Genomic DNA, 47,026 nt, shown 5'->3' with positions numbered 1-47,026 from the left:
CGAACACCGTCAAACTCAGGCTCGACTACGCAGCGACGCCGAAGTGGAACATCGGTACGAACCTGACCTACCGAGGCAGCATCTACGCGCGCGGAGACGAAGACAACGAAGACGTGAACGGCAAGATCGCCGGGTACTTCCTGATCGATCTCGACACCACGTATCAGATCACGAAGCAGTTGCAGGTGTTCGGGACCGTGTCGAACCTGCTGGACAAGCGCTACGCGAGCTTCGGCGTGCTCGGGCAAAACTTCTTCAACGGGCCGAACCATACGTTCGACGGATTTGCGCCGGTCAATGAACAGTTCGTCGGACCGGGGGCGCCAAGAGGGGTGTGGGTGGGGATGCGGTACGCGTGGCGGTGAGCGTTCGCTTAAGAAGGCGAGGCCACGCAGTCCAATCGTCTGAGGACTCTTTAGCCGCACTCCAAAGGTGTTCAGTTAAGAGCGTGGATGACATGTTCAATTCAGGTACACAGGTGTTGCGTTTTGCAACACCTGTGGAGCACCTGATGCGCCGAAACTAGCTCTCGTCCCGAAGCGTGTCTTCGCGAGGCACGCACTGCATTTTTCGGTAGATCGTATTGCGCGATACGCCCAGTGCGCGCGCAGCGGCCGATACATTGCCGCCGTGTTGCGCAATCGCCGAGGCAATCGCGGAAGCGGCAACGTCCTCCAGCCGCGTGCCGTGAAGCGATGGCGGCGGGGCCAAAGCGATGGGCGCGACTGCCGTCTCGCGCAAATCGTCGAAGAAATCGTCGGGTAAATGCTCGCGCCGTATCTCGCCGTCCGCATCGACCATCGCCGCGGCGGTCCGCAAAAGATTGCCGAGCTGGCGGAAGTTGCCCGGCCAGGTGCATCGCTCGAACAGGGCCATGACGTCGCCGGATACGCTCAAGCGCTGGCCGGCTTGGTGACAGGCGGACTCGCTTTGCAGCAGCTTGGGAACGACTGCTGCAAGATCGGTCCGCTCGCGCAGCGGCGGCAATTTCACCACGAGGCCGTTCAACCGGTAGTACAAGTCTTCGCGAAAGCGGTTCTGGGACATCATTTCGCGCAGATCGCGGTGGGTCGCGCAGATAATCGCGACGTCGATCGGAATCGATTTCGTCGATCCAAGCGGGTTGACCTGGCGTTCCTGCAGGACGCGAAGCAGCCGAACCTGCAGCGGGTAGGGCATATCGCCGATCTCGTCGAGAAACAGCGTCCCGCCGTTTGCCTGCAGCAACTTGCCGATGGCGCCCTTGCGCTTCGCGCCGGTAAACGCGCCCTCCTCATATCCGAACAATTCCGATTCGATCAAGGTCTCCGGAATCGACGCGCAGTTCACCGCGACGAACGGGCCCGAGCGGCGCGGCGAATCGTTGTGAATGGCTTGGGCCAGCAGTTCTTTGCCGGTGCCGGTTTCGCCGGTGATGAGGATGGGGATGTCCTTGCCGATCACCTTGCGAACCTTGCCGATGACGGCTGCGACCTGCGGGTCGCCGGTGTCGAGGGAGCTCAATTTCGACAGCGCCTTGTCATCCGGTGCGGACCGTGCGGCGTCGTTGCGCTGCGCCGGCATGTCCTCGGCTCGCGCCGTCTGCTGCCAAGCGCCTTCGGCCATGGCGGGCCGCCTGAATTCGATGTTTGCGCAGACAACGGTGCCGTTGCCCAATTCCAGCGAAAGGTGATGCTCAGGGTTTCTCCGCAGACGATCGATCAACTGCGGGCTGGTCAGTCCGAATAGCGACGACAGCGTATGAGCGCGTAACGCGGCGAGCGGCATCCCCAACTGAAACTGGGCGCTGCGGTTAGCCGAAAGAAAGCGTCCGTCGCAGGTGAAGGCGGCGATCCCTTCCATCAGCGTGCCGAGGAATTCAGGCCGGCCATGAAAGGCAATCTGCAAGGTGCCGCGAAAAGCGTTGGAAAACAGATGATTCTCGATCATCTGCACCGACATTTTCGCGAGCGCCATCGTGTGCTGATGGTAGCTGCGATGGTCGCCCGTCACGTCCAGCACCCCGATCAAATCGCCATACGGATCGAGGATCGGAACACTGGAGCACGTCAGAAACCGATTGGCGGCCAGATAGTGCTGCTCGCCATGGACAACGGTCGCGCTGAGCTCGGCGATCGCGGTGCCGATCGCATTCGTGCCTTGCTGCTGTTCCGCCCAGTTTGCACCGGCACGCAACGCGACTTTCTCGGCCCGCTGCAGGAAGTCGTCATCGCCGATCGAATGAAGAATCAGCCCCTCCGCATTGGTCAGCACGATCATGCTTTGGGTGTTGGCGATCTGCTCGCGGAGGGTTTCCATGACGGGCAGGGCATGCGTGCACAGCACGCGGCTTTGTTCGAGCTTCAGTGCAAGGTCAGCAGTGGACAGCACGTCGTAATCCGGCCGCATTGACGTGGCGAGTCCGAAAGTCTGCGAGCGCTCGTGGGCCTTTTGAATCGATGGCACGAGCCAACGGCCTTCGGGGCATCGCAATGGGACGGCGTTTTGACCGATGTGTTCGAGCATTGTCTCCTCCGGTTACCGTTCCGGTCGCATCGCCGGAATCTAGGCGTTGGCAGGAGCAAGTTCCGCGCCAAATGCAGGCTGGGCTCGGTAGCGCCTCACTGAGCGTGGATCGCTTCATTACACCGAGTCGACGTGATCGCGCCCGGCGTCGCGCTCCACTATCGGCCTTGGCTGCTCGCCGAACTGCAGGGCCGCAAGCTGGGCATAAAGCGGCGAACTCTGTAGAAGGTCAGCGTGACGGCCCTGCGCGACGATGCGGCCTTGTTCCAGCACGACGATGCGGTCCGCCTGTTGCACCGTGGCAAGGCGGTGTGCGATGACCAGCGTGGTGCGGTTCTGCGCGGCGTTGTCCAGCGCCATCTGTACCAGCCGTTCGCTGGCCGCGTCGAGCGAGCTGGTGGCCTCGTCGAGCAGCAGGATGGGCGGGTTCATGAGGATCGCGCGAGCAATCGCGATGCGCTGACGCTGTCCGCCGGACAGCCGTACGCCGCGCTCGCCCAGAAACGTGTCGTAGCCTTGCGGCAGTTCTTCGATAAAGCCGGCAGCAGCGGCCATCGCGGCGGCGCGTTGGACTTGCGCAAGCGTGGCGTCGGGCGCGCCGTAGCGGATGTTGTCGAGGACGCTACCCGAAAAGATCACGGATTCCTGCAGCACCACCCCGATTGCCTTGCGCAACTCGGCGAGCGGCACCTGCCGCGTTGGGACGCCGTTGATCAGGATGCTGCCGGCATGCGGGTCGTAAAAGCGCAGTAGCAGTTGAAACACGGTGGTCTTGCCGGCGCCGGATGGTCCAACCAGCGCGACATGCTCCCCCTCGCGCACCTCGAGCGAGAGGCTGGAGAGCGCGTCGATGCCAGGGCGGGACGGATAGGAGAAGCTGACGTTGTCGAAGCGAACGCCGTCCCCGCGAGGCGGCAACGGCACCGTGGTCTCGGCTTCCATCACCGGTGAGCGCGCCGCCAGCAGTTGCAGGAGCCGCTCGGTGGCGCCGGCGGCACGCTGCAGGTCGCCCCAGACCTCGGCAACCGCCCCCACTGCGCCTGCAGTGAACACCGCGTAGAGGATGAACTGGGACAACTGACCAGGCGTCATGCGCCCGGCCAGCACCGCCTGCGCTCCGATCCAGAGCACGAACACGATGGCGGAAAACACCAGCACGATCACCACGGCGGTCAACCAGGCGCGTGCCCGGATTCGCGTGAGCGCCGTCTCGAAGGCGGCTTCCACTGCGCCGCCAAAACGCCGTGCCTCGAACGATTCCTGCCGGTACGACTGCACGGTCGGCATGGCATTGAGCACCTCGCCCGCCAGCGCGCTCGCGTTGGCCACCTTGTCCTGGCTGGCACGCGAGAGCCGCCGCACGCGCCGCCCGAAGATGATGATTGGCGCGACCACCACAATCAGCGTGGCGATGATGTAGCCGGACAGGACGGGACTGGTCACCACCAGCATCCCCACGCCGCCTATCAGCAGGAGGAAATTGCGCATGCCCAGCGACAAGCTGGTGCCTACCACTGTCTGGATCAACGTGGTGTCGGTGGTGAGCCGCGACAGCACCTCTCCGGTCTGCGTGGTCTCGAAGAACTGCGGACTCATCCGCGTCACGTGGTCGTAGACCGCACGCCGCAAATCGGCTGTCACCCGCTCGCCGAGCCACGAAACCAGGTAGAAGCGAAGCGCGGTGGCGCCGGCCAATACCAGCGAAACGACGAACAGCGTGAGGAAATAGCGGTCGATGTGCGTGCGGTCACCGCCGGCGAAGCCGCGGTCGATCAGGTATTTGAACGCCACCGGCAACGCCAGCGTCGCGCCCGCCGACGTCACTAGCGCCAGGAACGCTAACGCCCAGCGTCGGGCGTAAGGGCGCAGGAAGGGGAGCAGGGCAAAGAGGGGGCCGATACGCGTCGGGGAAGGTGCGGCATCTGGCATGGAGATTCCCGGGGATCGAAATGCGTTGATTGTGCCAGTCCCGTGATTCGAAGGACGTCCGCCTGCAGGGTCTGGCACGTCGATATCGATGGGACAAACGCCAAACAGTCAGTGACTTTTGGACCTATCATCCCGCTTGCGGGACTTTGCGTGAACAAGGGGTAAGGGGTGATCATGCTCGATCTGAATGATGTCTACTACTTCGTGCAGGTGGTGGAAAACAAAGGCATCACCGCGGCAGCACGGGCACTCGACCTGCCCAAGTCGAGCCTGAGCCGGCGCATTCTCGAACTCGAGGCAGCGCTAGATGCACGGCTTATCCAGCGCACGTCGCGGCGCTTTGTCGTGACCGATGTCGGTGAGGCGTTCTATAAGCACGCGGTTGCGATGCTGGTTGAAGCCGAAGCGGCCGAGAGCGTCGTCCGTCAACGGACGTCGGAGCCGAGTGGAACGATCCGGCTCTCCTGCTCGGTCGCTTTTGCGCAACTGGCGTTGGCCGAGTTGATCCCAAAGTTCATGGCCGAATATCCGCGCGTACGCATCGTTCAGCACGCGACAAACCGGCACGTCGACCCGGTCCAGGAGGGTTTCGACGTGTGCCTGCGCGCACATTCCACGCCGCTGCCGGATTCCACGCTGGTCCAGCGGGCCTTGGCGACGACCCCTTGGCATCTGTTTGCCGGGCCGGCCTATTTGAAGCGCAAGGGTGTGCCCGATAAGCCAGCCGAGCTTGCGGCCCACGACGGCATCGCGCTTGGGGGTGTGCAGGATACGCACGCGTGGCGTTTGCGCAATGTCCGCCATACGGACCAGGCTGAAGTCATTCCCTTCGAGCCGTATTTGCTGAGCGACGACATGGCTACGCTTAAAGTCGCGGCTTGCCGCAGCGTGGGCATCGTTGCGCTGCCCGGATATGTGGGGCAGCCCGAGGTCGAGAAGGGACAACTCGTGCGCGTACTGCCTCAATGGACGGCGGGCGTCGCGACGATCAGCCTGCTGATGCCGTCGAGGCGGGGGCTCCTGCCGTCGGTTCGGGCGTTCATCGACTTCCTGGTGGAGCACGTCCCGATTGCCGTGCAGTGCTGAGAGCGGCTTGCAGAATCGATCGCCGGGGACGTGTCTTATGCCGTTCGGAATACAATCGATTGCGATAAAATTGCAGCGCTCTCGTTATAATGCGGCATTCGTTGAATCGTTCCGTGCAGAAAACAAGAAATAGGGCTGTCGTGAAAGCAAAATCACCTCTGGCAAGCAACAACAGGCGGTCTGTCACGATGAAGCAGGTCGGGGAACTGGCTGGGGTGCATGCCTCGACCGTTTCGCGCGCGCTCAATCCGGACACGCGGTCGATGGTCGATGCCGAGTCGCTCGCGCGGGTCATGAAGGCAGCCAACACATTGGGATATCGACTCGACCCGGTGGCGGCAAGTCTTCGTACCGGCCGTTCGCAGCTGATCGGCATTATGGTTCCGGACATTGCGACTAACGTCTTCACGCCGATTTTGACGGGTGCGGCCGAGCGCCTTTCCGAATACGGCTACTCCTCTATCGTTGCCTATGTCGGAAGTGACAGCGACAAGCAATTCGATCTTGCGCAGGGTTTGATCGCCCGGCGTGTAGATGGTCTGATTCTCGCGACGGTGAGCCGCGACGATCCGCTTGTGTCGTTCTGCATTGAAAAGGGCGTGCCGACGGTTCTGGTGAATCGCACCGAGAAAGAAACCCGGCTACCCGGGGTGGTGTCGGACGAATTGCTCGGCATGCAGCTCGCGGTCGACCATCTTGTGGAGTTGGGACACTCGTCGATAGGCCATCTTGGGGGCCCACTCGTCCATTCAACCGGCTTCTTGCGGCACCGCGGATTCATCCACGCTCTTTCTGGCCATGGTCTCGATGCGGCCTCGGCCCCGTGTGAGTTCGCGGACAACTACACGCGCGAGCAGGGTGCGGAAGCTGCACGCCGGCTCTTGAGCGCCCGGCCCGACGTGACTGCAATCGTGGCTGCGAATGACCTGCTTGCACTAGGCGCGTACGACGTATTGCGCGAGAGAGGCTTGAATTGCCCTCGCGAGCTTTCGATAGTGGGGCATAACGACATGCCTCTTGTCGACCTGGTCGATCCGCCTCTCACGACGATTCGCATCAGCCATACGGAGATGGGGCGCCAGGCCGCCGATCTCCTTCAGCAAGCCATCGAATCGAACGACAATCCTGCCCGCAACGTGGTGCTGCCGCCGAAACTCATCGTGCGTGGCTCGACAGCGGCTCCGCCCAAGGGCGCTTCGAAGAAGTCGCCTAAGGCCGCAGCATCCAAACGCGCCAAACCTGTCTGAAACGGCGTTTAGTCACTAGCCTGCGGGCGGACTGCTGCTCGAAGACAGGGGATGGTGCGGATGTCGAACCGTCCCCTGTTCGTCGGAGTTGGCTAAAAGGCTGACCGAATGCCGCCCCCGAGCGTAAAGCCCGACGATAGCCGGCTTGCTCGATCGGACAGGAAGGCTGCGTAGAGGTCGGTGCGCTTGGACAGCGGGTAGGCGTAGCCGATTGCCCAGGTATTGCGGTATACAGCGCTTTTTCCGGAACTCTTCGAATAAGCGTCGGAGCCAAGTATGCGGCCGACACCGATGGGTATCGAGAAGCCTAGTTGGCCCGTATTAATTCCAATGTTGCCGGTTGAGACCCGATCCCAGATATGTTGGTATTGCGCGTACAGCGTGACGAAATTGGTGCCGTACGACATGCCTAGATTGGCAACGGATTGTGTCGTCAGTCCCGGGAGGGAGGTGCCCAGATCGCCTGGGGTGACGTTGAATTTGATTTGCTGCCAAACCGCCGACGCCGCAAACGAGCCTTGATTGAAGGACAACTGCCCGCTCCACTTGTTTTGCCCCAAATGTCCGGCGGCGTTGCCGAAGGAGTACATCCCCTTTCCGGAAATGCCACCGAAGACCGGGCTTGCATAAACGACGGAGTTCGGCCACTCGCCGGCGTTGCCGAATACGCCTTGGCCGTTAACACCCTCATAGCTATGGACGACGATCGGCGAAAACACGAACGAATTAAAAAATGGATTGAACGTGATCGTCGAGAACCAGAGCGGAGGTGGTATCAGGCCGCTTGTCAGCGAGCCGAAATTTCCCTTTAAGCCGACGTAGGCGTTGCGCGAAAAGAGTCCGTCCGCCGGGAAGCCTGGCCGCCCGTACTGCCCGTTTTGGATGTTGACGTAGCTCTCGAGAGCAAAGATCACACTGGTGCCCCCGCCGATATCTTCGCTACCTCTTATTCCCCAGAACGAAGAGGTCATCCCGCCATTGCCAGCGAGTACCGCCGTGTGGCCGCCGAGCGCCTTTTTCTCGCCAATAAAAGAATCGAGTATTCCGTACAGTTGGACGCTTGACTGCGCGAACGCGCTCTCCGCGATAAGTCCGGCACTCAAAACAATCGCCTGCATCAATCTTTTCGATCTCACGTCTTTTCCTTTAAGCGGTCTATGTCGTTGACTTCGTATTTAAGTAGGATGACTAAGTTGGTGCTGCAAATTTGAAGCGTTGATAGCGCTGAGTGGCGACCGAGCATCTGCCTTTGGGGCTTCGTGGATCATTCGACTGATGCCGTAGCGCTCCATGCCGGCTATGCCACCCTCGTCGCGCGTCGCGCGCGACAGCGTTTCTATCGTTGGGGTAAATTTATTGCAATCGATTGCACAACGTAACTGGGGTATACCTGCATCAACCATTCAAGCGAATGGCTGGCGATTTGCCGGGTTTCGGAGGTTTTGGAGCGATCTGATTAGCGTTATCCCCGACAAACGTCCTTTTGATGGCAGGGTATGATGGTGACGTCTCTGCAATCGATTGCGAAGCTTCTGGGCCCCATTTTTTAACATCATCAACGAGGCAAACATGGAACCGAACCAACCGTCAAAACAGGTACGTCAATACATCAAGCGCGATGCCGCGCAAGAGCGCGCGTTCTCTCCCGCCGTGATCACGCAGGGCGGCAGAATCGTCTGGCTGGCAGGCCAGACCGTGGTTGAAGACTCGAACGGCAAGTCGCTGTCGGGCGATTTCGCGGGACAGGCACGTGAGATCTTTTTACGAATCGGCGCGACGCTCGAACAGGCTGGTGGAACCTTGACGGATATCGTGACGATGACCGTGTCGATTACCGACGCGAGATTCGGCGACCAGCTCACCAAAATCCGCAAGGAGATCTTCGGTGACAATTTTCCGGCGAGTGCCTTGATTACCGTGGCCGGACTGGCCAAGCCGGAAATGCTCGTGGAGGTGCAGGCAATCGCGGTGGTTGGCTAGTCGTCCGCGATTGCAATATGTCGCGTAGGGCAGGGTGGGGGCGTACGCCCCCACCCTTGTTTGTTACTCGGCTGCTGGATTTCGCGCTGACTCGCCGCTCATCACGATGAAATGGCAGTCTGTTTGCGCGGCAATGCACAACTGCTCCCCATTGCTGAATCGGTCGAGTGCAATGGCATGTCCTTCGGCAAGCGCGACAGTCCCATCTGCAACGCCGACACTCAGCGTACCGTTGATCGCATAGATCCACGCATTCCATCCGCGCTCCACCTGCAGATTGATGTTCGCCTGCGCGTCGAGAAAGCCGTCAAAGAGTGAAAAGGGTTGAGGAAGGCGAACGGGCGAACGGATATCGCCGAACTCACCGGCGATGACGCGTACCCGAACGCCGTGATCGGTATAGGTAGGGACATCCTCCGATTCGAGGTGCACGGCGTACGGCGCAACGTGCTTCTTGGACGCGGGGAGGTCGACGAAGAACTGCAGGCCATGGACTTCCGGATCGTCGCCGAATGGCCATTCGTCGTGAGTCACGCCTCGGCCAGCAACCATCCAATGCAAGGATCCGGGCGTGATCGGAAGGTCGTTGCCGATCGAATCGGAATTGAAATGCGCGCTGCGGGAATCTTCGAAGACGTACGTGACCGCCGAAAACCCGGCGTGCGGGTGAGGTCCGAATGTCGGCTCTTTCATCCGGAAGTGATCCACCATGAGCAGGGGATCCATCGCGCCTTCGAATTGGGTATGCCGGAAGCTGCTAGCGGAGAAGTGTTTGCCGATCGTCAACGGTGCGCCAGTAACGGGCTTCTTGACGCGAATCGCATTTGCGAGCATGAGAATCCACCTTTGAATTGGGTGTGCGAGCCGATGACGAGTCCACGTTTGCAAGCGGCCAGACACCACGTTGAGCTGATATTCATGCTACTGGGAAACCCGCGGCTGCATAACCGTCCGAAATTGGACTTAGCGTGCTACGGATGGGACGATGTCGCTGCCGCTGGCGGTTGCGCCGCATGAGGTCCTCATGCGGCGCGGAATTGAATTGAAAACGCGCGCCATCAACCGGTCAGCACGTGCGTATGTTGGAGAATCGTAGTCAAAAGAAAGAACAACACGAATGGGTATTGCATCCGCATCCATTCCTTGGATCGTGCGAATGAAACGAGAACGCCTAGCGTGATCATCAGAAGCATCGCTGCCCCTAGCCATTGCGTATTTTTAAAAAATAGCAGAACGGCCCCAGTCAGTTCCGCCACCGCAATGGTTACCCTGAACCAATCCGGGTAGCGCCATTTTGCAAATTCCGAACGGATGATCGCCGGTCCCACGAGGTTGACGATACCAGCGGAGAGAAACGCCGCTGCTGTGATGAGAATCATGGGTTCCATACCGGTTCTCGCGCTTAATTCCAGGGCATGGGAGGCACCCTGTCGGTCCATGACTGAGACAATCTCGAGGAGAGACCCGACTTCTCGATGATCTCTGCCGCGAGCGACTCGACCTCGGCTAGGACTTCGCGTTGTTGACGGAATTTGGTGAATTCCCAATCCCGATACACGATCTCACCGTTCACCAACACCACCTTCGCGTCAGTGCCCTTTCCCGCGCCAAGGAACACGGATAGCGGCCGCTGAAGCGATCCGATATGCGGACCACGCATGTCGAAAACGGCGATATCGGCCAACTTTCCTGGTTCTAGAGAGCCGAGTTCCTCGGAAACACCTAGCACGTGCGCAGCGTTGATGGTCGCCATTTCGAGGCTGCGCTCGAAGGGCATGCGGGTCGGATCCAGGTGGCGTTGGTGCTGGAACAGCACGCAGGCTTTGATTTGCTCCAGCATGTCATTGGTATAGTCGACCATCGCGCCGTCGGTTCCGAGTGCGGTGGGCACCCCCGCCTTCAGCGCATTGGCGGCAGGCGCGATTCCGCCGCCGCGCATGGCTTCGCTGGTCGGGGTGTACACGAGGCCGGCGCCGACCTGAGCCATGTGTTCAAGGTCCAGTTCCGTGCAGTGAATTCCGTGAATCAACATCCAATGCTGGTCGAGCACGCCGAGTTGCATCAAATAGCGGACATCGGTTCGTCCCGTCTGGCGCAGATGCTTTAAAAATCCCTTTTCGACCGAGAACGTGCCGGCGGCAATGTGGCTGCTGATTCGCACATCCAGCTTCCTGGCCAGTTCCGTGCCTCGAATGATCAGCTCTTCGGTGCTCATCCCCGAGGAAGTCCAATGGGCATTGGCTTCGATGACCATCCCCATCCGGATCAGCCCATCATGCTTGCCGTCCCAGCGGCGAATCTCTTCTTCGACCGACGCGAGCGATTCGTCGAGCGAGAGCGGATGATCGAGAAATCGACTGTTTCTGCAGCGTAGCTCCTTGCCAAAGAACTGTCGGATTCCGATCTCGGCTTGGGATTCGACGATGGCCTTGACTGTATCTTCGTCGGTTACAGAAACGGAATGGTTGAACGATGTCGTCGTGCCCGTAGCCAGCATTTCGAGGCCGCACTGATAGCCTGCAAGACGCATCGCGTCGCTCGAAAGGTTCTTGACCAGTGGAAAGACAAGGTCGCTGATCCAATCCTCGAGGAGCAAGCCATCGGCGATGCCCTTGAACAGCGAGTACCACGTGTGCTGATGCAGGTTGATGAGGCCAGGTATGACGAGGCATCCGGAAGCATCGATCACTTCGTCGAAGCTCCCTGCCGGTACGTTTTCCCTGGAGTAAACGCCCGTGATCTTTTTTCCTTCAATGGTGACTGCGCCATCCTCCAGAATGTCTCTTTTTTTATTAACGGTCGCGATGTATCCGTTCTTGATAAGTGTCTTCTTCATGATCTACTCGATTCGCGTGAATTCAAATGCCGGCCGCGAATGCGGCCGGCAATCAGGCTTTCATCGTCATTGATTGAGCGTCAATGAACTAGTCCTTCGGCGGCCACGTCGGGACAGGCTCTTTTCCGGATGGGAACCGCACATTCTTCGACCGGGTGAATTCCTTGAGTGTCTCCGTGGCATTCTCTCGACCGAATCCGCTTCCCTTCACGCCGCCAAACGGTGAACCCAGAAAGGCCCGGCGCATGTAGTTATTCACGAAGATCATGCCGGCCTCCAGGCGGGGCGCGAGTTTCCATGCGCGATGCTCATCCTTGGTCACGATCGCCGCCGTCAGGCCATATGCGGTTCCGTTTGCAATTTCAACGGCCTCGTCTTCGTTGCTGAAGCGCATCAGGCACGCAACAGGCCCGAAGATCTCTTCCTGCGCGACGGTCATATCCGGCGTGATATCCGCAAGCACGGTAGGCGGGACCCAATAGCCATCCTTGTAACGGGCATCGGTCGGCACCTTGCCCTGAGTGACGAGTCGAGCGCCTTCTTTCAGGGCGATGTCGATGTAGTTCATCACGCGATCGCGTTGTTTGCCGTCGACCATCGGCCCGATATCGGTCGCTTTGTCCAAGCCATTCCCGACAACGAGCTTTTCCGTTGCGCGTGCGAATTTCTCTTCGAACTCCTCGTATCGCGACGCGTGCACCAGAATTCGGGCTGTCGACGTGCATGCCTCGCCTTGGTTATAGAACATGCCTTCCAGTGCAACGTTCAGGGCGACATCCATGTCGGCGTCTTCGAGAATCATGAGCGCGTTCTTGCCACCCAACTCCATCGTCGCGTAGGTAATATTTTTCGCGGCGCTTTCCAATACGCGCCTGCCGGTGCTGGTGGCGCCCGTGAAGCTGATGCGCTCGACCAGCGGATGGGATGCCAGCGCCGGGCCTGCCTTGATGCCGGGAACGACGTTCAACACGCCCGGAGGCAGCACTTGATTTGCCAGTTCGACCAGACGCAGGACGGTAAGGGGCGCCTGTTCTCCGGGTTTCACGATGACCGTGTTGCCGGCCGCCAGCGCGGGGGCGGATTTCTTGGCGAAATGGATCGGAGGCCAGTTGAACGGGAGGATGGCTGCAACGACACCGTACGGTTCGAACAGGACCCGTGCCTCGATCGCTCCCTGGTCCAGAATCTCGCCGTGCAATGTGTCGGCGAGGCCTGCGAAGTAGTCAAAGCAGGCATGGCAATACGACACGTCGAAACGTAGCGCATCGCGCTTTGGCTTACCGACTTCGCGCGCTTCCAGCTCGGCGAGTTCATCGGCATGTTCTTTGATCTTGGCCGCGACTTGGCGAAGCAGTTGCGCGCGGTCACGTGGAGAACGGTTTCGCCAATCGCGCACGTAAGCTTGCCTCGAGTCTTGGACAACGCGATCGACCAGCGCTTCGTCGCCCGAGACGACCTTTCCGAGCTGTTGACCGGTCGCGGCCTCTTCGACAAAAAAGAATTCGTGTTCGTTCGTGACCTCGACCGCGCTGCCATGCGCGAGAGCACTCCAGTACGGGCGAGCCAGATTGGAACGGTCCTGGTTTGATTCAGTCATGATTCAACATCTCCATACAATCGATTGCACTTGAAAATCCGCGCGGTCCCCATTGAACGATAGGAGTGTAGGCTAGATGCCATATCCGCTTCTGCAAACTCTATTGCAATCGATTGCAGATTGCAAGGTGATTCGGAACGTCGCTCCTCGAGTTGCGGCCATGGGACGGCGCCCGGCGCTGCGGCTTTCAAAGCCTATGCGCAGTGGAGGGGGACGAAAAGACCGAAATGCTGGACGGTGCGTCCTATAGGCGGTCTTTTCCTTGGCTCTCAAAGCTAATAGCGCAAGCAATGACCCGGTCGCAGCCAGGCTTTGGCGAGTTCGAGCTTGGCTTTAGGATCATGCTTGCGCACACGGTAGCGTCACGGACGCAGGCGCAATGCTCAAGTACCGTGCGTCGTTTCACCGGCAGGCGAGACTTCTGGGGCCGACATGGCAAGAGAATCCCGCGGATGGCGCCGGCGGAAACGAGAGAGAAAAAAGACGCTCAAGGCGGCTACCGCAATAGGAAGCGAGACGGCTGCGAACATGACTTTGGGCGCCCAGTGCGCAGCCAGCATCGCGCCGCCAATCATGGACCCGACAATCGAGCCGACGCGGCCCATTCCCAGTGTCCACGCCACGCCTGTCGCTCGCGAGGTGGTCGGATAAAAGCCGGCGGACAAGATACTCGTGCCGGTCATGGCTCCACCCGTGCCGACGCCCGTTACAAACAACGCCAGCAGAGCCAACGCCGGAACGCTGGTCAGATGACCGAGGGAGGCTAGGCTGACGGCGGCACACAGGAACGCTCCTGCAACGACATATTGCGGATTGATGCGGTCCATGAGAAAGCCCAAAAAGACAGCGCCGAGTGCATTTCCCGTCAAATAAAGCGCGGTCATCAAAGATGCGCTGCTAAATGGAACGCCGGTCTCTTGAATCAGGATCGTTAGCCAATTGCCGAGGAAGTAGACGACGAGTAGCGCCATGAACCCTGTTACCCAGAGCAATAGCGTCCCACCGCGGAGTTCTCGGCGAAGCAGTTCCGACACCGGAGAGCCCGTCACCGCGCTTTCACCGATTGTGAACTCGACATCGAGACTGGAGATATCGGGAGCAATGCGCCGGACGATCGATCGGGCCTCGTCCTGGCGGCCCTTGGTAATCAGAAACCGGGCTGATTCAGGCAGCCATAGCCATAGAGCGATCGCGAGGATCAGCGGCAAGGATCCACCCAGTATCAACATCGATTGCCAGCCGAAGGTCCCGATCATCCGGGCCGCGATCAGACCGCCCAGAACCCCGCCCGTTGAAATTCCGCAGCCAAGAGGCGCTACGAGCGTTGAGCGAAGGCGATCGGGGCTGTATTCCACTGCGAGCGTGTAGGCGTTCGGCATGGCGCCTCCGAGTCCCAAACCAGTGAGGAATCGAAGAACCATCAGTGCGTGAAGCGAAGTCGCCCCGGACGATGCCAAGCTGACAAGGCCGAAGAACACGACCGTGGTCACGAGCATCGTCTTCCGGCCGAAACGGTCAGCCAAGGGGCCAAACAAGAACGAACCTAGTGCCAAGCCGAAGAAGCCGGCGCCAAAGACCGGTGCGAGATCGGCAGGATTCGCACCGAAATGCATTTTTAGCGATGGCGCGATATATCCCAGTACGACCGTGTCGTAACCGTCCAGGACAAGGATAAAGAAGCAAAAGACAAACGTTCGGATCTGGAAGCTGGATATCGGCCGCTCGTTGATCAACGAGCGAATGTTGATGGGGCTGGAGAAAGGCATATTCAATCCCTGTAGCGTGCGGTACGTGACCGCATCTTATTGCAATCGATTGCAGTCTAAGTATTAGGGTTTTCCTTCGCTCGCGTAGTCGCCGTCTAGATCGTTGGGGCCGTTTTCATTGGACTCGGCGCGCCAATGCGCCGATGACGATCATCGAGTTTCGGAGAAATCACCCGTTGACAACCCAACTCTTGCATCCTACTATGCAATCGATTGCAAGGAGATCAAGTCATGTCGAAGATGACGCAAGACGGCAGCATCGTCACCGATGCTGAATCTGTCACGAGGATTGTTCAGTCAACGATGAGCGGTGGAAGCAATGCGCGACTCGCCGCGGTAATGAGCGCGCTTGTCACCCATGTGCACGCATTTCTTCGAGAGGTGCGGCTGACAGACGAGGAATTCGAGCAGGGGTTGGACTTCATCCGGCAGGTGGGGCTGACGTGCACCGATAGTCACAACGAAGTCGTCCTGCTTTCCGACGTATTGGGGTTTTCGACCCTTGTGAAGGTGCTCAACAATTCGCTTCATGAAGAAAGCACCGGTGGCGCATTGCTCGGTCCGTTCTATCGGGCGGGATCGCCTCACTACGAGATGGGGGCGTCCATTGCGCGGGCGCCAACCCCAGGGCGGACTCTTTATGTGACGGGGCGAGTGCAGGATACCCGTGGAGAGCCCATTCCGCATGCGAAGGTCGACGTATGGCAGGCCTCGCCCGTGGGGCTATACGAGAATCAGGATCCTGAACAACCCGAGATGAATCTCCGTGGTCATTTCTTCACGGACCAGAGCGGTTCCTTCAACTTCAAAAGCATCCGCCCCGCCGGCTACCCGGTGCCCACGCATGGGCCAGTCGGCGTCTTGCTGAGAGAACAGAAGCGTCACCCGTATCGGCCCGCACACCTGCACTTTGTGGTGATTGCGGATGGGTTCTCGACACTCATTTCGCAGATCTTCGCAGACGATGCGGAGCACCTTAACTCGGACGTCGTGTTTGGCGTCACCCGTGATCTTGTGGGAAGGTTTGAACCGCATGATGCGGGAACCGGGCCTTACCCTGATGAGCCGGAACGCTATTTCACGCTCAACTGCGAGTTCATTCTCCCCAAAGGTGTCGCGACTCTGCCGACGCCTCCCATCAAGTAAAAGGAGCGCCTCATGACGAATCCCCTGAATGGAAAGGTCGCCGTTGTCATTGGAGGCACCGGTGGCATTGGGAAAGCGACTGCCACCAGGCTTGCCGCCGCTGGCGCCAAGGTTGTCGTGGCCGGGAAACCTGGCGACTCCTCCGCGGAGAACATCGCGGGAACCTTGCCGGGCGAAGGGCACATGGCCGGAGCAGCCTCTCTTGTTGACAGCGATACCCTGGTTGCGCTCGTCGACGCGGTAAGCGATCGATACGGGCGAGTGGATATTCTGGTCAACGCAGCGGGCTTTACGAAAGCGGTGAAGCACGACGATCTCGAAGGACTGACCGACGATCTGATCGATGAAATCTTCAAGGTCAATTGGCGAGGGCAGTTCGCCGCAATCCGTGCGTTTCGCCATTTGCTGGCTGCCCATGGCGATGGCCTCGTCGTCAACGTCTCTTCGATCTCCGCGACGACCGGAAGCGGAAGCAATGTGGCCTACTGCGCGGCGAAAGCCGGCTTGGACATCATGGCCGCCTCCCTCGGTCGTGTGCTGGCGCCGCAAATCCGAGTGGTCAATGTTTCGCCCGGTGTTGTAGACACGACGTTCGTTCCCGGTCGGGGAGCCGATTTCAACGACAAGGTCGCAGTGAGCACGCCGCTCGGAAGAATTGGGACGCCCGAGGACATTGCGGCAGCAATCGAGGCGTGTGCTACCCATCTCCGATTCACCACCGGCGTGACGCTCGTCGTCGATGGCGGGCGCCGATTGAGTTAGCAGCACTTGTTTCGAGGTAGGAAATGCATTCACGCAAAACGATCATCACCTGTGCGGTCACCGGAAATATCACCAAGCCGGAGCAGCACCCCGGTCTTCCGATTACGCCGGAGCAGATTGCCCGGTCTTCTCTAGAGGCGGCAGCGGCGGGCGCCGCTGTGGTCCATCTTCACGTGCGCGATCCGAAGACGGGTCGTCCTTCGATGGATATCGAGTTGTATCGGGAGGTTATTCGATTAATTCGCGAGGACGATAGCGATCTGATCATTAACCTAACGACAGGACCGGGCGGTCGATTCATCCCAAGCGACGAAGATCCAAGGATTGCAGCAAAGGGCAGTACGCTCTTGCCGCCGGAGCGGAGAGTCGAGCACATTCTCGAGTTGCGGCCGGATATCTGCTCGCTGGATCTGAACACCATGAATTCCGGCGATAGCGTCGTGATGAATACGCCAAAGAACGTGACACGAATGGCCGCGATCATTCGCGAAGCGGGCGTCAAGCCGGAGCTCGAAATCTTCGATTCCGGCGATATGCACCTCGCGGTGGACCTGATCAAATCGGGGGTGCTCGACGGACCAGGGCTTTGGACCATCGTAATGGGCGTCAAGTACGGATTCTCGGCGTCGCCAGAGACGCTGCTTTATGCACGCAGCCTTTTGCCGTCCGGCGCGACTTGGGCCGCGTTTGGCATTGGTCGCTATGAGTTTCCGATTGTTGCGCAATCCTGGCTCGCGGGAGGTCACGTAAGAGTCGGCCTCGAGGACAACATCTACGCATCCAAGGGCGTTCTTGCTGAAAGTAACGCCGAGCTTGTCCAGCGGGCCAAAGACATCGTGCTCTCGCTTGGTGGGGAAGTTGCCACTGCGCAGGAAGCGAGAAATCAGTTGGGGCTATCGAAATGAAGCAAGTCGATCGCGCCACAACGTCAGAGTCATCATCAGTAGACCAAAGTGTATTTATCGCGCCAGGCGCCACGTTGATTGGAGACGTGACGATTGGTGGTTTTGCCTCGATTTGGTTCAACTGCGTCTTGCGAGGTGACGTACAGAGGATCGTCATTGGAAAGCGAACGAATATTCAGGACGCAACGATCATTCACGGCACCACGGGTGGAAATCCGGTAATCATCGGCGACGACGTTACCGTCGGTCACGGTGCGATCCTGCACGCGTGCACGATCGAGCGTGGCGGATTCGTTGGTTTTGGCGCACGCGTGCTCGATGCCGCGGTAGTCAAAACCGGAGGGATGTTGGCGGCGGGATCGTTGTTGACCTCGGGAAAAATCGTTGGCGAGAACGAACTGTGGGCAGGCAATCCGGCCAAGTTCCTTCGGTTGCTTACGGAGGAAGAGCGTTTGGCGATGCGTGCATCGAGCGAACGCTATGTTCAGTTGGCGAATCATTATCGAAATCGGAAATTTTCCATCGCAACCTATTAGGAAGTTAAATGAAGAAAGTCTACGTAACCGAAGCAAGTCAGAACATTGATTCGCTTCATTTGGATCTTGTTGATCAGGCGGCTCCTGAGATCGGTGACGATCAAGTCTTGATCGAGGTTGCCTGCGCTGGTGTCAATCCAAGCGACGTCAAGGCGGTTCTCGGCGCGATGCCGCACGCGGTTTGGCCGCGCACGCCCGGTCGCGATTTTGCGGGCGTTGTCTTGAAGGGGCCGGCGGGGCTTGTCGGGAAGGCGGTATGGGGTAGCGGTGGGGAATTGGGGATTCGTGTGAACGGCTCTCACGGGCGATACTTGGTTGCTCCGGCCGCCGGTGTGCGCGTCAAGCCCGCGAATCTTTCAATGGAGCAGGCTGGGTCCGTCGGGGTGCCTTTCGTGACGGCTTACGAGGGGTTGCGGCGAGCGGGCAATGTCAAGAAGGGCGATACGGTGCTGGTGCTCGGCGCAAACGGCAAAGTGGGGCAAGCGACGATTCAGCTTGCAACGATGGCGGGTGCGAAGGTCTTCGGCGTGGAACGAACGGCACAACCGTACATGGGTCACGCCAACGGTGAGGTAACGATGATCGACGCGTCCACGGAAAAGATCGATGAAGTCGTGCGAGCAGCGACGAGCGGACACGGCGCGGATATCGTCTATAACACCGTCGGGAGTCCGTACTTCGAACAGGCGAACCGAGCCATGGCGAGGGGGGCGGTTCAGATTTTTATCTCGACCATCGATCGCGCGATTCCCTTCGATATCTTCAGTTTTTATCGTGGACAGCACACCTACGTTGGAATCGATACGTTGGCGCTCGACAGCTCCGATGGTGCATCGATACTCGATCGTCTTGCGCCCGCATTCGAGAATGGAACGCTCCGGCCATTCCCGATCAACCCAGCCACTGTCTTCTCGCTTGAAAACGCCACGCTGGCGTATCAGGCCGTCCTGCGCGGAAGCGCCGACCGCGTGTTGCTGAAGCCATGAAATTTTTCCCAATCCATCTTTTGAACTTCGAAGGGGCTTTCAATCTTCCCCTATGGGTCGCTAACGACCTTGGAATATTTGAAAAGCATGGGCTTGTCGTCACCACCGAATACACAAAAGGCTCGGTCGACATGGTCGAGCGTCTGGCTGAGGGGGCCGCGCAGATTGCGCTGACGAGCGTCGACAATGTCATCGCGTACGCGTCAGGCCACGGCGAGACGGCCAATCGTGCTTCGCTCGATTTAATCGCATTCATGGGAGGTGATCGAGGATTTCTTTCGTTGGTCGCGCGTCCGGAGATCGCGTCGATCGCTACGCTGCGTGGCAAGAATGTATCGGTCGACGCCATAACGACCGGCTTTGCCTACGCGTTTCGAAGTGTTCTGACGGCCCATCATGTGGACGCAGGCGGTGTCAATTTTGTGGCAGCGGGCGGCACCGGCAATCGATATCGGGAATTGATGGCGGGTGCTCATGATGCAACGCTGGTCCGGTCGCCGTTCGATGTCCTCGCGAGACGTCAAGGATTCAATGTCCTCGCGAACGTAAGCGAGTTATTTCCAAGCTACCTTGGCACGGTGGGTGCCGCGCGACGTTCTTGGGTTGAGGAAAATCGAACGCAAACCATTGCTTTCATCCTTGCGTACCGCGAGGCATTGAAATGGATATGGAATAACGACAATCAAGAAGCCGCGATCGAAATTCTTAAAAATCGATTTCCGGAACTTTCCGAGCCCGACGCGACGGTGGTTTACGAGTCTCTCGTCGACGGTAGGAGTGGGTTGCTCTTTGACATGGAAATTCCCGAAGACGGTGTGAATCAGGTTGCTGCAATCCGTTCCGCTCACTCGAAGGCGAAGAACATCGCGAGCCTTCAGGAATACGTGGACCTCCAATACTTGTGCGAAGCACGCAGGTCGGCTCTTTGGTGAATCGACGCGGGAGAGTAGAGCGGATGAGAAAACGGCGACGCTCTGACTAATGAACAGTTCGTAGTACAGAAAACGTGAATGGACTCATGAAAGCAATCGATATTTTAAGGGTACTGGGCTTGGTGGTATCCATAGCGGCCGCATCGGGCGCTTATGCACAGGCGAGCGGCATGATGGAGAGCCCCGGTTCAATGTCAGCTGCACCGAACGCCAAAGCAGTCAAGAAGGCGGACCGCAAGCTGGCCCTGGATGTGCGCAAAGCGATGGGGAAGGTGCGTGGCTTCGACGTGTCGAATGTGTACGTGCATGCGCGCGGCGGCGCGGTGACGCTGTCCGGAACAGTGCCCGCGGTTTCGCAGATCAGCCAGGCCGAGCAAATCGCGAAAGCCGTGCCTGGCGTGACGTCGGTCAGGAATAAGATCACGCTTGTGGTGCCGTGAATCTGGCGCCAAGTCCGACGACGAACCTTGAAGGGGTCAATCATGTCACCTCCCTCATTGCCTGCCTTCCGCCGCGAGAGTGGCAAGGTTGTCACTGCCGCCGATGCGGTCCGTCTCATTCGAAGCGGCAATTCGGTTGCCACATCGGGGTTCGTCGGCATCGGATTTGCCGAGGAAATCGCGATTGCGCTGGAGGAGCGGTTCCTGTCGGAGGGCGAGCCGCGCGATCTGACGCTCGTGTACGCGGCCGGTCAGGGCGATGGGAAGCATCGGGGGCTAAACCATCTGGCTCACGAGGGCCTGCTGCGCAGGGTGATCGGCGGGCACTGGGGGCTTGTGCCACAGCTCGGGCGCCTGGCGATGGAGAATCGCGTGGAGGCCTACAACCTTCCACAGGGGGTGATCTCGTGCCTGTTCCGTGACATCGCGGGTGGGCGGCCGGGGCACCTGAGCCGGATCGGCTTGGACACATTTGTCGATCCGCGCAGGGGCGGCGGCAAGATGAACGAGCGCACAACCGAGGATCTCGTGGAGATCTGTCGCCTGGGCGGCCAAGAATGCCTGTTCTACAAGGCCTTCCCCATTGATGTTGCAATCATTCGCGGCACCACGGCCGACGTCGACGGCAACCTCACGATGGAGCGCGAGGCGCTGACGCTGGAGTCGCTGTCGATCGCCACAGCGGCACGAAATAGCGGGGGTGTCGTGATCGCCCAGGTTGAGCGAATCACGGAACGCGGCACGCTGCATCCGAGACAGGTGAAGGTGCCGGGCGTCCTGGTCGACTGCATAGTGGTCGCTCGTCCGGAGAACCATTGGCAGACGTTCAGCACATCGTACAACCCCGCCTTCACCGGAGAGATCCGGCTCCCGGCGGTCGCCGTGCAACCGCTGCCTCTGGACGAGCGCAAGATCATTGCGCGTCGCGCAGCCATGGAATTGATGCCGAACAGCGTCGTCAACCTGGGCATTGGCATGCCCGAAGGCATAGCGGTCGTCGCTGCTGAAGAAAAGATCGGAGATCTGTTGACCTTGACCGCGGAGCCGGGCGTGATCGGCGGCATTCCGGCCAGCGGATTGGATTTCGGCGCAGCGGTCAACACGCAGGCCGTCATCGATCAGCCTTACCAGTTCGACTTCTACGACGGCGGGGGGCTTGATGTGGCGTTCCTTGGCCTGGCCCAGGCCGACCGCGAAGGGAACCTGAACGTCAGCAGATTCGGCTCGCGTGTGGCAGGCGCAGGGGGCTTCATCAATATCAGCCAGAGTGCGAAGAAGGTCGTTTTCGTCGGCACGTTCAACGCGTCCGGGCTCGAGGTAGAGGTCCGGAACGAGCAGTTGGTGATCAGGCGCGAAGGGGTCGTGTGCAAGTTCGTGGAGCAGGTCGAGCAGGTTACCTACAGCGGCTCGGCGGCTGTGCGGCGTGGCCAGGAGGCGTTGTACGTCACCGAGCGCTGCGTATTCCGCCTGACCGGGGGCGGGCTCGAGTTGATGGAGATCGCGCCGGGCATGGATCTGGAGCGCGACGTGCTGTCGAAGATGGCCTTCCGGCCGGCTGTGGCGGCACAAATCAAGCTGATGGATCCGGCAATCTTCTCGGCCACGCCGATGGGACTACGCGAGACCTTGCTACGGGTACCGCTGTCCCAGCGTTTCCTGTTCGACGCCGCGCAAGGCATTTTCTTCGCGAACTTCGAAGGCCTGACGGTGCGCAGCGCCGACGATGTCGAGGCCATCCGGAGCGCGCTTCTGGCGCAGCTTGCCGGGTTGCCCGACAAGGTGCCGGCGCTGGTTGACTACGACAACTTCACGGTGCCGCCCCACGTACTCGATGCGTACACCGACATGGTGCGCGACGTCGCTTCGCGCCACTATTCGAGCGTCACGCGCTACACGACGAGCGCATTCCTGAGGGCCAAGCTCGGCAATGCGCTGCTCGATCGTGGTGTGGCGCCACATATCTTCGAGAGCGCGACGGACGCCAGAAAGCATCTTGAGACGCTGAAAAAGGGCGATCGTTTGGGCCGGGAATGAAAAAGGCCAGCTTACGCTGGCCTTTTTCATTTGGTGCCAGGAGAGGACTCGGCCGGGGGCTTGTGATGATCCGGATACCTGGTACAGGGTGCTGGCAAGGAAAACCCCAGTTGGACCTCACATCGGCTTTCCGCGCCCCAGGGCCACGAATCATGCCTTTGACGTGCTTCTCGACATAATTTCGACCTCATATGGCGCAATTTTCTGACCCTCACTGGCACTGGATGGAACATAACGCTTGAGTCTAACGATTCGCAAAAGTAACGAAAGGTATGTTTGCTACCATCTGTGCGCTTTCGGGTTTCTGCTCGGGATCGTTTTTTGGCCAGGACGCGGAACTAGATCACCGAGGCGACTGGTTGCGAGTACAAGTTATGAACAAGCCTACCGCACGACACACCTGGCTTCGCGTCTCTCGGTCTCCGCATGATTCAGTGTTGGCCGTTCTCACGCTGTTGCTGATCATCGGTTTCTTGACCACGTCGTTGGCGAGCTATTTTGCTTCGCGTAACGCAATACGCCAAAGCATCATCGACACCGAACTGCCGCTGACATCCGACAATGCCTACTCCGAGATCCAGCGCGATCTGATTCAGCCGATCGTAATCTCGACGATGATGGCGCACGACACTTTTCTGCGAGATTGGGTTCTGAGTGGAGAAGTCGACGTTCGGCAGATGATGCAATATCTGCACGAGATCAGTCGGCAATACGGCGCAGCTACGGCCTTCTTCATTTCCGACCATACGCACCGCTATTACCAGACGGCCGGCCTGTTGAAGACGGTGAGCGCGGCGAATGCGCACGATCACTGGTATTTCGATTTGCGCTCGCGCCCGGAGCCATACACGCTGGAAGTGGACACCGACGAAGCGAACCGCGGCCAGCTTACGGTCTTCATTAACAGCCGGGTACTCGACTACACCGGCACGTTGATTGGCGTGACCGGTGTCGGCATAAACGTGAAGTCGATACGAGAGATGATCGACACGTACAAAAAGCGCTTTGACCGCAACGTCTATTTTGTCGGTGCTGATGGGCGTATCGTGCTCACCGGATCCCAAGGCGGGCCATTGGGCGAGCGCGCAGGCGACAGGCTCGGCAACGAGGCGGAAATTCGCCATCTGCTCGCGAGCGGACGTAGCACCGTGTCCGAGAATTTCGAATATCGCGCGGAGGGCAGCAGCCACTTCGTCAACTTGCGGTACATCCCGGAATTGCGCTGGTATCTGCTCGTCGACAAGAGCGAAAGCGGTCCGATGGCCGGCGTGCGGCATGCGCTATTCGCCAATCTGATGGTGTGCGGGCTGACCATCGTCATTGCATTGATCTTGATGGCGATGGTGCTGCGCCGCTATCGCGAGCAAATTCGCGCGGCTGAGAACGAACGCTATGGCGCGTTGTCCACGCTCGCACACGATATCAGGTCGCCGCATTCGTCGATTCTTGCTCTGATCGACTTGCAGCGCGACACGCCGAAACGGATGCCGGAGCAGGAATTCTATGGCCGGGTTGAAAGCTACACGCGTCGCGCCTCCGATCTCGCGGATGATTTCGTGCAACTCGCGCGAGCCGAAACACAGCGATATGCGCTTGATCGAGTTCATATCGGCAATGTTTTGCTCGACGCGATCGATGAAATCGCGCCGCGTGCAAAGCGCAAGCGCATCGTGGTGTCACACGTCGTGACGGAGGACCAGTGTTTTGCGCTTGCTGATCGCTCGCTGCTGATGCGTGCGCTGATCAACCTGCTCGATAACGCGATCAAATATAGTCCGGATGGCAGCCGCGTCGACTGTGCTGTCAGTCGCACCGGCACCCGGGTCAAGTGTGCGGTGCGCGACTATGGCTACGGGATTGCACCGGAGGCGCAATCCCGTCTTTTTCAGCGGTTTGAAAGATTCCGTGTTGCCGGCCAGCCGGAAGAGTACGGTGCGGGGCTCGGGCTGGTATTTGTCAAGACCGTCGTCTCACGCCTCGGAGGAAGCATTCGGGTTGAAAGCGCACCCGGTCGCGGCACCACGATGGAAATTGCGTTGCCGGCGGGCTAGCAACGGTGTCGGCCTTCCAACCGGCGCCGTTATAGTGGATCGCCACGGCTGTGGCTCCTTGCTTGGCGAGATCGCCTGCAACGAGACCACCAAGATTTTTGGCGCCGCCGGCGATCAAGACGGTTTTACCTTTGAGGCTGTGGCCCGCCATAGTTCTTCGACTGCGCCTGCTGCGTTACCCAACTTGCCCCAATGGGCCTCTGCTTTCTTCAAAACGTCAATGTTTGCTCTCCGCTGAATCGCTTCTTCATCAGCGTCCCCCTTTTGAGCGAATTCAACGCTGTTACCGTACCAATCGCCGGGATCTGGTCAATTTGTGACCAATGTTGACATTGGCTGTAAGGGACGGTGATATTTTTTTACTACGGTTGCAGTCATATCGGCGGATCAAGGATGCGGGGGTCCCCTTTTATGTTGCCGATGCCGTCTCCACTAAGCATACGACTATCTGAAATAGTCAAATAGAGCGCGTAGATCAAGGCTGAAATATAAATTTATAACGTTGCCCGTTAAGGCATCGGCATTGTCCGCAAAGGGCATGACGAGCCGACGCGCTGTAAGTTCGTATGGAAAAGTCCGATGAAGCTGTTTCGTACCGAAGCGCTCGATGCAATAGCAACAAAATGGCTAGGCGAGATCGTTCTGGTCAGGCCCGTGTCGTTTGGTGTCTTTGCGGCCATAGCCGGTATTTCAGCATGCTCTGTCATGGCATTTCTGTATTTCGGCCATTACACAAGGCGTAGTACGGTGAGCGGCCAGCTCTTGCCCGAGTCGGGCATCATCAAGGTCTATGCTCCGCAATCTGGAATCGTGCTTGAAAAGCATGTTGCAGAGGGTGAGTTTGTAAAGAAGGGCGCGTTGATCTACGTGCTGTCGAGTGATCATCAGGATGCCTCGGGTCTGGCTGCTCAGGCTGAAATCAGCGTGCAGGTGCAGCGGCGAATTAATGCACTCGAAAATGAGAAGGAGAAAACCGAAGCCTTGCAAAGGGGAGATCGAAGGGCACTAGTCAACAAGGTCACGAGTTTGCAGACCGAGCTGGTCGAAATCGAAGCCGAAATCGCAAGCCAGAAGGCACGGACCGAACTGGCGCAGGACGCCGTGCGGCGCTATGAAAGCCTCGCCAGCCAGGACTATATTTCCCGGGACCAAGCGCAGCAGCAACAGGCAACGCTGATTGATCAGCAGATGAAACTGCAAGGCCTCGAGCGCGACCGCGCGAGCGCTGCCCAAGCCTTGGCGCAGAGCCGCGGCGAGCTGAGCGAACTGACGCCGAAGCAGACCAACGAGATGTCGCAACTCGAGCGAACGCTTTCGAGTACTCGCGAGGAGTTTGCGCAAAGCGAAGCGAAACGCGAGGTTCGGGTGGTTGCGCCCGAGGCTGGCATCGCAACGGGGCAACTTGCCGAAGCCGGGCAGTCCGTCGACGGCTCGCGGCCGCTGCTCAACATCGTACCGGCCACGGCCAACCTCAATGCTCAGCTCTATGCCCCGAGCGGCGCGATCGGCTTCATCGGCATTGGCGATGACGTGCTGTTGCGTTATCAGGCGTATCCCTATCAGAAGTTTGGAGAATACCGGGGGCGTGTCGCTACGGTGGCGCGCACGGCATTGCCGTCTTCCGATCTTCTTCCGAGCGGCTCTCCGATTTCAAGCTCGGGCGGTTCGTACTACCTCATTACCGTCCGGCTCGAGCGGCAAACCGTGCACGCTTATGGAGCCGAGCAACCGCTGCAGTCGGGCATGGCACTTGAAGCCGATATCTTCCAGGAGAGGCGGCGTTTGTACGAATGGGCACTGGCACCGCTTTACAGCCTTACTGGAAAGCTTGGACGGTAAAGCGCATGTCGATACTCGAACGTCTCGCTTTTCATGCCAAGCGCGTCCCACCGCTGATTCTGCAAACGGAAAATGCGGAGTGTGGCCTGGCATGTCTCGCCATGATCGCCGGCTTCCATGGCAGCCACGCCGATCTGCGTTCGCTTCGCGGGCGGTTTTCCGTGTCGCAGAAGGGCACGAACTTGATGCAGTTGATCCGGATCGCAGGCCAACTCGATCTGTCGAGCCGGCCGCTCAAGCTGGATCTCGATCAGATCGGTCAGTTGAAGCTGCCATGTGTCTTGCACTGGAACTTGAACCATTTCGTCGTATTGACAGAGGTCAGGGGTGGCGGCGTCGCCATTCACGACCCGGCGCAAGGCGTGCGTCGTGTGTCTGCGGCCGAGCTGTCCGCTTCGTTTACCGGTGTGGCGCTGGAGTTGTGGCCCGACGGCGGATTCGTTCGCAACGCCCCAAAGCCTGCCGTACGAATCAGGGATTTGGTCGGGCGCGTCACCGGCGTGCGCAGATCCTTCATGCAGATCATCGTGCTCGCGCTCGCGCTCGAAGTGTTTGCGCTCGTCAGCCCGTTCTTTCTGCAATGGGTGATCGACGATGTGATCGTAAGCGGCGATCGGGACCTGTTGACGACGCTGGCAATCGGCTTCGGGTCGATGTTTCTGTTGCAGCAGGCGATCAGCGCGGCTCGCGCCTGGGTAGTGATGTACATGGGCACGACGTTGAACGTCCAGTGGCGCGCCAATGTATTCACGCATCTTTTGCGGCTCCCCGCCCAGTATTTCGAAAAGCGCCATCTTGGCGATATCGTCTCCCGGTTCGGCAGTGTGGACACGATCCAGCAGACGCTGACCAGTTCGTTCCTGACGGCGATTCTCGATGGCCTCATGGCAATCGTCACGCTGGTCATGATGCTGGTTTTCAGCCGCGTACTCGGCTGCGTCGCGCTTTGCACCATGACGCTGTATGGCCTCGGCCGATGGGCGTGGTACAACCCTTTGCGATCGGCGACCGCGGAGCAGATCGTTCATTCGACGAAACAGCAAACGCACATCCTCGAAACCGTTCGCGGCATGAAGACGATCAAGCTTTTCATGCGGCAGAGCGAGCGGCGGGCCGCCTGGTTGTCGCTATTCGTCGATCAGATCAACGCTGGCTTGCGCACCCAAAAGCTGCAACTCCTCTATCAGCAACTCAACGGGTTGCTGTTCGGCCTCGAAAACCTCATCGTGATCTGGCTGGGCGCCACGATGGTGATGGACGGTCAATTTACCGTTGGCGTGTTGATGGCGTTCAACTCCTACCGGGGGCAGTTCGACAGCCGCATTGCAAGCCTCATCGACAAGTGGTTCGAGGTCAAAATGCTGCAGCTCCACGGGGAGCGGCTGGCAGACATCGTGCTGACGGAACCGGAGCCGCAGATGGGATCGATCGATCTCGCGCTGCGCGAGCGCTCCGACGCGTCCATTGAGGTCGTGGACGTGATGTACCGCTACGCCGAGGGCGAGCGCGTGGTGCTGGATGGCGTGTCCTTCAAGATCGATGCGGGCGAATCCGTTGCTATCGTGGGACCGTCCGGCACGGGCAAGACCACGCTGATCAACCTGCTGCTCGGCGTGCTTTCGCCCACCAGCGGACGCATTGAGGTGGGGGGCATCGATACGTCCAAGCTCGGCAGCGATGTCTTGCGCGGCATGGCAGGTACGGTGATGCAGGACGACGTGTTGTTTGCCGGCTCCATTGCGGAGAACATCAGCTTCTTCGATCCGCAGGCAGACGATGCATGGATCATCGAATGCGCCCGGCGGGCAGCGGTTCACGACGAAATCGAGGCAATGCCGATGGGGTATCAGTCGCTCGTCGGAGATATGGGCACGGTGCTGTCGGGCGGTCAGAAGCAGCGCGTGTTGCTGGCTCGCGCACTCTACAAGCGGCCGCGCCTTTTGTTTCTCGACGAGGCGACGAGCCATCTGGATATCGAGCGCGAGCGGGAGGTGAATCTCGCGATCCGCGAATTGAATATCACGCGGGTACTCGTCGCACATCGTCCGGAGACGATCGCCTCGGCCGATCGCGTCGTGGTGCTCGCAGGCGGCAAGGTTGCGATGGATGTCCGTTCATCCCGGATTCAGGCAGCAGTGGCCGGCGGAATGCAAGCCGCGATGGGGAGCTGACCGGATGGACTCGATCTGCTTCGCCCTGTTTGCTGTTCTGCTTGGCCTCGTTTGGCCCATCTCGGGTTCGGCGCAGATCATGCTGGATGTCTTTGGAACACGCGGCGATCTTGCATCGCTGCCGACTTATCCCGGGCCGGCGGCGATCTGTCCCGGCGGTCTTCCAACGGCGCCGCTGACCATGGTCGACGCGGTGACGCGTGCGCTGTGCAATTCGCCGGTTACGCAAAAGGCGTTCGCCATGGCGCGTTCTCGTACCGCGCAGGTCGGCGTGGCCAAGGCGGCTTACCTGCCGACCGTGAATGGCACCTTGGGCGCGGAGCGCGATCAGACGGCGCAGACCTACGACTATTCCGGTTTCCCCAGCATTACGCAGAGGGCTCAGGGCAATGCGAAGTACGGAAGTCTCGATCTGAACTGGGTGCTTTTCGATTTCGGCCAACGCAGTGCAACGCTCAAGAACGCGAAACAACTCATGCTCGCCGCCTACGCAAACTACGACGACGCGCTGCAGACCGCTTTCGCCGATGCCGCTCAGGCGTACCTCGACGCCGCGACCGCCGCGGCGAGTCTCGAGGCGGCTCGCCTGGCGCAAGACATGGCGCAACAGGTTCAGGAGGCCGCCTCGGCAAAGCATCAAGCGGGCGCCGGCACGCTCGCCGACGAGTTGCAGGCGGAGACCGCGTATTCGAAAGCCGTGCTTTCACGCGTGACGGAGGAGGGCAAGTTCAAGACCGCGGAGGGGAAGCTCGCGATCATGATGGGGTTCGATGCGGATACTCCGCTTGCACTGGCGAGCCAGGATAGTCCGCCAGCAGATGCGTATTTCCTCGACGCCATCGACTCGCTCATTACCGAAGCCCAACAGCAGCACCCGAAACTGCGAGCCGCGCGGGCAAGTCTCGATGCCGCGCGATCCCAAGTGGACGTGGCGCGGGAACAAGGCCTCCCGACGGTTTCGCTGACGGGAAGCCTTTCGCGCAACAACCCGGTGGATCAACAGACGGCCAATACGTCCTTGCGGGAACGTGTGATCGGAATACAGATCAGCATTCCGCTGTTCGAAGGATTCGCGCGCGGGTATCGGATCGAAGATGCCCAGGCGCAGGCCAAGGCCGCGGAGGCTGACTTGGCCGATGCCGAGCGGCAGGTAGCCGAGGAGGTCTGGAGCAGCTATCAGGCGCTGATTAGCGCGACGGGCAGTCTCAACGAGACGAAGACGCTCGTCAAAATCGCCGGTGAGTCGCTGCGCGTGGCCCGAGGTCGCTATCGGGCGGGAGTCGGGACCATCATCGAGTTGCTCAACGCACAATCGGCGGCGGCGGATGCCCAGCAGGAACAGGTCCATTCGTTCGCCATGTGGCGGTCAGCTCGCCTGAAGCTGGCGGAAAGCCTAGGTCAGTTGGGGTTCTGGTCGGTTCAGTAACGAGCGGTTGCCGGCGGCGGTGCGGGACCAATACAGAAGTCAATGAGCGATGTCGATTTTTAAGAATTAGCACTGCTAAGGCAGGGCTATGTTTGCAGTACTTTTTATTAACTGATGGAGGGAAATTCAAATGCAAGAACTGAACCTGCAGGAAATCGAGCAAGTATCAGGTGCGGCCGCCAGTTTGCTGACCACCGCTGAAGGCGCGGTGGAGGGCGCATGGCTGGGTAGCATCATGGGCATTTGGGACGGTACGCAAATCGGTGGTCAATCGACCGGTCTGCTGGCTCCGATCGGCGCGTTGGTCGGCCTGGGTGCCGGCGCGGTGCTCGGTGCGGCCTATGGCGCGACTTACGGCGCACTGACTGGCCCGTCGAACGTCACAGCGCTGGCGAACACGTTCGCCAAGAACGGTGCCACTCAGCCGATCGTCGCCGGGTCCATTCTGTAAGACACGTAAGCAGTACTGTCCGGCATAGCAGCACGCTAGACATGAATGCGACGCTCTTGCGGGCGTCGCATCGCCTGTACACCGACCACGCTTCTCTGTGACAAAGGTTGACACCTCATTTCCGCGGCATCCGTATAACTATAGGTATGGAGAATCAGCGTCGGCTTACCGGCAGGAACGCTTCGCGGTTCGCTTTTGGTTATGGAGAAGTGATTGAATAAGTCGACACACGACAGCGATGTTCCGGGGACCTGTTCCGTGGTGCCGTCCGAACTGCCCATGACGTGCGCGATGGCATCAAACATCGCGGCAGCCTTTGTCAATACATTCCTATTGGTACTGGAGGTGGGGCCTCTGCGGATCGACCACGACAGGACCGTCGAGGCGACCGATGGCTGGTATTTCTACTATAGCGCCTGCAGCACCGACCTTACGCCGTTGCAGGCGGAGGCGCTTCGCAGGGCATGGCCGGTATTCGTCGATCGAGTGAACGGCTCAATCCGCCGGCGATACCATCCTTCTCGTGGCACGGCGAATCCGTGAACATGACTGCGGCGCTTCATTCCGCTCGTATTAGCGGTGGCTGGAGTTGATCCATGGGCTGCGGACGTCCGATCAGATAGCCCTGCACCGCATCGACGCCCGCGGCGCGCGCAAGCGCCATGTCGTCTTCGGTTTCGACGCCTTCCAGCACGCAGTGAAGCTTCATGCGCCGCGCTAGGTCGGCGCAAATATGAACGATCTGACGCGCGTCCTCGTGATCGCGGGCTTGCCGTGTCAGCAATTGGTCGATCTTCAGTTCCGTGACGGGGAGGCTTGCCAGGCGCTTGAGAGACGCGTGGCCTTGTCCGAAGTCGTCAATCGACACGAGAAAGCCCAGCGAGCGCAGCATCGCGACACGCGCGACGAAGAGGCCGAACTCGGCGTCGGACACGACGTCGGTTTCGGTGATTTCGATGACGATCGATGAGGGCGGGCAATCGCCGATCGCGTAGGTCAGCCGGTCGGGCAAATCCGGTGCGAATACAGCGCGAGCCGACAGGTTCACCGACAGCGTGACGCCGATTTCCACGTAGCGGCGCGCAACGCCCGCGAGGGCCGTGCTGAGCATGCTGTGCATCAGCCGGTCGTCGAGATTCATGCGCGTGATCGCGGGGATGAAGCGGGCGGGGTCGATGTATCCGGCGCCGTGTCGCCAGCGCGCGAGCATCTCGAGGCTGACGAGCGCGCCGTTATGCACGTCGACGATCGGCTGGCAGTACGGCACGATCCGGCCGCCGTCCACGGCGTCGCGAAGCAGCGCGTAGCCGAGCGCCGCGGCGGACTGGGCCGTTGAAGACAAGGTTTGCGGCCTGGTCTCCTGAGACAGATCCGCGACGGCGCGGGCGACTGCCTCCACCGTGACCGGTACGTCGAGCGTCGCGGCGACGAACAGATCGTAGGATTGCGCTACCGCAACGGCCGACTTGCTCAGCACCGAGCCCGGATCGACGAGGAACCAGATCGACGCGAGCGTATGCGCTTCGCTAAGCTGTATCAGGCATTCGAAGCAGAGGCCATGCTCGAGATCCGGGTCCAGCATGACTGCGTCGACACTTTGACGTTCCAGCGTCGCACGCAGCTCGCGGGCCGAAGCGACACACTCCACCCGGCATCCCAGGGAACGGGCAATGTCTCGCAACGAAGACGTCTTGTCTTGCTCACCGACCAAGAGCAGGGTCGGTCCAGGCAGGGCGGATGCGGTCACGGCGTGTCTCACGAAGACGATATGGAATCCTATTCATGAGAATGCCATGTATGCGAATTCACGCTGTCAACGTTTGTCACAGTTGCGCCCGGACGCACCTGCCGGCACTTGCTCAATCGACCGGCAAAACGCCCTCAGGATCGGCTTTCGGGAGCGTGAATCCGAAGGTGGAGCCGCGCCCGAGCTCGCTGTCGACAAACACCGTTCCGCCATGTTTCTGGATGGCCGTCTTGACGAACGCAAGACCTAGGCCGGCGCCTCTTTCAATCCGCGGATCGGGGCTCAGCTGGACAAATTCGGCGAAGAGTCGCCGTTGATCCTCGGGATCGATGCCGTGGCCGTGATCCGTGACGGATAGGGTCCATGTATGCCCTGCTTCGGTCAGCGCGACCTTTATCGTGTCGCCCGCCGTGGAGTATTTGATGGCGTTGGTGACGAGGTTCATGACTGCGCGTTTGAGCAGCGTCGCGTTGCCGACAACCCATGCTTCTTCGGGAATATCGAGGTCCAGCGTCTGATTGCGTGCCTGCGAGAGGACCCAGGCGTCTTCGATGGTGTCCAGCAGAACCAAGGGCAACGCCACCGGCTGATACGCGATCGGCTGATTCTGCGTTCTCGCAATGAGCAAGAAGTCGTCGGCGAGCGACAGCGCGCGCATGGCATAACGGTGGATGTGTGTGAATGCGAATTGCCGATCCGCGGTCGAGGTCTTCGATGGTTCCATTTCGATCAGAGCCAGGATCGAGGAGATCGGAGCGCGCAGGTCGTGCGACAGGAAGTTCAGCGCCTGGTCGCGCTGCATCGCAGTTTGCCGGATGGCGGACACATCTTCGAATTGGACGATCCACGCGGGGCCGAATATTTCGTTTGCCTTCACGCGCCCGCAACGGATGATCAGGAATTTTCCATCATCGGTTTCGATTTCGAGCTCTTCGGGCGACGGCGGGGCATCGGGCGCGTGCGCCGGCTGATCACGTAGCTTCGCGGCCACGAAGGCAATTGCCCGCGCGTCGCCGGTCATTTTCGTAATGGCGGTAGCGGATGGATTGCCGATCAGCGGTTCGTCGCCGTTTGCTTCGCGTACGCGCGCGAGCGCCTCGGCGTGTCCGTTGGCGAGCAGTACGAGGCCGTCGGCCGATAGCACGATCGTCGCGGCAGGCAGGTTCTCGAGTCCGTCTGCCAGGAACTGCCGCTGTCCGCGCATGTGCGCCACGGCCGACTGCAGGCTGTTGATGCGGCGCGCGACCACGTCGCCGCGCGGCACTGAATTGAGTTTGCCGCCGGCGAGAAACGCATCGTCGCCCCGCATCCTGTCGAATTCGCGCGCGAGATAGGCGAGCGCGGTTTGATGGCGTAGCCAGATCCAGGCCGGAAGCACGAGTAGCGTGACAATCACAGATGCGCCGGGCTTGAAGAACAGATGCAGGTGTGCGAGCGACATGACGCTCGCGCACAGCGTCGCGAAGATCAACACCGGCAGCGTCACGAGACTGATGGTCGGGCTCGTGGCAAGCAGGATGACGCACATCAGCAGCACCGGGACGATCGAAGTCGCCGTCTGCATGTTGGTATCGAGCGGCGAAATCAGCGCCCGGTCCCGTAGGGCCTGCAAGACGCCTGCGGTGTACTCCACGCCGGTGAGTTCGCCGTCGGGGCCGCCGGGCGTGGCGAGCATTGCGCCCAGACCGGTAGCGGTTACGCCCACGAGCACATACTTTCCGGCGAGCTCCGCCGGCTTGACTTCGCCTTCGAGCACGCTGACCGCGGAAACGATCTTGATCCGGTTCGGTCGGTCGGGCAGCGGTACATAAAACGGCCCGTTTTGTGGGGCGCGGAGCGATCCGGAACCGGAGGTCTGATTGCGGGCGTCGTAGCGGGTCGGAGCCAGGTCGTCCTCGCCGCCCGCGCGAAGCAGTTCGATCGCGAGATGCGGCCACACTCTGCCGCGCTGGTTTTCATACATCGTGGCTGTCCGCACGATCCCGTCGACATCGGGCTCGACGTTGATATGGCCGAGCCCGAAGGCGAACTGAGTCATGGCCGGTCCGTGCGTGACCGGCGCATAACCGCTGACGTCGTCGCTCGGCACCGTCGCCAGCACGACATGGCCGTTGCGTGCGATGGCGCCGGCCAACACGCGATCGTCGTTGGGGTGACTGTCATCCGGCTCGCCATAAATGATATCGATGCCGACGGCTCGGGGACGATCCTGCGTGATGCGGTCGAGCAGGGTGGCCTGCAGCGCCCGGCGCCAAGGCCAGTGACCGATCATTCCGACGCTGTCGTCGTCAATTGCGACGATGACGAGATCCGGATCGGCCGCTGGCGCATAGTAGCCGCTGAACGCATCGTAAAACATCAGGTTGAGCCGGTCGAACGCGCTGGACCACGCGAGGTACGCTGTCAACAAGACGGTTACCGCGGCAAACAATAGCCAGCCTCGCCACAGGCGGCGCGATCGTGCTGTCGCATTCGGCATGGCAAATTACCAACGGTAGTTCGACGGCGAGCGAAAGCGGCCGACGTCATGGCACATCGCAAAGCGAATCGTCTTCGTCGTCGGTTGCACGCTCGAGGCGATAGCCGTGCGTATAGACCGCGCGCAACCGTACCCCATGCTCCGGACCGATTCCCAGCTTGTTGCGCAGACGATAGATGTGCGTGTCGAGACTTCGGGAAATCTTGTCGAGTTCGCGTCCCCAGATGATCTTGACGAGTTGCTCGCGCGGCATGATGCGTCCGAGATTGCGGAAGAGCAGCGCCGCGATTTCGAATTCCTTCGGGGTGAGATCCATCAGCACGTCGTTGCGCAACACACTACGATTGAGCAAGTCGACGACGTAGGCCCCGGCGACGATGCGAGTCTCGTTGCGCTTGACGGACGGATAAGCTCGCCGCAACAGCGCTTCCACTCGGGCAGCGAGTTCCCGGCGGCGCACGGGCTTGACCATGTAGTCGTCGGCGCCCGCGCTCAGCGCCGTCACGATCTCGTCTTCACGAGTCTTGTTGGTCAAGAACAGCACGGGCAACTCGCGCCCCAGGCGCTCCCGCACCCATCCGAGCACTTCGAGCCCGGAAATATCCGAAACTTGCCAGTCAAGTATCAGCAAATCGGCTGTCGCGGTTTCTAGATGGCGGATCACCTGTCGACCTTCACTGAACGACCGCGCGTTATAACCTTCTGCCTGCAGCGACGTGACGATCAGTTCCGCCTGAACGCGATCGTCCTCTAATGACAGGATCTCCATACGCTTCTCACTCATCCGGCCGGTTTGATGGCTGCAATCGATTCGATTGCGCGGGCCCCGGTTTTGGTTTCTTGTACTTCGTGCTTATTCAAGCTCGCGTCGAATTGAATTCGACTCCCCGATACCGAAAAGCTTTCGGTATTGCGGCAATGATGGCGTCGTTGCTAGCTATCAAATGTCAACTTTTTTGAACTTCCGGTAGAAGTTTCCGGCTTTAGAGGAAACGCTCGGATGGTGCTCGGAGCCTTACGGCACAAGGGAAGTATTGAAAGCATAGCGATGAATCGCTGGATTGAGTACTGCACTTGAAGTCTTACTTTTTGTCGGCGAACAGGGGCGCGTTTATAGCTGCTTGCGGTCTAGTGCGCCGCATTTTGAAAGGAATGGAAAGAATCCGTCATGGTTCAACACCTTTAACACTTCTTGAGGATTTTGACTTTCTTTTTCGGAATATTCACGATTGTTCAGAAAGTCGACGGCGCGGGCGCCATACACTTCGCGTGCCTAAATGAATGCGTGTTGCATGATTCGCTGTTTAGCGGGTTGGGGTCCGAATATCTGACCGGTGAGCGAATCGCTACATATGGCACGCGATTTTCGTGGGGTGCGCGCGTGGTAAATCGGTGAAATATGCGAATCGGAATTTCTGTCGTCACGCATGAAGGCCAGAGCATCTGGCAAAACGGCCTTGGCCAGAATGTCATCTTTCTAGCCGAGGCGTTCGTGCGCTTGCCGTTCGTGCAATCGGTTGTTCTGATCGACGTGGGTGACCAGCGGGCGATGCCCGCGCAGGTCGATCTGGCCGCATTGAACCTGCGGATCATGACCTTGCAGGAAGCGACCGACCAAGTGGACGTCATCATCGAGATGGGCGGCGCGCTCGACGCTCAATGGCTCGGCTTGATGCGCGCGCGCGGCAAGAAGGTGGTGTTCTACTGTTGCGGACAACCGTTCGTCGGCCTCGCCGAGCCGGCCATCTTCAACAAGCCGACGCACGCGGCGCGGCCGGACCGCTGCGACGAAGTCTGGCTGCTCCCCAAGGATGCGCTGCTTGCCCCCATGATGCGGACGCTGCACCGTTGCCCCGTGTACGAAGTGCCGTATATTTGGCATGCCGAATTTCTGAATCGGCGCGCCCGGGAGCTGGCCGAGCATGGCTACCAATACGGCTATCGCGTTCGTCGCGCGACGGCCGACGGGATCCGCGCCGGATTGCGCGTCGCGGTCTTCGAGCCGAATATCTCGGTGGTCAAGGCGTCGAGCATCCCAATGCTGATTTGCGACGAGGCCTATCGCGCAGATGGTGGCAGTGTGCAGGCCATTCACGTGCTCAATACGCTGCACATGAAGGACCACGCGACGATGCTGTATTTCGCCAACTCGCTCGACCTGGTGCGTCAGCACAAGGCGACTTTCCACGGTCGCCACGACGTCGCTGGTTTCATGGTTCAGCATGCGGACGCGGTCGTATCGCATCAATGGGGCAACGACCAAAACTACAGTTATCTCGACGCGCTTTACGGCGATTACCCGCTGATCCACAACTCGCCCTGGCTGCGCGATGCCGGCTACTACTACCCGGGGTTCGACGCGCTCGAAGGCGCGCGGCAGCTGCTGTGCGCGGCAGCCGAGCACGATGACCGGCTCGACGACTACCGGATGCGCTCGAAGCGGGTATTCGACGCCGTCAATCCATTCAGCGAAAGCAATCTCGAGGCGTACGCGGGCAGACTGCGCCATCTCTGCGAAGGCCCGCGATTTCTTGACATGAAGGGCGACGCATGACGGCTCAGATTTCTTCGGGTGCGCCGGCCGGTAAGCTGCGGATTGGTGTTTCGATTTTCGTGAGAAAAGGCGAGCAATCGCTTTGGGAAAACGGCATCTTCCAGAACTGCTTGTTTCTCGTGATGCTGCTCGCCCGGTCTCCGCGCGTTGGCCAGGCGTACCTCGTGGCCGGCGGCGGGAATGGGGAGCCCGACGACGCGAAGCAGTTCCTTGCGGATTCGCCGGTGCCGCTGATCGACATGAATACGGCGATGTCGGAGCTTGACGTCATGATCGAGATGAGCGCGCAACTCGATCGCGAGTGGGCGATCGCGTTCAGGGACCGCGGCGGCAAGATCGTCTCGATGCGCGTGGGCAACGACTACGTGATCGACATCGAGCGCATGATCTTCGACAAGCCACACGGTCTCTTGATCACGGCGGCGCCTTATCACGAGGTATGGACGCTGCCCGAATACGAAGCGACTTGCGTGCCGTACTTTCGCAGCGCGTTCCGCACGCCGGTGCGAGTGGTGCCGCATCTGTGGAGTCCGGTCGTGCTCGAACGCGAAGCCGCGAGGCTGCCTGCAGGGCGCGCATTCGGCTATCGTCCCGGGCATCGGCGCTGGCGCGCGGGCATTTTCGAGCCGAACATCTGCATGGCGAAGACGAGCTTCGTGCCGCTCTTGTGCTGTGAGGCCGCGCACCGCGTCAACCCGGAAATCCTCGAGCACGTGTGGGTGTACAACACGTTCCATCTCAAGGAGCATGTGAGCTTCGACGCATTTGCGCGCAGCCTCGAGATCGTGCGGCATGGCTTGAGTTCATTCGAAGGGCGCTTTCCGTTTTGCCAGGTGGTCGCCGCGGACGTAGACGCGATCGTCAGCCATCATTGGGAAAACGCGCAGAACTATGTCTACTACGAAGCGCTCTACGGCGGATATCCGCTGATCCACAACTCACACCTGATCGGCGATTGCGGCTACCGCTATCGCGATTTCGATTGCGAAGAGGGCGCGCGTGCACTCGAGCGGGCATTCGCGGAGCACGATGCCAATCTCGATGCCTATCGCGCTACGGCGGGTGCGTTCCTGCGCGGGCTCGATCCTGAGAGCGAGTCCAACGTCCGCATCTATAGCGAAGCAATAGATGCGCTCTACCAGGTGGCTTGAAATGACAAAGCGGGGACGTTTCGCCATAAGGCAGTTTCCATTTCTGGTGGGGCTTGCTCGCTGCATCGCGCAAACCGCGTTATGGCTGGGTTTGTGCGAGTGCGCCGCTGCGCAGAGCGTGCTGGCGCCCGGGAATCCCCCGCCGGCGCTGCCCAACGCGCTCGCACTGGCTGCCACCAATGTCGGAGTCAAGCAGTGCCTGCCGGCAATCAAGGCGCTCTCGGCGCTCGGGGTGCAGGGCACCGCGAACAACGACGTGCTGCTCGATTGGGACCGCAAACGCTCGGGCAACAGTTCGGTGTTTTCATTGATCGGGCTCGAGTACGGGAACGGCACGGCGGCGATGTCGGTGAACGCGGTGCCCGAGGCCGACGGCTCGTGCTCGGTGGCGGCGGAGCGGATTTCGGTGGCGCCGTTCGCATGCAAGAGCGTAGCCGACCGGGAACTGGCCGGCTACCGGGCCACGCCGCTTCTGAGTCACATGACCGTCTATACCGATGCAAAGGATCCGGGTTCGTCGGTGTCGCTTATCGATGCGCCGCCGGCCTGCCTCGTGATCCGGCGCTATGTGAAGTTTTCGTCGAAGCCGCCGGCGCCTGGACAACCGGCCCCCGCAAAGTGACGTCCTGCAAGGAGTTCAATTTGAAATTTTTGTTTGTGAAGCTGACGGTCGCGGGCGCACTTGCCTGCACGGCCGGGCTTGCGATAGCGGACCCTGGCGCTTCGGCCGACGAACTGCTGCACGATGCGGACGACGTGCTCCAGCAGATCGACGTGGGCCACTTCGGCGATGTCTGGAGCGACGCCGCGCCTTTCGTGAAGGCGAAGATTCCGAAGGAGCAGTTCATGACGCAGACGGCGGCCGCGCGGTTGGCACTTGGGGCGGTCGCGAAGCGGGGGTGGGCGTCCATAGTGCGGATTCGCTTCACCAACACAGTCGGTTTGCCTGATGGTCTCTATGCCAATGTCGATTATTCGACGACGCTTGCCGATGGTGGAACCGTCTACGAGCTGCTGAGCTTCCGGCTGGAGAGCGACGGTCAGTGGCACCTGACGGGGTACGTGCCACGCCGATCGCAAGGTCAAATCGGGCAGGCGGGCACGGTCGCCACACCATGAGCGGCTTGCGCATCGGGATTACGATCGGGCTGCACCACGAGGCGGAATCGCTATGGAACAACGGCATCAAGCAGAATGCCGTGTTCCTCGCGGACGCACTGCGGCAGTGTCCCGAGGTCGAGAGCGCGGTCATCGTCAACACGACCGCCGTTCCGATCACGTCCGCGCTGCCGTGGGACCTCGTTCGCTGGCCGACCACGACTTTCGAAGCCGCAAAGGATGCGGTCGACTTATTGATCGAACTCGGCGGCCAAATTGATCAGGCACAGACGATGTATCTGAAGCAACGCGGCGTGCGGGTCGTTTCGTACTGCTGCGGGTTCGAGTACGTTCACGCGATGGAGGGGGTGCTGTTCGGCAAGCCGCTGTGGGGTGGCAACCTGTTCGTCAACCGGTGCTTCGACGACATCTGGATTATTCCGCAGGTAGCGAACATCAGTCAGTCGTATTTCGAGATCTTGCGGCGCCAAGCGGGACGTGTCGTGCCGTTCGTATGGAGCCCGGAGCTGCTGCAGGCGCGCGCCAAGGCGCTGCCGAACGGCGGCGAATACCGCCCGAACCGCGCTCAGGGTGGCGCAAAGCGTCTCGCGGTGATGGAGCCGAACATCAACGTCACGAAGTTCTGTCTGTATCCGGCCCTGATCGCCGAACTCGCCTACCGCGAACGGCCCGACGACATCGCGCTGCTGCAGGTGACGAATGCCGAGCGGCTCGCGCGGGAAAACCTCGATTTCATCGCGCTGATGAACCAGTTCGATATCGTGCGCGAACACAAAGCCGTGTTTCTCGGCCGTCACGAAACGCCTGTGTTCCTTGCGGAACACGCTGACATTGTGATCTCTCACCAGCTGGAAAATCCGTTGAACTACTTTTACCTCGAGGCGTGCTGGCAGGGCTATCCGCTCGTGCACAATGGGTCGCTGTGCGCCGATCTCGGATACTACTATCGGGAAAACGACGCGCATGAGGGGGCGCGGCAAGTGATCGAGGTCATTGCCACGCACGATGCGCACGCGGCCTGGTATCGCGAGCGGCAGCGCACGCTGATCGCGCGTTACCTTCCCGGCAACGCGCAACTCGTGGCCACCTACAGCGCGCTGCTGAACGATGTGATGCGCCGGCCCATCCGCCTGGCGGCGCCTTGAGGTGAGATGTCCGAACGAGTGCCCGCAATGAACCACGTTCCGGAAGCGCCTTTCGCGCGGATACAAAAGCGGCTGCAACGAGGCGAGCTGATCGAGGCGTCCCACGAGATCCGCGAGTGGCGCACGTCGTCTCCGGATGACGCGGGCGCGCTGACGTGCGACGCCCAACTGCTGCGCCTGCTGGGCCGCCACGACGAAGCCGCAGTTGCGCTCGATCGCGCGCTGGCAAGCGCGCCAGCCTTTGCAGCGGCGCTGGTCGAGATGGCGCGGATTGCCCTGGCTGGTGGGCGGCCGGAAGCCGCGCTCGACTGGTATGAACGGGCGCATCGCGCTGCCCCGGACGCGACCGGCGGGCTGGACGAATGGATCGAACTTTTACAGAGCTTCAAACGTTTCGACGCGGCCGTGCGTGTCGCGAAGGCGCTTTGCAACGGCAATCCCGATGCTCCGCGATACTGGTTCCTGTTGGCGCTCGCGTATCAGAAGGCGGGCGCGTGGCCTGAAGCGTTCGAAGCCTACCACCGCACTGCCGCGCTCGATTCCGAGTATCCACTGCTGCACAGCAATCTGGCCGCCCTCTTTTTCCAGACCGGCGATTGTCGCGCTGCGCTCAGGCTTTCAAAGGAGGCCATTCGTCTCGCGCCGAACAACCATCTGGCATGGACCAATCTCGCCAACACCTGGGTTGCGCTGCTTGAACCGGAGCGCGCACTGCTTGCCGCCGAACGGGCTTGCACGCTGGCGCCGACTTATGGCCCGGCGCTGCTTGCGCGCAGCAACGCGCTGAAGGAACTGCAACGCTGGGGCGAGGCTCTCGCCGTCATTACGCAAGCGGCGCGGTACGCTTCGGGGGATGCCGCAGTGCAATGGTCGGTGGCGATGTTGCAATTGGTTCACGGCGACTACGAGAACGGCTTCCTCAATCACGAGGCCAGATGGGAGGGGGCCAAGGAGCTACGCGGAAAGTCGTCGTTTTGGACGGAGACGCGCTGGCGCGGCGAAAACCTCGCTGGCAAGACGCTGCTCGTGTGGGGTGAGCAGGGCTTCGGCGACGCCATCCAGTTTGCGCGCTTTGTGCCGCAGATCGCGGAGCGGGTCTCGCATGCCGGCGGTCGCCTGGTTTACTGCTGCTTCGCGGCCTTGTTTCCGCTCCTCCAGCGCAGCCTGGCAGGGTGTGAGATCACGATCGTGCCGCACGATACGGCTGCGTGTCCCGCCTTCGACTATCAGATCCCGCTCGGCAGCTTGCCTTTGGCATTGGGGACGACCGTGGGCCAGCTGCCGGCCGCCCACGGCTATCTCAAGGCCAACTCGGCCAAGCTGGTGCGCTGGCGCAATCGCCTGGGACGCGACGGTAAGCTGCGGGTTGGCCTGGTCTGGAGCGGCAGTCGCTGGCACCAGCGCAACCCGCTGCGCTCCATCGATCCTCTTCTCTATGCGCGGGCGTTCGGCGAACTGGACGATATCGCGTTCCATAGCCTCCAGATCGACGGGGGCGAGGAAGTCGCCGGCATGCATGCGCACGGCTTGTCCGCGATCGATTGCACGCCCGAGCTGCATACGTTCGAGGAAACGGCCGCGCTCGTGTGCAATCTCGATCTTGTCGTGACGGTCTGTACGTCGATGGCGCATCTCTGCGGCGCGCTGGGCGTGCGCACGTGGCTGCTGCTGGATGTGAATCCGCACTGGGTGTGGCTGCTCGAGCGCCGCGACAGTCCCTGGTATCGCTCGGTCACGCTGTATCGGCAGCAACGCCACCGCGACTGGTCCGGGGTATTGCAGCAAGTCAGCAAAGATCTTGCCGAGTTCGCGTCGCGCCGCCTCGAGCAGGGCGCTCGCGAATCCGCGGGCGCGCGGCCGGACCGGCTACCGCAAAACATGGCCGACGGCGAGGCGGGGTGAAACGAAAGCAGCGAAACATCGGCGATGCGGCTCTCGCCCGCACTGCGGGCAGACGCGAAGCGGGCCGGTATGCGCCGCTGGAGTGGCTTCGAACTGCGGTATCAGACGGGCGGCGCATTGGGGCGAAGGTATTGGGTACCCGTCAGCACCATGCGAGTGCCTGCCGGACCGCCGACCGCGAATGGCAAAGCTGCGAGCAATGAAGACGCGAACTCGCCCCGAAAACTCTTGGTTCCCTGGTGGCTGAGGTTGGAGTTGGCATCGATGTAGATCGATTCGCCCAATGCTTGCCATAGACGGCAAAAACCGTAGTCTTCGGACAGGTAGCGGCGCGTTCGAGGGTCGACCACCGCCTCGAAGAATCGATAGTGCAGACCTTGATCGATGTCGCCGACGCCGTCGGGCACGTATTGCAGGTCCGGGTAAGCCGCCATGAGCCGTTCGAAGACGCGACGCTTGATCAGCATGAAGCCGGTGGGCGCCTCATTCATGCGCAGGAAGCCGTCGGGCTGTATGTGCAGTTCGATGTCTCCGTTCTCCGCCGGCGTTTCGGCGTTGACCGTGTAGCGCGTATACGCGCTCTCGAATTGGGCCTGGGTCATGCCTTGCGGCACACCTTCCGCGGGCCAGTTCTCACGCTTGAGCGGATAGACGCCAGCGGCCACGTCGTAGTCCGAAAGAAACAGCCGGAAGGCGGCTTCAGGCGAAAACCCGATGTCGGAATCGATCCAGAACAAATGCGTCCAGTGGCGATTGGCCAGAAATGCCGCGACGCAGTTGTTGCGTGCCCGGGTGATCAGGCTTTCGCCCGAATGCAACATGACGTCGAGGCGCATGCCCAGATGGTTGGCTGCCGTAGAAAGACCGAGCAGGGAAGTCACGTAGTGGTGGAAGTACTTGCCGTCGTGACTGGGCGTCACGATCACCGGAAAGAAATTTCGGAGTGCAGCTGTATCGAGCATGTTTAAGGTGTACGAAAAATATTTATTAAAGATATGACGAATAAAGTTTTCCGGAAATGCTGAATTAACCCAATGAGCGAACCACCCGGACTTTAGAATTGTCAAAGAGTGGTTTTGCGATCAACGTGCGATGACCAGCGCATCGATGTCGATAAGCTATGGAGATTTCAGGAGATGCATTGGAGTATGCACGTTGTAAATCGAGTGCGATAGCGCGTCGGGATCAAGTATAAGCATTCAAGGCGTTTTTGAGCATGAATTTTCAATTGGATGACTCAAGAGCGACGCACCATTCAGAATTCCTCAGGCATCCGGCGGGCGCCTTCCCGCGCTTCCGTTGCCATTAGAGCCACTAGGGATAAGGGAGCCGCGAAGCGGCTGCACCACTCATTCAGATTACTTTAATTGCCGGTATTGGAGCGGATGTGGTCGGCTGCGTGTCATTCCAGATATGCGTATAAAGCGGCATGCGATGTTTCATCGCGATGGCATTGTCTCGGATGCGTTTTAACGATCATAAATTTGTCCGTTACCCGAAGCGGGAAACTGCTGACATTTTCGTGAGAATTAACGTTATTAATAATTGTAAAATTAAATTGTTTTGCAATTATTTTCAGAATTTAAGGCTGTAAGCGATTACTCTTCGCGCAATAAACATCGAGGACTGATGCGCGCGTCGGTAAATAAAATGAATAAAGCCTATAGATCCGTATGGAATGAAGCGCTCGGAAGCTGGGTCGCCGTGTCCGAGCTCGCATGCGCCCGGGGCAAGCCGAGCAAGTCGGCGCTGACGAAGATCGCAGTCGCCGTGATGCTGACGAGTGCCGTCGTTCACACGGCGCACGCACAGTACGCTCAGGGCGGCGCGAGCGCGACCAGCGATACTGCCATTGCCATCGGGTCGGGTGCCAACGCGTCTGCATATGGTCCTACGGCGTCGAACACGGGCGCGATTGCCATTGGCGCTTTTGTTTCGACTGCAGGCGAGGAAACGCTGGCAAGCGGCTTGCAATCCGTGGCGTTCGGCACCTCGGCCCAGGCGACTGCGACGGCGGCTTCAGCATTCGGTCAAGGCTCGAAAGCTACGCAATCCTTCGCGACAGCTGTCGGCAGCGGAGCGAACGCCAGCGGCAGCTATGCCACAGCGCTCGGCGGACAAAGCGTCACAGGGACGGCTTATGTCCTTGCCTCGGGCGAGGGGGCGACGGCTTTGGGCGCGGACGTCACGTCGGGCGCTACCGCCTCGGGACAGGATTCCATCGCGATCGGCGGACAAACGAATGCCTCGGGCACGGGGAGTGTGGCGATCGGCGTTCAGTCGAATTCGGGGGCGAGCGCGAGCGTGGCCGTCGGGCAGGCCGCGAATGCCACGGCCAGCAGTGCGGTTGCCTTGGGACAGGGCAGCACGGCCGGCTATGCCAATAGCGTGGCGCTGGGCTCGGGCTCGACGACGGCCGCAGCGGTGGCGACCTCGAGTGTGACGGTCGACGGCACGACGTATTCGGTGGCGGGCACGTCGCCGAGTTCGACGGTGAGCGTGGGTTCGGCGGGCGCGGAGCGCACGATCACGAACGTGGCGGCGGGGCAGGTGACGGCGACGAGCACGGATGCGGTCAACGGCAGCGAGCTGTACGCGACGAACGAGGCGGTGACGACGGTGGGCAGTCAGTTGACGAGCTTGTCGACGTCGACCTCGACCAGCATCAGCTCGTTGTCGACGGGTTTGAGCACGACCAACAGCAGCGTGTCGAGTTTGTCGAGTTCGACGTCTACTACGGCGAGTTCCTTATCGACTGGCGTAAGCAGTCTGTCGACCTCGGCTTCGACAGGGATCAGCTCGTTGTCGACAGGTTTGAGCACGACCAACAGCAGCGTATCGAGTTTGTCGAGTTCGACGTCTACTACGGCGAGTTCTTTGTCGACTAGCGTTAGCAGTCTGTCGACCTCGGCTTCGACAGGGATCAGTTCGCTGTCGACGGGTTTGAGCACGACCAACAGCAAAGTGGCGTCGCTATCGACGTCGACGTCGACGGGTATCGGCTCGTTGTCCACGGGTGTCAGCACTGTGCAGTCCAATTTGAGCCGTCTCGGCTCTACCACGGCTGCGGCGCTGGGCGGCGGCACAACTTACAGTCCGTCGACAGGGACAATCAGCGCACCGTCCTACACGATGTACAACGCCAATGGCACGACCACGACCGCCAGCAGTGTGGGTGCGGCGCTGAACGACATCAACAGCGAGGGTATCCAGTACTTCCATGTGAATTCGACCGGCGCGGACAGCACCGCGGCCGGCACGGACAGTGTGGCGATAGGAACGAGCGCAGCGGCGGCGGGTAACGATTCGATCGCGCAAGGCGCCAAGGCAGCGGCCGAGGCGGTCGACACCATTGCTATCGGGCAGACTGCAACAGCATCGGGTGCCTATTCGATCGCCCAAGGCACAGGCGCGCTGGCCGATTCGAGCGGCGCGATCGCGATCGGTGAGAGCGCGACGGCGACGGGCGGTCAGGCGGTGTCGATCGGCGTGGCGAACACGGCGAGCGGAGACGGTGCGGTGGCGATCGGCGACCCGAACAGCGCGACGGGCACCGGCGCGGTCGCATTGGGGGCGAACAATACCGCCAGTGGCCAGGGTGCGATAGCGGTGGGCAACGCGAACACGGCGAGCGGCCAGGGTGCGGTGGCGCTGGGCAATGCGAGCAGCGCGGTGGCTGCCGGGGGCGTGGCGCTGGGGGACACGGCGAGCGCGGCGGCGACGAACGCGGTGGCGCTCGGTTCGGGGGCGGTGGCGAACAACGCGGGCGACGTGGCGCTGGGCTCGGGCTCGACGACGGCCGCGGCGGTGGCGACCTCGAGTGTGACGGTGGACGGCACGACGTATTCGGTGGCGGGCACGTCGCCGAGTTCGACGGTGAGCGTGGGTTCGGCGGGCGCGGAGCGCACGATCACGAACGTGGCGGCGGGCCAGGTGACGGCGACGAGCACGGATGCGGTCAACGGCAGCGAGCTTTACGCGACGAACGAAGCGGTGACGACGGTAGGCAGTCAGTTGACGAGCTTGTCGACGTCGACCTCGACCAGCATCAGCTCGCTGTCCGGTGGCACAAGCTCGTTGTCGACGGCATTGAGCACCGCCGAAAGCAGCTTAACGAGTTTGTCGAGCTCGACGTCGACGAGTTTGAGCACGACCGACAGTAGCGTGGCGAGTCTGTCCACGTCGACATCGACAACGGCCAGCTCGCTGTCGACCAGCGTCGTCAGCCTGTCGACCTCGACTTCGACCGGCATCAGCTCGTTGTCGACGGGCTTGAGCACGGCCGACAGCAGCATCGCGAGTCT

General features: G+C 60.3%; 38 protein-coding genes and 1 pseudogene. 25 read left to right on the top strand and 14 right to left on the bottom strand.

Annotation, left to right across the window (positions count from 1 at the left end; translation table 11 throughout):
- A partial coding sequence (locus AAHK20_RS31775) for a TonB-dependent receptor domain-containing protein (protein WP_449185480.1) occupies nt 1-365 on the top strand: 365 nt, incomplete at its 5' end.
- Between the two features lie 157 nt (nt 366-522).
- Here the strand turns inward: AAHK20_RS31775 and AAHK20_RS31770 are convergent.
- Both AAHK20_RS31770 and AAHK20_RS31765 read right to left on the bottom strand, forming a co-directional pair.
- Complete coding sequence (locus tag AAHK20_RS31770; RefSeq protein WP_449185479.1) at nt 523-2,505, bottom strand: sigma-54-dependent Fis family transcriptional regulator; 1,983 nt, start codon at nt 2,503-2,505, stop codon at nt 523-525.
- Nucleotides 2,506-2,622: 117 nt separating this feature from the next.
- Nucleotides 2,623-4,434: an ABC transporter transmembrane domain-containing protein gene (locus tag AAHK20_RS31765; protein ID WP_449185478.1), complete on the bottom strand. Its 1,812-nt coding sequence runs from the start codon at nt 4,432-4,434 to the stop codon at nt 2,623-2,625.
- 174 nt (nt 4,435-4,608) lie between these two features.
- On the opposite strand from AAHK20_RS31765, the gene AAHK20_RS31760 reads away from it, so the two are divergent.
- Nucleotides 4,609-5,520, top strand: a complete 912-nt coding sequence (locus AAHK20_RS31760) for a LysR substrate-binding domain-containing protein (RefSeq protein WP_449185482.1) — start codon at nt 4,609-4,611, stop codon at nt 5,518-5,520.
- Nucleotides 5,521-5,708: 188 nt separating this feature from the next.
- On the top strand, nt 5,709-6,767 hold the full coding sequence (locus tag AAHK20_RS31755) for a LacI family DNA-binding transcriptional regulator (protein WP_449185477.1): 1,059 nt from the start codon (nt 5,709-5,711) through the stop codon (nt 6,765-6,767).
- A gap of 92 nt (nt 6,768-6,859) precedes the next feature.
- On the opposite strand, the gene AAHK20_RS31750 is transcribed toward AAHK20_RS31755, so the two are convergent.
- Nucleotides 6,860-7,885, bottom strand: coding sequence for a porin (locus AAHK20_RS31750; protein WP_449185476.1), 1,026 nt, complete (start codon nt 7,883-7,885; stop codon nt 6,860-6,862).
- A gap of 451 nt (nt 7,886-8,336) precedes the next feature.
- Between AAHK20_RS31750 and AAHK20_RS31745 the strand changes: the two genes are divergently transcribed.
- Nucleotides 8,337-8,747, top strand: a complete 411-nt coding sequence (locus AAHK20_RS31745) for a RidA family protein (RefSeq protein ID WP_449185475.1) — start codon at nt 8,337-8,339, stop codon at nt 8,745-8,747.
- A gap of 63 nt (nt 8,748-8,810) precedes the next feature.
- On the opposite strand, the gene AAHK20_RS31740 is transcribed toward AAHK20_RS31745, so the two are convergent.
- From AAHK20_RS31740 to AAHK20_RS31720, 5 genes are all read right to left on the bottom strand, one after another.
- Entirely contained in the window at nt 8,811-9,581 is a 771-nt protein-coding gene (locus AAHK20_RS31740) for a pirin family protein (protein WP_449185474.1), read from the bottom strand.
- A 224-nt stretch (nt 9,582-9,805) separates the two neighbouring features.
- Nucleotides 9,806-10,135 (bottom strand): DoxX family protein, encoded by a 330-nt coding sequence (locus AAHK20_RS31735; protein WP_449185473.1) that lies wholly within the window; start codon nt 10,133-10,135, stop codon nt 9,806-9,808.
- Between the two features lie 14 nt (nt 10,136-10,149).
- Nucleotides 10,150-11,583 (bottom strand): amidohydrolase family protein, encoded by a 1,434-nt coding sequence (locus AAHK20_RS31730; protein ID WP_449185472.1) that lies wholly within the window; start codon nt 11,581-11,583, stop codon nt 10,150-10,152.
- A gap of 88 nt (nt 11,584-11,671) precedes the next feature.
- Nucleotides 11,672-13,180 carry an aldehyde dehydrogenase family protein gene (locus AAHK20_RS31725; protein ID WP_449185471.1) on the bottom strand — a complete coding sequence of 503 codons (1,509 nt, stop codon included), beginning with the start codon at nt 13,178-13,180 and terminating at the stop codon, nt 11,672-11,674.
- Between the two features lie 383 nt (nt 13,181-13,563).
- A complete protein-coding gene (locus AAHK20_RS31720; protein WP_449185470.1) occupies nt 13,564-14,946 on the bottom strand; it encodes an MFS transporter in 1,383 nt (460 codons plus the stop codon).
- A 231-nt stretch (nt 14,947-15,177) separates the two neighbouring features.
- Between AAHK20_RS31720 and AAHK20_RS31715 the strand changes: the two genes are divergently transcribed.
- From AAHK20_RS31715 to AAHK20_RS31680, 8 genes are all read left to right on the top strand, one after another.
- The gene (locus AAHK20_RS31715; RefSeq protein ID WP_449185469.1) at nt 15,178-16,092 is read left to right on the top strand and encodes a dioxygenase family protein; all 915 of its coding nucleotides are present in this window, start codon (nt 15,178-15,180) and stop codon (nt 16,090-16,092) included.
- Between the two features lie 12 nt (nt 16,093-16,104).
- Nucleotides 16,105-16,854 carry an SDR family NAD(P)-dependent oxidoreductase gene (locus AAHK20_RS31710; RefSeq protein ID WP_449185468.1) on the top strand — a complete coding sequence of 250 codons (750 nt, stop codon included), beginning with the start codon at nt 16,105-16,107 and terminating at the stop codon, nt 16,852-16,854.
- A gap of 23 nt (nt 16,855-16,877) precedes the next feature.
- Nucleotides 16,878-17,759, top strand: coding sequence for a beta-keto acid cleavage family enzyme (locus tag AAHK20_RS31705; RefSeq protein WP_449185467.1), 882 nt, complete (start codon nt 16,878-16,880; stop codon nt 17,757-17,759).
- On the top strand, nt 17,756-18,295 hold the full coding sequence (locus tag AAHK20_RS31700) for a gamma carbonic anhydrase family protein (RefSeq protein WP_449185466.1): 540 nt from the start codon (nt 17,756-17,758) through the stop codon (nt 18,293-18,295). Before AAHK20_RS31705 ends, AAHK20_RS31700 begins: the two co-directional genes overlap by 4 nt.
- Before the next feature lie 8 nt (nt 18,296-18,303).
- The gene (locus AAHK20_RS31695) at nt 18,304-19,281 is read left to right on the top strand and encodes a quinone oxidoreductase family protein (RefSeq protein ID WP_449185465.1); all 978 of its coding nucleotides are present in this window, start codon (nt 18,304-18,306) and stop codon (nt 19,279-19,281) included.
- Nucleotides 19,278-20,213, top strand: coding sequence for an ABC transporter substrate-binding protein (locus tag AAHK20_RS31690; RefSeq protein ID WP_449185464.1), 936 nt, complete (start codon nt 19,278-19,280; stop codon nt 20,211-20,213). The genes AAHK20_RS31695 and AAHK20_RS31690 overlap by 4 nt, the downstream gene beginning before the upstream one ends.
- 86 nt (nt 20,214-20,299) lie before the next feature.
- Nucleotides 20,300-20,653 carry a BON domain-containing protein gene (locus AAHK20_RS31685; RefSeq protein WP_449185463.1) on the top strand — a complete coding sequence of 118 codons (354 nt, stop codon included), beginning with the start codon at nt 20,300-20,302 and terminating at the stop codon, nt 20,651-20,653.
- Nucleotides 20,654-20,695: 42 nt separating this feature from the next.
- Complete coding sequence (locus AAHK20_RS31680; protein ID WP_449185462.1) at nt 20,696-22,687, top strand: acyl CoA:acetate/3-ketoacid CoA transferase; 1,992 nt, start codon at nt 20,696-20,698, stop codon at nt 22,685-22,687.
- Nucleotides 22,688-22,713: 26 nt separating this feature from the next.
- Here the strand turns inward: AAHK20_RS31680 and AAHK20_RS31675 are convergent, their stop codons facing one another.
- Entirely contained in the window at nt 22,714-22,878 is a 165-nt protein-coding gene (locus AAHK20_RS31675) for a dimethylsulfonioproprionate lyase family protein (RefSeq protein ID WP_449185461.1), read from the bottom strand.
- An 81-nt stretch (nt 22,879-22,959) separates the two neighbouring features.
- On the opposite strand from AAHK20_RS31675, the gene AAHK20_RS31670 reads away from it, so the two are divergent.
- On the top strand, nt 22,960-24,738 hold the full coding sequence (locus AAHK20_RS31670; protein WP_449185460.1) for a sensor histidine kinase: 1,779 nt from the start codon (nt 22,960-22,962) through the stop codon (nt 24,736-24,738).
- Here the strand turns inward: AAHK20_RS31670 and AAHK20_RS31665 are convergent.
- Nucleotides 24,734-24,889: pseudogene (locus AAHK20_RS31665) on the bottom strand (SDR family oxidoreductase); the annotation flags it as partial. The gene AAHK20_RS31670 and the pseudogene AAHK20_RS31665 overlap by 5 nt on opposite strands.
- Before the next feature lie 428 nt (nt 24,890-25,317).
- Between AAHK20_RS31665 and AAHK20_RS31660 the strand changes: the two are divergent.
- The 5 genes from AAHK20_RS31660 to AAHK20_RS31640 all read left to right on the top strand — a co-directional run bounded on the left by AAHK20_RS31660 (nt 25,318) and on the right by AAHK20_RS31640 (nt 31,168).
- Complete coding sequence (locus AAHK20_RS31660) at nt 25,318-26,577, top strand: HlyD family secretion protein (RefSeq protein WP_449185459.1); 1,260 nt, start codon at nt 25,318-25,320, stop codon at nt 26,575-26,577.
- A 5-nt stretch (nt 26,578-26,582) separates the two neighbouring features.
- Entirely contained in the window at nt 26,583-28,748 is a 2,166-nt protein-coding gene (locus tag AAHK20_RS31655) for a peptidase domain-containing ABC transporter (RefSeq protein WP_449185458.1), read from the top strand.
- A 4-nt stretch (nt 28,749-28,752) separates the two neighbouring features.
- A complete protein-coding gene (locus tag AAHK20_RS31650; RefSeq protein WP_449185457.1) occupies nt 28,753-30,174 on the top strand; it encodes a TolC family protein in 1,422 nt (473 codons plus the stop codon).
- A gap of 130 nt (nt 30,175-30,304) precedes the next feature.
- Nucleotides 30,305-30,625 carry a hypothetical protein gene (locus AAHK20_RS31645; protein WP_449185456.1) on the top strand — a complete coding sequence of 107 codons (321 nt, stop codon included), beginning with the start codon at nt 30,305-30,307 and terminating at the stop codon, nt 30,623-30,625.
- A gap of 213 nt (nt 30,626-30,838) precedes the next feature.
- Nucleotides 30,839-31,168 (top strand): hypothetical protein, encoded by a 330-nt coding sequence (locus AAHK20_RS31640; RefSeq protein WP_449185455.1) that lies wholly within the window; start codon nt 30,839-30,841, stop codon nt 31,166-31,168.
- A gap of 16 nt (nt 31,169-31,184) precedes the next feature.
- Here AAHK20_RS31640 and AAHK20_RS31635 read toward each other — a convergent pair whose 3' ends face one another.
- From AAHK20_RS31635 to AAHK20_RS31625, 3 genes are all read right to left on the bottom strand, one after another.
- Nucleotides 31,185-32,207: an EAL domain-containing protein gene (locus AAHK20_RS31635; RefSeq protein ID WP_449185454.1), complete on the bottom strand. Its 1,023-nt coding sequence runs from the start codon at nt 32,205-32,207 to the stop codon at nt 31,185-31,187.
- Nucleotides 32,208-32,484: 277 nt separating this feature from the next.
- Nucleotides 32,485-34,782 carry a CHASE2 domain-containing protein gene (locus AAHK20_RS31630; RefSeq protein ID WP_449185453.1) on the bottom strand — a complete coding sequence of 766 codons (2,298 nt, stop codon included), beginning with the start codon at nt 34,780-34,782 and terminating at the stop codon, nt 32,485-32,487.
- Nucleotides 34,783-34,897: 115 nt separating this feature from the next.
- Entirely contained in the window at nt 34,898-35,635 is a 738-nt protein-coding gene (locus AAHK20_RS31625) for a response regulator transcription factor (RefSeq protein WP_449185452.1), read from the bottom strand.
- A 615-nt stretch (nt 35,636-36,250) separates the two neighbouring features.
- Between AAHK20_RS31625 and AAHK20_RS31620 the strand changes: the two genes are divergently transcribed.
- The 6 genes from AAHK20_RS31620 to AAHK20_RS31595 are packed head-to-tail and all read left to right on the top strand — an operon-like array spanning nt 36,251 to nt 42,722.
- Entirely contained in the window at nt 36,251-37,405 is a 1,155-nt protein-coding gene (locus AAHK20_RS31620) for a DUF2827 domain-containing protein (protein ID WP_449185451.1), read from the top strand.
- Nucleotides 37,402-38,556 (top strand): DUF2827 domain-containing protein, encoded by a 1,155-nt coding sequence (locus AAHK20_RS31615; protein ID WP_449185450.1) that lies wholly within the window; start codon nt 37,402-37,404, stop codon nt 38,554-38,556. The genes AAHK20_RS31620 and AAHK20_RS31615 overlap by 4 nt, the downstream gene beginning before the upstream one ends.
- A gap of 1 nt (nt 38,557) precedes the next feature.
- Nucleotides 38,558-39,178, top strand: coding sequence for a hypothetical protein (locus AAHK20_RS31610; protein ID WP_449185449.1), 621 nt, complete (start codon nt 38,558-38,560; stop codon nt 39,176-39,178).
- A 35-nt stretch (nt 39,179-39,213) separates the two neighbouring features.
- Complete coding sequence (locus AAHK20_RS31605; protein WP_449185481.1) at nt 39,214-39,675, top strand: DUF4019 domain-containing protein; 462 nt, start codon at nt 39,214-39,216, stop codon at nt 39,673-39,675.
- A complete protein-coding gene (locus AAHK20_RS31600; protein ID WP_449185448.1) occupies nt 39,672-40,820 on the top strand; it encodes a DUF2827 domain-containing protein in 1,149 nt (382 codons plus the stop codon). The genes AAHK20_RS31605 and AAHK20_RS31600 overlap by 4 nt, the downstream gene beginning before the upstream one ends.
- 27 nt (nt 40,821-40,847) lie before the next feature.
- Nucleotides 40,848-42,722, top strand: coding sequence for a tetratricopeptide repeat protein (locus AAHK20_RS31595; RefSeq protein ID WP_449185447.1), 1,875 nt, complete (start codon nt 40,848-40,850; stop codon nt 42,720-42,722).
- Between the two features lie 101 nt (nt 42,723-42,823).
- Here the strand turns inward: AAHK20_RS31595 and AAHK20_RS31590 are convergent, their stop codons facing one another.
- Entirely contained in the window at nt 42,824-43,789 is a 966-nt protein-coding gene (locus AAHK20_RS31590; RefSeq protein ID WP_449185446.1) for a hypothetical protein, read from the bottom strand.
- 583 nt (nt 43,790-44,372) lie between these two features.
- Between AAHK20_RS31590 and AAHK20_RS31585 the strand changes: the two genes are divergently transcribed.
- A partial coding sequence (locus AAHK20_RS31585; RefSeq protein ID WP_449185445.1) for an ESPR-type extended signal peptide-containing protein occupies nt 44,373-47,026 on the top strand: 2,654 nt, incomplete at its 3' end.

This window comes from Trinickia camelliae (genome assembly GCF_053525655.1).
This window is presented reverse-complemented; position numbering and strand designations above follow the sequence as displayed.

Coding starts and splice junctions, on each gene's coding strand:
- AAHK20_RS31770 (WP_449185479.1), bottom strand. CDS start 2,505: ATGCTCGAACACATCGGTCAAAACGCCGTCCCATTGCGATGCCCCGAA.
- AAHK20_RS31765 (WP_449185478.1), bottom strand. CDS start 4,434: ATGCCAGATGCCGCACCTTCCCCGACGCGTATCGGCCCCCTCTTTGCC.
- AAHK20_RS31760 (WP_449185482.1), top strand. CDS start 4,609: ATGCTCGATCTGAATGATGTCTACTACTTCGTGCAGGTGGTGGAAAAC.
- AAHK20_RS31755 (WP_449185477.1), top strand. CDS start 5,709: ATGAAGCAGGTCGGGGAACTGGCTGGGGTGCATGCCTCGACCGTTTCG.
- AAHK20_RS31750 (WP_449185476.1), bottom strand. CDS start 7,885: ATGCAGGCGATTGTTTTGAGTGCCGGACTTATCGCGGAGAGCGCGTTC.
- AAHK20_RS31745 (WP_449185475.1), top strand. CDS start 8,337: ATGGAACCGAACCAACCGTCAAAACAGGTACGTCAATACATCAAGCGC.
- AAHK20_RS31740 (WP_449185474.1), bottom strand. CDS start 9,581: ATGCTCGCAAATGCGATTCGCGTCAAGAAGCCCGTTACTGGCGCACCG.
- AAHK20_RS31735 (WP_449185473.1), bottom strand. CDS start 10,135: ATGGAACCCATGATTCTCATCACAGCAGCGGCGTTTCTCTCCGCTGGT.
- AAHK20_RS31730 (WP_449185472.1), bottom strand. CDS start 11,583: ATGAAGAAGACACTTATCAAGAACGGATACATCGCGACCGTTAATAAA.
- AAHK20_RS31725 (WP_449185471.1), bottom strand. CDS start 13,180: ATGACTGAATCAAACCAGGACCGTTCCAATCTGGCTCGCCCGTACTGG.
- AAHK20_RS31720 (WP_449185470.1), bottom strand. CDS start 14,946: ATGCCTTTCTCCAGCCCCATCAACATTCGCTCGTTGATCAACGAGCGG.
- AAHK20_RS31715 (WP_449185469.1), top strand. CDS start 15,178: ATGTCGAAGATGACGCAAGACGGCAGCATCGTCACCGATGCTGAATCT.
- AAHK20_RS31710 (WP_449185468.1), top strand. CDS start 16,105: ATGACGAATCCCCTGAATGGAAAGGTCGCCGTTGTCATTGGAGGCACC.
- AAHK20_RS31705 (WP_449185467.1), top strand. CDS start 16,878: ATGCATTCACGCAAAACGATCATCACCTGTGCGGTCACCGGAAATATC.
- AAHK20_RS31700 (WP_449185466.1), top strand. CDS start 17,756: ATGAAGCAAGTCGATCGCGCCACAACGTCAGAGTCATCATCAGTAGAC.
- AAHK20_RS31695 (WP_449185465.1), top strand. CDS start 18,304: ATGAAGAAAGTCTACGTAACCGAAGCAAGTCAGAACATTGATTCGCTT.
- AAHK20_RS31690 (WP_449185464.1), top strand. CDS start 19,278: ATGAAATTTTTCCCAATCCATCTTTTGAACTTCGAAGGGGCTTTCAAT.
- AAHK20_RS31685 (WP_449185463.1), top strand. CDS start 20,300: ATGAAAGCAATCGATATTTTAAGGGTACTGGGCTTGGTGGTATCCATA.
- AAHK20_RS31680 (WP_449185462.1), top strand. CDS start 20,696: ATGTCACCTCCCTCATTGCCTGCCTTCCGCCGCGAGAGTGGCAAGGTT.
- AAHK20_RS31675 (WP_449185461.1), bottom strand. CDS start 22,878: ATGAGGTCGAAATTATGTCGAGAAGCACGTCAAAGGCATGATTCGTGG.
- AAHK20_RS31670 (WP_449185460.1), top strand. CDS start 22,960: ATGTTTGCTACCATCTGTGCGCTTTCGGGTTTCTGCTCGGGATCGTTT.
- AAHK20_RS31660 (WP_449185459.1), top strand. CDS start 25,318: ATGAAGCTGTTTCGTACCGAAGCGCTCGATGCAATAGCAACAAAATGG.
- AAHK20_RS31655 (WP_449185458.1), top strand. CDS start 26,583: ATGTCGATACTCGAACGTCTCGCTTTTCATGCCAAGCGCGTCCCACCG.
- AAHK20_RS31650 (WP_449185457.1), top strand. CDS start 28,753: ATGGACTCGATCTGCTTCGCCCTGTTTGCTGTTCTGCTTGGCCTCGTT.
- AAHK20_RS31645 (WP_449185456.1), top strand. CDS start 30,305: ATGCAAGAACTGAACCTGCAGGAAATCGAGCAAGTATCAGGTGCGGCC.
- AAHK20_RS31635 (WP_449185454.1), bottom strand. CDS start 32,207: ATGCTGGACCCGGATCTCGAGCATGGCCTCTGCTTCGAATGCCTGATA.
- AAHK20_RS31625 (WP_449185452.1), bottom strand. CDS start 35,635: ATGAGTGAGAAGCGTATGGAGATCCTGTCATTAGAGGACGATCGCGTT.
- AAHK20_RS31620 (WP_449185451.1), top strand. CDS start 36,251: ATGCGAATCGGAATTTCTGTCGTCACGCATGAAGGCCAGAGCATCTGG.
- AAHK20_RS31615 (WP_449185450.1), top strand. CDS start 37,402: ATGACGGCTCAGATTTCTTCGGGTGCGCCGGCCGGTAAGCTGCGGATT.
- AAHK20_RS31610 (WP_449185449.1), top strand. CDS start 38,558: ATGACAAAGCGGGGACGTTTCGCCATAAGGCAGTTTCCATTTCTGGTG.
- AAHK20_RS31600 (WP_449185448.1), top strand. CDS start 39,672: ATGAGCGGCTTGCGCATCGGGATTACGATCGGGCTGCACCACGAGGCG.
- AAHK20_RS31595 (WP_449185447.1), top strand. CDS start 40,848: ATGAACCACGTTCCGGAAGCGCCTTTCGCGCGGATACAAAAGCGGCTG.